Consider the following 57,671-nt stretch of genomic DNA (forward strand, 5'->3'; position numbering starts at 1 on the left):
TCTGGCGCAGCAGGCTGCGCGGGTCGAGTGGTTTCACGATCGGCGGCGGTGCAAGGCTGCGCGCTGGCTCAGCGGATGTTGCCGGCCAATTGCTGGCAGACCGCCTGCGTGACCTGCGCGGTGGTGGCCTTGCCACCCAGGTCGCCGGTGTGCAGAGCCGGGTTGGCGGTGACGCGCTCGATGGCCTGCATCAGGCGCTGGGCGGCGTCGAGTTCGCCCAGGTGTTCGAGCATCATCACGACCGACCAGAAGGTGCCGACCGGGTTCGCCAGGCCCTTGCCCATGATGTCGAAGGCCGAGCCGTGGATGGGCTCGAACATCGACGGGTAGCGGTGCTCGGGATCGATGTTGCCGGTGGGCGCGATGCCCAGGCTGCCGGCCAGTGCGGCGGCCAGGTCGCTCAGGATGTCGGCGTGCAGGTTGGTGGCCACCAGCGTGTCCAGCGTGGCCGGGCGATTCACCATGCGGGCGGTGCAGGCGTCGACGATTTCCTTGTCCCAGGTGACGTCCGGGAACTCCTTGGAGACCTGCAGCGCGATCTCGTCCCACATCACCATCGCGTGGCGCTGGGCGTTGCTCTTGGTGACGACGGTCAGCAGCTTGCGCGGCCGGCTCTGCGCCAGCTTGAAGGCGAAACGCATGATGCGTTCGACGCCGACGCGGGTCATCATCGTCACGTCGGTGGCGGCCTCGATCGGGTGACCTTGATGCACGCGCCCGCCAACGCCGGAGTATTCGCCCTCGGAGTTCTCGCGCACGATGACCCAGTTCAGGTCTTCGGACTTGCAGCGCTTCAACGGGCCGTCGATGCCGGGCAGGATGCGCGTCGGCCGCACGTTGGCGTACTGGTCGAAGCCCTGGCAGATCTTCAGGCGCAGGCCCCACAGCGTGATGTGGTCGGGGATGGCCGGGTCACCGGCCGAGCCGAACAGGATCGCGTCCTTGCCGCGCAGCGCGTCGAGGCCGTCGGCCGGCATCATCACGCCGTGTTCGCGGTAGTAGTCGCCGCCCCAGTCGAAGTTCTCGAACGAGAAGCGGAAGGCGTTGCTCGAAGCAGCGAGCGCTTCCAGCACCTGCTGGCCGGCCGGAACAACTTCCTTGCCGATGCCGTCTCCGGGGATGGTGGCGATGGAGTAGGTTTTCATGGGGTGTCTCCGTGGATCCGAGGGTGATCGATGACGCACTGTAGAAAGTGGACGCTCCCTGCGCGCACCGCTAAAGTCAATCCATCGTTTACCTGAAGCTAACAATCGAACGCATATGAGTGCCGGTATTCAACCTGCTGATCTGGGCTTCTTCTCGACGCTCGCCAGCGCAGGCAGCCTGAGCGCCGCCGCACGCGAGCTCGGCATCACCACGCCGGCAGTGAGCAAGCATCTGGCGCAGATGGAGTCGCGCGTGGGCGTGTCGCTGGTCAACCGCACCACCCGGCGCATGAGCCTGACGCCCGAGGGCGAGCTGTACCTCGAACACGCACGCCGCATCCTCGGCGAGATCAACGACATGGAGGAGCTGCTGGGCGTCTCCAAGGCCACGCCGAAGGGTCTGCTGCGGGTCAACGCGACGCTCGGCTTCGGCCGCAGTCATGTGGCGCCGCTGATCTCGCGTTTCGTGCGCAAACATCCGCAGGTCGAGGTGCAACTGCAGCTGTCGGTCAACCCGCCCCTGCTGACCGAAGACGTGTTCGATGTCTGCATCCGCTTCGGGGCGCCGCCGGATGCGCGCGTGATCGCCCGCTACATCGCCCCGAACCGGCGGCTGCTGTGCGCCTCACCGGCCTATCTGGCCCAGCACGGTACGCCCAGGGTGCCGAGCGATCTGGCCAAGCACCACTGCATCGGCATCCGCCAGGGCGAGGAAGCCTACGGCGTGTGGCGCCTGACCAGCGGCCGCGGCAAAGCCGCGACCACCGAGGCCATCAAGACCCGCGGCAACCTGACCACCAACGACGGCGAGATCGCCGTCAACTGGGCGCTCGACGGCCACGGCATCCTGATGCGCGCCGAGTGGGACATCGAGCGCTACCTGAAGAGCGGCCGCCTGGTGCAGGTGCTACCGCAGTGCTTCACGCCCGATGCCGACATCCACGCGGTCTACCCGCAGCGCCATCAGCTGGCGGCGCGGGTGCGGGCCTTCGTGGACTTCGTGGCGCTGTCCTTCACGCAGCAGGCGGCGACCGGCAAGTCATGACGCCATGACCCGCCTCGTGGGCGGCGCTCGTCTGGGGAGCACGTGACAGGCCAGGTCACCGCCATAGTCCTCTCGACCGGACAGCCCGGAGAAAACGGGCCCCAACACATCGTTTATCTCCCGACCCTCCTTGAATGAGGGTCATAACATGAAGGGTGGATGTGAGCAATTGCGTCTGCTTCACAACCTTTCGCGCACGCCTGCACCCACGGAGAGTCATTTGTCACGCACACCCCACCTTCGCCTGCTCACCCTGGCCGCCCCCGCCGCGCTGGCCCTGCTGAGCGGTTGCGCCCAGTTGCCGCCGCAAGCTGTGGACGCCGATGCCCACCAAGTCCAGGTCCAGGCCGACCGTGAAGCCGTGCGCCGCAACGTGGCGCCGCTGCGGGCCACGCTGGGGCTCGATGAAGCCATCGCCCGCGCCCTGAAATACAACCTCGACCGCCGCGCCCGTCTGATGGAGCAGGCCATGGCCGTGCAGCAGTACGACGCCAGCCAGTACGACGCCCTGCCGCGCCTGGTGGCGGCCGCCGGCTACTCGGCGCGCGACAGCGACCGCCTGGCGCGCAGCGTCAACTCCGTTACCGGCCAGCAGATCGGTGTCGACCCGTCCGTATCGCAGACCCGCCAGCACACCCTGGCGCAGATGGACCTGACCTGGAACCTGCTCGACTACGGCCTGGCCCGCTACAACACCGAGCAGGCTGGCGACCGCGTGCTGGCTGCGGCCGAGCGCCGCCGCAAAGCCACCCACCTGCTGGTGCAGGACGTGCGCGTGGCCTACTGGCGCGCCGCCAGCGCACAGCGCCTGCGCGACGAAGTCCGCGCCACGCTCACCCTGGCCGAAGAAGCCATGACCGACGCCCGCCAGGCCGAGGAAGAAAAGCTGCGCGCCCCGCTCGACAGCCTGCGCTACCAGCGCCAGCTGACCGAGAACATGCGCCTGCTCGAATCGATCGAGCAGGAGCTGGTCACCGCCCGCTACGACCTGGCCGGCCTGATCAACGCGCCAGTGATGCTGCAGGTCACGCTCGACAGCGACCCCACGCTCGACAACACCGATCTGCTCGCCACCCCGGCCGAGGCCATGGAAGACCAGGCCCTGGCCCAGAACGCTGACCTGCGCGAGCAGGCCTACCAGCGCCGCATTGCCGCCACCGAGGTGCACAAGGTGCTGGCGCGCGCCTACCCCAATCTGAGCTTCAGCCTGGGCGCGCGCTACGACACCGACAGCTATCTGGTGCACAAGAGCTGGAACGAGGCCGGCCTGCAGGCGTCCTACAACCTGTTCAACCTGCTGAGCCTGCCGTCGCAGAAGCGCGCAGCCGAAGCCGGCGTGGCGCTGGCCGACCAGCGTCGCCTGGCCGCGCATGTGGCGGTGGTCACGCAGGTCTATGTGGCCCGCGAGCAGCTCTCCAGCGCACGTCAGCAGTTCAAGCGCGCCCATGCGCTGTGGGCGCTGGACAGCAAGATCACCGAGCAGATGAACCGCCGCGAGCAGGCGCAGGCCGGCTCCAAGCTGGAGCGCGTCGCCGCGCAGACCACCAGCATCATCAGCCTGCTGCGCCGCTACCAGGCGCTGGCCCAGGTGCACGCCGCCACCAGCCGCCTGCAGGCCACGCTGGGCGTTGATCCGCTGCCCGACAGCAGCGACGACCTCACGCTGGAACAGATCAGCACCCAGGTGCGCAGCCGCCTGCTCGGCAGCTGATCCCTGGAAGCTGACGCCATGACGGCCCTGTCCCTCCTCCATCGCCCCGCTCGCCAGCTGCTGGCCTTCATCGGCACGGCGCTGCTGACCACCGCCAGCCTGGCGCAAGGCGCCGACCCCGAGTTGCGCGCCCAACTGACCCCACGCCGCTACACCACGCTGGCCGCCGAGATCGGCGCGCGCGTGCAGCGCCTGACCGTGACCGAAGGCGCCGTCATCCAGGAAGGGCAGACCCTGGTCAGCCTGGACTGCAGCCTGCAGAAAGCCCAGCAGGACCGCGCCCGCGCCACGCTGGACGCGGCGACCAAGCAACTGGCCACCCAGCGCCGCCTGGTCGAGCTCAACGCCACCGGCCGCCAGGAGCTGGACCAGGCCGAGGCCGAGGTGGGCAAGACCCGCGCCGAGCTGACGCAGATCGAGGTCACGCTGGGCAAGTGCGACATCGCCGCACCGTTTGCCGGCCGCGTCGCCGAGCAGAAGGTGCGCGAGCAGCAGTACGTCCAGCCCGGCCAGGCGTTGCTGGAAGTGCTCGATGACAGCGTGCTGGAGGTCGAATTCATCATGCCCTCGCGCTGGCTGCAGAGCGTGCGCGTGGGCAGCACCGTGCGCATCGCCATCGACGAGACCGGCAAGACCTATCCCGCCAAGGTCCAGCGCCTGGGCGCGCGGGTCGACCCGGTCAGCCAGTCGATCAAGGTCATGGCAGCCGTCGACGGCCGCTACGCCGAGCTGATGTCCGGCATGAGCGGCCGCGTGCTGATCAAGCGCGGGCCCTGAGCCACTGAGCCTCGCCACCGCCGGGCGCCGGAATGCGCCCAAGCCGATTGCCTTTTGCGTTTGTTTTGCTGTTGTTTTGAACTGCGAGTTCCCATGTCCAAGTCGCCCACCTCCTGGAAAAAGCACCACACCGCTGCCGCACCGCGCGCCTGGGCACTGGAGGCGCGGCTGATGTTCGACGCCGCCGCGGTCAGCGACGTGCTGGACAAGGTGACCCAGGCCACCGACACCCACCTGCAGACGCTGCAGGCGCGTGACACGACGGCCGTGCGAGACACCCAGCTCGAGCGCAGCAGCGTGGACACGTCGGCCCTGAGCATCGCCCCGGCACCGGTCGGCCGTGAAGTGCTGTTCATCGACCGCACGGTGGCGGACCTGGACTTCCTGCTTGGCGGCGTGCGCCCGGGCGTGGACGTGGTGCTGCTCGACCCGGGCAGCGACCCCTGGGCCCAGATGAGCCAGGCGCTGGCCGCGCGGCCCGGCACCACCGCCGTGCACCTGGTGTCGCACGGCAACAGCGGCGAAATCATCCTGGGTGACCACGCCTACGGCACGGCCGACCTGCAAGCGCGCAGCGCCGAACTCAACGGCTGGCGCCAGTCCCTGGCCGCCGGCGCCGACATCCTGCTCTACGGCTGCGACATCGCCGCCAGCGGCAGAGGCACCCAGTTGGTCGACACGCTGGCCACGCTGACCGGCGCCGACGTGGCCGCGTCCAACGACGCTACCGGCGGCACCGCTGCGGGCGGCGACTGGGCGCTGGAATACGCCCACGGCACGGTCGAGACCGGCCACTTCCTGCTGGATGCCACTGCCAGCGGCTACGCCAGCCGCCTGGCCACCGTAACGCTGGACGGCGCAGCCGGCTGGGTGCCCATCATGTTCGGCGCGGGCCAGGACCCGCAGGGCGACAGCCAGGCCGGCGCGGCCGACACCGACATCATTGGCGACGCCACCCACGGCTCGCTCTACACCGCCTTCAGCGACGGCGGCACTAGCAGCACGGCCGACGACTACCTCTACTTCCGCCTGCGCATCGACAACCCGACCAGCACCAGCAGCTTCAATGGCGTGGCCGTGGTCGGCATGGACGTCAACGGCGACGGTCGCGTGGATCTGTTCATGTCGGTGGACGGCCGCAACAACGGCCAGGCCGTGCGCCTGCTCGACCCCGGCACCGGCCTGAACAACTCGCCCAACACCACCACCACGTCGGCACTGCCCACCGGCTGGCTGGCCAACAACGGTGTCTACGCATTCAACAGCAGCAACTATGCGGTGACGGCCGTCAGCGCTAGCACCGACCCGAACTTCGGCCCGTCGTCCACCGGCCTGGCGGGCGGCACGGCCAGCAACCTCACCGGCATCGGCGGCACCGACGCCTTCGTCAGCTGGCGCGTGTCCGTGGCCGACCTGGCCACCGTGCTGGCCAAGCCCTCGCCGCTGGACGGCAGGACCGGCGTCTACGGCCCGCGCGGCGCCACCGGCTTTGCCGGCTTCAGCAAGGACACCACCGTCAGCTACGTCTCCTTCACGCAGACGCAGACCGGCCCGATCAACGGCGACCTCAACGGCGTGGGCGCCAGCTACGACAAGAACGCCAGCTTCGCCTCGCTGGGTGTGTTCACCACCGCCATGTCGCCGGCCAACCCGGTGGCAGCCTCCACGCTGCTGACCATCACCGACAACGTGGCCGGCACCACCGGCCTCGGCCAGCCGGTGACCTTCACCTTCACGTTCTCCGAGAACGTCACCGGCTTCGACGCCAGCGACATCAGCGTGACCAGTGGCACCAAGGGCGCCTTCAACACGGTGGACGGCAAGACCTACACCCTGGTCGTGACGCCCGACGCCGGCCTGGCCAGCGGCGACATCGGCGTCAGCGTGGCCTCGGGCGCCGCCACCGGCGCCCGAGGCCTGCCCACCCTGGCGGCCACGGGCACGCAAGCCATCGACACCCTGGCCCCCGCCGTGACGGTCGGCACCCCGGCGCTGGCCTTGTCCGGCCGGCCGACGCTCGGCGGCAGCACCAACCTGGCCGACGGCAACCTGGTCACCGTCACCATCGACCCCGACAACAACGCCACCACCGCCGACAGCGTCATCTACCAGGCGCTGGTCGTGGGTGGCGTGTGGTCGCTGGACACTTCCACCGCCGTGCCCACCAGCGGCAGCCTGCCCAGCATGGGCCTGAGCGCCAACAGCAAGGTCACAGCCACCGCCACCGACGCGGCCGGCAACAGCAGCAGCGCCGTCGAACTGAGCCGCCCCACCGTCAACCCGCTGAGCACCAACGCGCTGGCGCCCACGCTCACCGGCACCTGGACGAATCTGGCCGGCGACGCGCTGACCGTCACCGTCGGCGGCGCCACCTACAACGTGACGCCCAGCGGCGACAGCTGGAGCCTGAACCTGGCCAGCGCCACGCCTGCGGCCGGCACGCTCAGCCTGGTGGCCGGCAACACCTACACGGTCACGGCCACCGTCACGCGTGGCGGCGTCCCGGTCAGCGACACCACCAGCGGCGAGCTGGTCATCACCACCACCCCGGTCACGCTGGTGGACATCACCGGCGGCGCCACCGCCAGTGGCACCAGCACGCGGCCCGTCATCACCGGCACGGCCAGCAACACTGGCGGCTTCGTCATCGTGCGGCTGGACCCGAACAACGACGGCAACCTGTCCGACGCGGTGACCTACTCCGTCATCCCCGACGGCGGCGGCAACTGGTCGCTCGACACCGCCGTTGCCACGCCGATTGCCGGCACCGTGCCGGCCGGCGGCTACGTCGGCAGCGTTGGCCTGCGCGCCACCGACAGCACCGGCCAGGTGGTCGACACCCAGGTGCTGACCATCACCACGCCCACGGTCGCGATCGGCAGCATCAGCAGCGCAGCCAGTACCAATGCCAGCGCCATCGTCAGCAACACCGCAGGCACCGGGGCGAGCAACCTCAACATGGCGGAGGACGCCAACGTCACCTTCAGCGGCACGGCCGCCGGCGCCACGGCGGTGAACCTGACCATCACCGACATCAACGGCCACGCCGTCACGGTCGACAACGTCAGCGTCACTGCGGGCACCTGGTCGGCGACGGGTGTCAACCTATCCGGGCTGGACAACGGCACGTTGACGGTCAAGGCCACCTTGAGCGGCACCACCGTCAGCGCCACCGACAGCAGCGTCACGCACGACAAGGTCGCGCCCTTCATCCTCGACACCACGCAAAGTCCCATTCGCGCCACCGCTGGCGCCATCATCAAGGGCAGCACGGACCTGACTTCCGGAACCGTCCTGACGATCAGCATCCACACCGACGCGGCTCGCACCGCCTTGGCGCAGACGCTGACAGCCACCGTCACGGCCGATGGGTCGTGGTCCGCCCTGACCTCGGCCAACCTGGGCAACAACTCGACCGCCTATTTCACGGTCACCGCCCCCGCCAACAGCACCGATGCGGCCGGCAACCTGGTGCAGCCGGTGCAGTTCTCGCGCTCGGTGCAGAACTCCATCGGCAACTCGACACGCACCATCGACGTCAAACCCATCACCGGCGACAACCTCGTCGCGGTGTCGGAAATCGGCAGCGGCCTGGTCATCAACGGCGAAACCAGCGTCACCTCGGCCACCGTCACCGTCGTCATCAGCCAGAACGGCACCACGCTGTTCACCAAGACCGCCTCCAGCGGCGCCACCTACACCGCCGGTACCAACAACTGGACGTTGACGCTGACGCCGGCCGAGGCACAGCAGATCGCCAACGGACAGTTCCTGGTCTCGGCCAGCGTCCCGGACGGCTCGGTGACCCTCAGCGACGCCGAACTGCCGACCCTGAACCTGGCCGCCCCCACGCTGACCATCACCGACGACATCCCCGGCACGGCCACCGGCGCCTTCCTCTTCACCTTCACGTTCACCGAGAACGTCACCGGCTTCACCGCCGGCGACATCGTGCTGTCGGCCGGCGCCACGGCCGGTACCTTCTCGACGATCGACGCCAGGACCTACACCCTGGCCGTGACGCCGCCAGCCAGCGGCAGCGGCACCGTCACGGCCACCGTGGCCAGCGGCACCGCCACCGGCGTGACCACCGGCCGTAGCATCGTCGGCACCAGCGCCACCCAGGACTACGCTGCCCCCGCACTAGCCGCCGCACCCACGCTGACAATCAACGTCGACGCCCTGGCCACCAGCGGCACGCCCGTCATCACCGGCGCCACCACGCTGGCCCCCGGCGCGCCGGTGGTCATCACCATCGACCCGGACAACAACACCGCCACGGCCAACGACGTCAGCTACTCCGCCACGGTGCAGAGCGACGGCCGCTGGTCGCTGGACCTGGCCAGCGCTACGCCCACCAGCGGCAGCCTGCCCGCCGGCGGCCTGCCGACCTACGCCAAGGTCACCGCCACTGCCACCAATGCCTACGGCAACAGCACCACGGTGATCGGCCAGGACACCCCCACCGTCACCGCCCAGACCAGCACCAGCCACACGCCCACCGTCAGCGGCACCTGGACCAGTGGGCTCGGCGACACCCTCAGCGTCACCGTCAACGGCGTCAGCTACACGCCCACGGTCAGCGGCAACACCTGGTCGGTCAACGTCACCAGCGTCCTGCCCGACGGCACTTACCAGGTGGTGGCCACCACCAGCCGCAGCGGCGTGGACAAGGTCGACGTCACGACCAGCGAGCTGGTCATCGACACCCTGGCCACCGTGGACATCACCGGCGGCGCCACCGTGCTGACGAACGCACTGCGGCCGGTCATCAGCGGCACAGCCACCGGCATGGCCGCCGGCACCCTGCTGACGCTGCAGCTCGACACCGACAACAACGGCAGCTACGACCTCAGCTACCAGACCACCGTCCAAGCCGACGGCAGCTGGTCGGTCAACACCGCCACCGCCGTGCCCAGCAGTGGCACGCTGCCGGCCAGCGGCCTGAACGGCGACACGCCGATGCGCGCCAGCGCCACCGACGCCGCCGGCAACACCGGCGCCGACACCCAGACGCTGCAGGTGGACGTCACCCCGCCGCAGATCGCCTTCAGCTCCGGCACCCGCACCGCCAGCAGCCTGCCGCTGATCCGCGGCACCACCGACCTGCCGGCCGGCAGCACGCTGACCGTGGTGGTGGACGCCATCACCTACAGCGGCGTGGTGGTGCAGAGCGACGGCAGCTGGTCGGTACAGACCACCACGGCCGTCAGCGGCACCGTGAACGTCAGCGCCACCAGCACCGACGCCGCCGGCAACACCGCCACCGTCGCGCAGCCGCTGACCTTCGACGCCGTCACGCCCAGCATCGCCGTCAACACAGTCACCGACGTCACCAACGACCTCAACAGCGACGGCAAGATCGACGCCACTGAGGACGACAGCGTCACCCTCGCCGGCACCACCGCCAACGCCACGGTGGGCGACACGGTCACGGTCTACATCACCGACGGCAGCCTGACCCTGCGCTACACCACCACGGTGCTGGCCGGCGGCGGCTGGAACCTCAGCGGCCTCAACCTCAGCGCGCTGGCCAGCGGCCCGGTCAGCGTCACCGCCAGCCTGACCGACAGCGGCGGCACCATCTACACCGACACCACCCGCTTCACCCACGACAAGAGCGCCACGGTCGCCATCGACCGCATCAGCGACGACACCGGCCTCCTGGGCGACTTCACCACCACCGACACCACGGTGGCCATTGCCGGCAGCGCCACCGCCAACGCCGCCGTCGGCGTGGTGGTCAAGGACAGCGGCGGCGGCGCCGTCGCCAGCTTCAGCGTCACGGCCGACGCCAGCGGCAACTGGAGCACCACCGCCACGTCCGCCCTGCCCCAAGGCAGCTACACCCTCGAAGCCACGGTCGGCGGCACCACCGCCACCAAGGCCCTGACCATCGTCAGCACGCCGCTGCTGGCCAGCAGCACGCCGGCCGACAACGCCACCGGCATCGCCGTCACCGACAACCTCAGCCTCACCTTCAGCAAGAACGTGCTGGCCGGCAGCGGCTACGTCGTGCTCTACAACGGCGACGGCACGCTGGAAGAATCCTTCAACATCGCCACCGGCCTCGGCGACAAGGGTGGCAGCCTGAGCTTCAACGGCAGCACCGGCCTGACGCTCAACCCCTTCGCCGACCTGATCCAGTCCACCAACTACTACCTGAAGATCGACGCCGGCGCCGTGCTCGACGCCAACGGCAACCCCTATGCCGGCATCAGCACCGCCACCACGCTCAACTTCACCACCGCCGGCAGCAACAGCGCACCCGACAACACCGTGCCGGCCGCGCAGGCGGTCAACGAGGACAGCGCCCTCGCCTTCTCCAGCGCCAACGGCAACCTGATCAGCGTCGACGACGTCAACGGCAACCTCGCCAGCACGCGGCTCACGGTCCTCAACGGCGGCCTCACGGTCAGCCTGGGCGGTGGCGCCAGCCTCAGCGCCGGCAGCAACGGCGGCCGCACGCTGACACTTTCGGGCACACAGACCCAGATCAACCTCGCCCTGGCTACCTTGAGCTACCAGGCCGACCTGAACTACAGCGGCAGCGACACCCTGACCGTGCTGTCCACTGACAACGCCGCCACGCCGCTGAGCCGCAGCAGCACCGTCGCCATCACCGTCAATGCGGTCAATGACGCGCCCGTGGCCACCACCAGCGGCGGCTCGGCCGCTTTCATCGAAGGCAACAACGTCACCTCCACCCCTGTGGTGGTCGACGCCGGCCTGACCGTCAGCGATGTCGACAACACCACCCTGGCCAGCGCCACGGTGTCGATCACCGGCAACCTCCAGTCCGCCGAAGACCAGCTCGCCTTCATCAACAACCCGGCCACGATGGGCAACATCGCCGCCAGCTACAGCTCAGCCACCGGCGTGCTCTCGCTGACCTCGGCCGGCGCCACCGCCACCCTGGCGCAGTGGCAGGCCGCGTTGCGCTCGGTCACCTACACCAACAGCTCCGACACCCCGAATACCGCCACCCGCACCGTCAGCTTCGACGTGAACGACGGCAGCACGACCAGCGCCGCTGCTGCCCGCACCATCACCGTCACGCCGGTCAACGACACGCCTATCGCCACCGCCAGCGCGGGCACAGCATCCTTCGTCGAGAACGCCAGCGGCTCGCCCACCCCGGTGGCGGTCGATCCGGGTCTGACGCTCAGCGACCTGGACAACACCACCCTGGCCAGCGCCACGGTGGCCATCACCGGCAACTTCCAATCGACGCAGGACGTGCTGGCCTTCAGCAACACCAGCGTCATCACGTTCGGCAACGTCACGGCCAGCTACGACAGCAGCACCGGCGTGCTGACACTCACGTCGGCCGGTGCCACCGCCAGCGTCGCGCAGTGGCAGGCCGCGCTGCAGGCGGTCAGCTACAGCAACAGCGCGTCCGACCCCGGCAACGCCAGCCGCACCGTCAGCTTCGTGGTGAACGACGGCACGGCCAACAGCAGCGCGGCCACCCGGCAGGTCACCGTCACCCCCAGCAACAACGCCCCGGTGCTGGCCACCGGCAGCACGCTGGCCTACACCGAGAACCAGGCCGCCAGCGCCGTCGATGCCAACCTGACGCTCAGCGACGTGGACAGCGCCACCCTCGGCGGCGCCACCGTCAGCCTCTCAGGCGGCTTTGCCAGCGGCCAGGATGTGCTGGGCTTCACAGCCCAGAACGGCATCAGCGGCAACTGGAACGCCGCCACCGGCACGCTGACCCTCAGCGGCTCGGCCACCGTCGCCCAGTACCAGGCCGCGCTGCGCTCGGTCACCTACGCCAACAGCAGCGACGCGCCCAGCACCGCCACGCGCACCGTCAGCTTCCAGGTCGACGATGGCGCTGCCGCCAACAACCTCAGCAATGTGCTGACCAGCACGATCACCGTCGCGGCGGTCAACGACGCCCCGACCGTGGCCAACGGGCTGGCCCCGCGCCAGGCGGTCAAGAACACGGCGTTCACGCTCACCGTCCCGGCCAGCACCTTTGCCGACGTCGACACGGGCGACACGCTGACCTACACCGCCACGCTGGCCGATGGTTCACCGCTACCGACCTGGTTGAGCTTCAACCCGGCCACGGGCGTGTTCTTGGGCACGCCTGGTGAGGCCAATGTCGGCGCGCTGACCTTGCGCGTGATCGCCACCGACCGCGCCGGCGCCAGCGCCTTCAGCGACCTGGCCCTGACGGTGGCAGCATCCAACGCGGCGCCGACGCTGGCCGTGCCGATCGCCGATCAGGTCGGCACGCAGGACCAGCCGTTCAGCTTCACGGTGCCCGGCGGCACCTTTGCCGACGCCGACGCGGGCGACATCCCCGCCCTGGCGGCCACCCTGGCCAACGGCGATCCATTGCCGGCCTGGCTGCATTTCGATGCGGGAACCGGCCGCTTCACCGGCAAGCCGGCCAACGGCGACGTGGGGGCCATCGACATCCGGGTCACCGCCACCGATGGCGGCGGGCTGGCGGTGTCGGACGTGTTCCGCCTGACGGTGACCGATGTCAACGACGCGCCGACCGCCGCCAACGCATCGGTCACCACCGCCGAAGACACCGCCTTGTCGGGCAGCCTGCCTGCCTACATGGACATTGATGGCGATGCCGTCACCTACGCCCTGGGTATGAACGCCAGCCACGGCACGGTCGTGGTCAGCGCGGACGGACGCTACACCTACACGCCAGCAGCCAACGACAACGGCGCCGATGCCTTCACCTACACGGTCAGCGATGGCAACGGCGGACGCAGCACTTACTCGGTGGCAGTGACGGTGTCGGCGGTCAACGACGCGCCGATCTGGGCCGATAACGCCGCTGCACGCGCTGCGGCCACCACGGCGCAAGACACACCCGTCATGGGCAGCGTGCCGGCCGCCAGCGATGCGGAGGGCGACGCACTGACCTACGCCAAGGGCAGCGACCCCGCCCATGGCGCGGTGACGGTGGACGCCAGCGGCCGCTATATCTACACGCCGGCAGCCGGCTTCCACGGCACGGACAGCTTCACCGTCCGCATCGATGACAGCCATGGCGGACTGCGTCTGTTGACGGTGCAGGTCGCGGTGCTGGCCGCTCCGGCCGTGCCTGCAGCGCCAATCGTCGCGCCCGAGCCGGCACCAGCACCCATCGTTGCGCCGATTGCGGCACCCGTGGCAGCCCCCATCGTCACACCGTCCCCTGCGCCAGCCACAACGCCGGTGGCCGACTTCGATTCGGCGCTGGGCACGGCCTTACGCAGCACCTCCGTCGCCAGCGACGCCGGGGACAGGACGATCACACCGCCGCAGCCCGCCGCCACACCGGTCGCTGCGCCGACCGTGACCACCCTGCGCGCCACGACAGACGGCGACATCTACACCCGCCCCAGCGGCTTCCAGATCATGGTGACGCCGTCGGCCGAGCCGAGCCTGAAGCTGTTCCGCGGCGTGGACGACCAGATCGTGCCGCTGAACCGTACGCTGGTCGTGCAGGTGCCGGCAGACGCCTTCGTGCACACCGTGCTGACCGAGACGGTGACGCTGTCGGCCACCCGCGCCGACGGCACGCCGCTGCCGGGCTGGCTGAGTTTTGACGGCAAGTCGGGCAAGCTCGTCGGCCAACCGCCGGTGAATCAGGCCGAGGACCTGGCCATCCGCATCACAGCACGGGACTCGCAGGGCCGCGAGGTGACGACGATGTTCCGCATCAAGGTGGCCGATGGCAAAGGCGCCAACCCGACCTCGCGCACCAGCTTCAGCGAGCAACTCGCCCGAGGCGAGGCACTGGCGATCAAGCCCGGCCAGCGCGCCTGGCAAGCACTGCCCCGGCCGGTGGTCGCGCGCCGTGCCTGAGCTAGAGTGATCGGGCCATGATGCCCGACACCTCCACCCTGCTCGCCCTGCTGCAAAGCACCCGTTCGGCTGCCACGGCGGCCGAACGGCGCTTTGTGCTGCTCAACCGCACGCGCGAAGCACTGCCCTACCACGCCGCCGTGCTGTGGCAGGCGGAGGAAGGCGTGCTGGGGCATTCCGGCGTCAGCGGTGTGGATGCGCAGGGGCCGTACGGCCTGTGGCTGAAACGGCTGGCCCGCGCACTGGCAGACCAGCCGGCGGGTGTGGTCGCGGCCGATCAGATCGGCGGTGCCATCGCCGAGGAATGGCCGCAATGGTGGCCGCCACACCTGCTGTGGCTGCCGGGCCCACAGGAGGATGAAGCCGCGCTGCTGATCGTGCGTGACGTGCCCTGGTCCGAGGCCGAGTGCCAGGGCCTGGCGCAGTGGCTGGACCTGTGGCGGCTGGCGGACCAGGCAGCAGGTACGGCCGGCCGGCGGCGCGTGCTGGACCTGGGCGCGCTCTGGCTGGCGCTGCGCCGCCCCCGCCTGGGCGGCTGGCTGAAACCCGGGCGCTGGCTGCTGCTGGGCCTGCTGGCGCTGACGGGCCTGCCGGTGCACATGAACCTGCGTGCGCCAGGCGAACTGGTCCCGCGCGAGCCCACGGTGGTGCGCGCAGCCATGGAAGCCACGGTGCGCAAACTACGGGTCGAGCCCAACCAGACCGTGCAGGCCGGTCAGGTGCTGGCCGAGTTTGACGATGCCGCCTACGCCAGCCGCCTGCAGGTCGCGCGGCAGGCCGTGGCCACGGCGGCGGCCGAGTGGCGCCAGACCAGCCAGCAGGCGCTGGGCGACCCGCGCGCCAAGGCGCAGATGCCCGGCGTGCAAGGCAAGCTGGCGCAGAGCCAGACGGAGTTGCGCTACCTCGAACAACAAATGCAGCGCACCAGCCTGACCGCGCCGCATGCCGGCGTCGTGCTGGTCGACGACCCCGGCAACTGGGCCGGCCGCACCGTGCAAGCTGGCGAGGCCCTGCTGCGCCTGGCACAGCCGCAGGACCAGGAGCTGGAAGCGTGGCTGCCGGTGGCCGATGCCATCGACCTGCCCCCCGGCACCGCCCTGCACCTGCACCTGGCCAGCCGCCCGGCCGACCCGGTCGACGCCACGCTACGCCTCTACGCCTATGAGGCCGAACCCCGCCCCGACGGCAGCCTGGCCTACCGCCTGCGCGGCACGCTGACCGCCGCCGCCAGCGAGCGCCTGGGCGCACGCGGCACCGTGCGCATCGACGGCCCGCGCGCGCCGCTGATCTACGTCATGCTGCGCCGCCCGCTGGCCGCGCTGCGCGAGATGACCGGCTGGTGAGCCGCCGCCCGACATGAGCGCCACCACCGTCACCCTGGGCCAGCCCGTCGCGCTGCCCGCCGCCCGATCCGGCCAGAACACCGCACCGGCGCCCACCCTGCAATGGCCCGCGCTGCGCGAGGACCTGCAACTGCACCACGGCCCGGCCCTGCCCGACGGCCAGCCGAGCTGGACGCTGCAGGACCCTGTGCGCCATCGCTTCCTGCGCCTGGACTGGCAGACCTACGAGGTGCTGCGGCGCTGGTGGCTGGGCCAGCCGGAGCACATCGCCGAGCAGATCAACCAGCAAACCACGCTGGCGCTGACGCCCGACCACGTGCTGCAGGTGCTGGAGTGGGCGATGCGCGAGGAGCTGGTCCAACCCAGCCGCGCGCCGCGCCTGCAGGCTGCAGTCAGCAGCCTGCAGGCGCTGTCCACCTGGCTGCTGCACCACTACCTGTTCTTCCGCATCCCGCTCTTCAACCCCGACCGGCTGCTCCAGCGCCTGTTGCCGGCCGTGTCGTGGCTGGGCTCGCGCGGCTTCACGCGGCTGACGCTGGCGGCGCTGGCGCTGGGCTTGATCGGCCTGGTGCGAGACGCCAGCGCGCTGCAGGCGCAGTTTGTCGACCTGCTGTCGTGGCGCGGTGCGGCGCTCTACGGGCTGACGCTGGCGGGAGTCAAGGTGGCGCACGAGTTCGGACACGCGCTGGTCGCCAAGCACCACGGCCTGCGCGTGCCGACCATGGGCGCGGCCTTCATGGTGATGTGGCCGGTGGCCTACACCGACACCAGCGAGGCCTGGCGCCTGGCCGACGCCCGCGCCCGCCTGCAGATCGCCGCCGCCGGCGTGCGCACCGAGCTGACGCTGGCCGCCTGGGCCACGCTGGCCTGGGGGCTGCTTCCCGACGGCGGCTGGCGCACCGCCGCCTTCATCGTCGCCACCATGACCTGGGTGAGCACGCTGGCCATCAACACCAGCCCCTTCATGCGCTTCGATGGCTACTTTCTGCTGTGCGACTGGCTGGACCTGCCCAACCTGCACGAACGATCCTTTGCGCTGGCGCGCTGGCAACTGCGCCGCACGCTGCTGGGCTGGCAGGCCGCCGTGCCGGAGGTCTTCACGCCCGCGCTGCAGCGCGCGCTGATCGCCTTTGCGTTTGCCACCTGGGGCTACCGGCTGGTGCTGTATCTGGGCATCGCCTGGATGGTATACCACTTCGGTTTTCCGGCGCTGGGGCTGCTGCTGTTCGCGGTGGAGCTGGGCTGGTTCATCACCACGCCCATCCAGCGCGAGCTGGGCATCTGGGCACAAGGCTGGTCGCGCTGGAAGGCGGCGTGGCGCTGGCGCTGGAGCGCGCTGGCGCTGCTGGGCCTGGGTGGCCTGGCCGCCTGGCCCTGGCCGGTGCGCGAAACCGCTGGCGCCGTGCTGCAACCCGCGCACGAACTGGCGCTGCGCGTATCGGCTGCCGTGACGCTGCACAGCCTGCCACTGCAACTGGGCCAGCGCGTGGCCGCCGGCACGCCGCTGCTGGAAGGCGACGTGCCCGCCCTGCAGCAGAAGCAGGCCAGCGCGCAGGTGCGCATCCAACAGCTGGAGAAACAGGTCAGCGCCGCCAGCCTGAGCGGCGAGCAGCAGGCACAGTGGCAGTCGCTGCAGGCCGGTCTGGCCACCGCGCGGGGCGAAGCCGCTGCGCTGCGCCAGGAGCTGGCGCGCTTCCAGCCGCTGGCGCCGTTTGACGGCGTGGTGGTAGAGATCGATGCCGCGCTGCGGCCCGGCAGCGTGCTCAGCCCGCAGCAGACCGTGCTGCGCCTGGCCAGCCCGGGGCCGGGCCGCGTCGTGGCCTATGTGTCGGAGTACGCCGCTGCGCACCTGAAGCCGGGCGACACCGCCCGCTTCGGCGCCGATGCCGCGCCGCTGAAACGCTGGGCCGCACGCATTGTCAGCGTGGCGCCGCATGCTGCGACGGTGCTGCCCGAGGCCATGCTGGTGCGCGCCCACGGTGGCCCGATCGAAGCCCGCGAGCAGAACAACCGCTGGCTGCCGCTGCAACCGCTCTACCGGGTCGAGTTGCAGGTACAGGAAGACACCGGCCTGAGCCCCCGCCACTGGCGCGGCCACCTGGTGGTCGAACTGCCCGGCCGCAACGGCTGGGACCGCGCATGGAGCGCGGTCAGCGAGGTGCTGGCAAGAGAGGTCGGGTTTTGAAGGCGTTCAACACACAGAGGATGAGGCCGAAGCAGCGCGCTGCTCTGGTGTCGGAACCACCCTGCTCGGCCGCTGAGAGCGGACCTCAAGCGATTGATCGCTCGGCCGCGCCGTCGCCCGGCTGCCGCATGCGCCGGATGTCGCGCTGCGGCGGCGCACCGAACAGCCGGCTGTAGTCGCGGCTGAACTGCGAGGCGCTTTCGTAGCCCACGCGAGCGGCGGTGCTGCCGGCGTCGAGGTCCTGGCTCAGCATCAGCTGCCGCGCCTCCTGCAGGCGCAGCTGTTTCTGGTACTGCAGCGGGCTCATGCCGGTCAGGCTGCGGAAGTGCTGGCGGAAGGTCGACGGGCTCATGTGCGCGCGCGCGGCGAGCTCGTCGATCAGCACGTCGCCGGTGAAGTGCTGCTTGAGCCACGCCATCGCGCGCGCGATCTGATGGCTGGGTGTGCCCGCCGCCAGCAGATGCCGCAGGTAAGGGCCGTGCGGGCCGCACAGCAGACGCAGCATGAGCTCCTGCCGGATCAGCGGCGCGACATGTGCGATCAGCCGCGGCTCGCCCAGCAGCCGGACCAGGCGGATCAGCGCGTCGAGCAAGGGCGCTTCGGTCGCGCAGCGCGAGATCGCGCGCGGCACCGCGTCGCGCGGCAGCGGCGGCAGATCCATCTCCGCCACCGCCTGCAGCAGCGCGCGGGTGTCGAGCGTCAGCACCAGGCCCAGAAACGGCTGGGCCAGATCGGCCCGGGTGACCTGCCCGATCACCGGCAGGTCGACGGCGGTCAGCAGCGACTGGCCCGGCCCGTAGTCGATCACCTGATCGCCGAGCGTGACCTGCTTGCCGCCCTGCGCGACGACGGTCAGCCCGAGCGCGTAGACGCAGGGCATGGGCTCGGTCTTGATGCTGCTGCGGTAGAGCGTGAGACCGGGGATGGCCGTCGGGTGTTCGCCGTCGATTTGAGCAATCCGGCCGATCTCCTGGGCCAAGGTGTCGATGGGCATGGTCAGCCTGTGAGAGTGGATTCCTGTCGCGGTCGCTCGACCAGCACGCCAATCCCGTGCCTGCGTCGACCGCAGGCACTTTACCGCCGACGGTATCGATCCCTTTTCAGCCTGACGACGAAGCCTCGAAAAAGGCAAGACATGGATCAGAACCGGCAAGCTCGTGGCCGGCTCGACGCAGACACTTCGCCGCATCGATCCGCTTCTGGAATCCACATGACCGACAAGAAGGTTTGGCTCATCACCGGCGCAGGCCGGGGACTGGGCCTCGACATCGCCCGCGCCGCGCTGGCCGCCGGCCACGCCGTCGTCGCCACCGGCCGCGATCCGGCCAAGGTGGCGGCGGCGATCGGCCAGAACGCCACCCTGTCGGCCGACCTGCTGGCCGTGAAGCTCGACGTCACCCGCCCCGAAGACGCCCAGGCCGCCAGCGAGGCCGCCGTCGCCCGCTTCGGCCGCATCGACGTGCTGGTCAACAACGCGGGCGACTTCCACGCCGGCTTCTTCGAGGAGCTGGGCGCCGAGCAGGTGCGCGGCCAGATCGAGACGCTGCTGTTCGGGCCGATGAACGTCGCCCGCGCCGTGCTGCCGGTGATGCGCCGGCAGCGCGCCGGTCTGCTGCTGACGATCTCGTCGACCGCGGGCCTGGCGGGCGGGATGTTCTGCTCGGCTTATGCGGCGGCCAAGTTCGGCCTGGAAGGCTGGGCCGAATCGCTGGCGATCGAGGTTGCGCCGTTCGGCATCCGCACCATGCTGGTCGAGCCGGGTTTCTTCCGCACCGAGCTGCTCGGCCCCGGCTCCACCACCTATGCCGCGCCGTCGATCGACGACTACGCCGCCACCACGCGCGCCACCATGGCGGCCTGGCGCAGCATGGACGGCCAGCAGGGCGGCGACCCGGCCAAGCTGGCCGCCGCGCTGGTGAGACTCGCCGCACTCGACGAACCCCCCGCCCGCTTTGCCGCCGGGGCCGACGCGGTGCAGGCCTTCGAGGCCAAGGCCCGCACGCTGCTGGCCCAGGCCGACGCACACCGGGCGCTGTCGTCGTCGCTGGCCTGCAATGACGTCTGAACATCGCGCCTGAATCCCGCCACCCCAACCCTCAACCGCGGAGCACCGACCCCATGAGCACGCTCAACGTCAACGGCCGTCAGCACACGGTCGACACCGACCCGGCCACCCCCATCCTCTGGGCCCTGCGCGACACGCTGGGCATGACCGGCACCAAGTTCGGCTGCGGCGCGGCGCTGTGCGGCGCCTGCACCGTGCACCTGGACGGCCAGGCGATCCGCTCGTGCATCACGCCGATCTCGGCCGCCGAGGGCAAGAAGATCCGCACCATCGAAGCGACCACCGACGGCAGCGACCGGGTCGGCGCCGCGGTGCATGCGGCCTGGGTCAAGCACGACGTGGCGCAGTGCGGCTACTGCCAGAGCGGCCAGATCATGAGCGCGACGGCGTTCCTGAAGTCCTTGCCGCGCGGCAAGCAGCCCAGCGCCACCGAGATCGACACGGCCATGGCCGGCAACATCTGCCGCTGCGGCACCTACGCCCGCATCCGCGCCGCGGTGGCCGATGCCGCTCGCACCCTCGCCTGAAGGAGCCACCATGTTGCACAACATCGACCCCGTCGAAATGCCCGGCGCCCTGCAGCACCTGCTGGCCCGTGACCAGGCGGCTCAGGCCGACCCAGCTGCCCCGCTGCCGCGCCGCCGCTTCCTGAAGCTGGCCGGCATCGGCGGCCTCGCGCTCGGTGCCTTTCCGCATCTGGCGACCGCACAAACCACGGCACAAGCCGCAGCCCAGGCCACCGCGCTGAAGCCGACGCAGCAGCCTTCGGCCTTCGTGCAGATCGCGCCCAACGGCGAAGTGACTGTGACCATCAACCGGCTGGAGTTCGGCCAGGGCGTGCAGACCGCGCTGCCGATGATCCTGGCCGAGGAGCTCGATGCCGACTGGCGCCTGGTGCGCAGCCGCCACGGCTCGGGCGACGCGGCCTATGTCGACCCGCTGTTCGGCATCCACCTGACCGGCGGCTCCAACTCGGTCAAGAACAGCTACACGCAATACCGCGAACTCGGCGCCCGCGCCCGGGCCATGCTGCTGGCGGCCGCCGCGGCGCGCTGGAACGTCGACGTCGCCACGCTGCGCACGCAGGCCGGCACGGTGCTGGGGCCCAAGGGCCGCAAGGCGAGCTACGGCGAACTGGCCGAGGCCGCGATGGCGCTGCCGGTGCCCGAGAAGGTCACGCTGAAGGACCCGAAGGACTTCCGCCTGATCGGCCGCCCGACTGCACGCCTGGATGCCAAGGCCAAGAGCAGCGGACGCCAGGATTTCGGCATCGACGTGCGCCTGCCCGGCCAGCTCACCGCCGTGGTCGCGCACCCGCCGGTGTTCGGCGCCAAGCTCGCGTCGGTGGACGACAGCGCTGCGCGCGCCGTCAAGGGCGTGAAGGCCGTGCTGCGCGTGCCGCTGGACCGCGGCGCCGAAGGCATCGCCGTGCTGGCTGACGGCTACTGGCCGGCCAAGCTGGGGCGCGATGCACTGAAGCTGCAGTGGGACACGGCGGCGGTCGAGAAGGTCGACAGCGAACGGCAGCTGGCCCAGTACCGCGAGCTGGCCGGCCAGCCGGGCGCGCGCCAGTTCGACGCCGACATGGCGCCGCTGGCCAACGCGCCGCGCCAGCTCGAAGCCGAGTTCGTCTTCCCCTACCTGGCACATGCGCCGATGGAGCCGCTCAACTGCACGGTGCAGCTGTCGGCTGGCGGCGCCGAGTTGTGGGTCGGCAGCCAGTCGCCCGGTCTGGATGGCGGCGCCGCAGCGCGCGTGCTGGGCCTCCAGCCCGGGCAGGTCAAGGTCCATGTGCAGATGGCCGGTGGCGGCTTCGGCCGGCGCTTCTCCAGCACCAGCGACTACGTCATCGAGGCCTGCGAAGTCGCCAAGGCCGCGCGCAGCGCCGGCCTGAACGCGCCGGTGCGCCTGCTGTGGAGCCGTGAGGACGACATCAAGGGCGGCTACTACCGCCCGATGCACCTGCACCGCGCCCGCATCGGCTTCGACGAGCGTGGCCAGGTGCTGGCGTGGGATCACGTCATCGTCGGTCAGTCGATCCTGACCGGCACCGTGTTCGAGCCCTACCAGGTCAAGAACGGCATCGACGCCACCGCCACCGAGGGCATGCGCGACCCCTACGGCGTGCCGATGCGCCTGACCGTGCACCACCCCAAGCTCAACGTGCCGGTGCTGTGGTGGCGCAGCGTGGGCTCGACCCACACCGCCTTCGCGATGGAGACGCTGATCGACGAGATCGCCCGCGCCACGAAGCAGGACCCGGTGGCCTACCGCATGCGGCTGTTCGGCGACAAACATCCGCGCCACCGCACCGCGCTGCAGCTGGCGGTCGACCGCAGCGGCTACGGCAAGCAAGCCCTGGCACCGGGTCGCGCCTGGGGCGTGGCGGTGCACGAGTCGTTCTCGACCGTCGTGGCCTATGTGGTCGAGGCCTCGGTGCAGGACGGCAAGCCCGTGCTGCATCGTGTCACCTCCGGCGTGCACTGCAACCTGGCGGTCAACCCGCGCACCATCGAGGCGCAGGTGCAAGGTGCAGCGCTGATGGGCCTGTCGATGTGCCTGCCAGGGGCCGCCATCACGCTGAAGGACGGCGAGGTGCAGCAGAGCAACTTCGGCGACTACCCGGTGGCCCGCATCACCGACATGCCGGCGTTCGCGGTCCACATCGTGCCCAGTGCCGACGCGCCCACCGGCATGGGCGAGCCCGGCCTGCCGCCGCTGGCGCCGGCGTTTGCCAACGCCATTGCGCAGCTGACCGGCAAGCCGCTGCGCCAGTTGCCCTTCAATCTGGCCTGAGCGCTGGAGGGCATCCACACCAGGACACCCTGGCGTGGATGCCTCCCTCACGCCACCCGGCACGCTGCCAGCGCCGCACCTTCCTCGAACACAAACTGCCGGAACGCTGCGTTGACACCGGCGAGCACCGTGTCGCGGCGTTGCACGAAGCACCAGTCGATGTGCTTGGGCATGCCTTGCACGTCGAGCACCGCCATCAATCCGGCGCCGAGTTCGACCTGGAAGGCATGCGCCGACAGGAAGCTGATGCCCATGCCGCACATCACCGCCTGCTTGATGGTCTCGTTGCCGGCCAGCTCCAGCCCGAGCTTGACCTGAATCGACTGCGCCTGCAGCAATTGCTCCAGGAACTGCCGCGTGGCCGAGCCGCTCTCGCGGAAGATGAAGTGCTCGTCGCGCAGGTCGGCCCAGGCCAGACCGCGCCGCTGCGCCAGCGGGTGGTCCGGGTGCGCGACGATGCAGTGCGGGTGGCGCGCGAAGCTGGCCGCCTCCAGATCGGCCTCGGACGGTGGGTAGCCGGTGATGGCGATGTCGAGCCGGTGCTCCTGCAGCATCGCCAGCACCTCGCTGCGCTTGGCCACCGTGAGCTTGAGCCGCACCTCGGGGTGCAGGCGGTGGAACTCATGCAGCAGGCGCGGCGCAAAGTAATGCGCAGTCGACACCACGCCCAGATGCAGCAGACCGCGCGTGCCACGGGCACCGGTGGCGATGCCACGGGCCTCGGCCTCGTGCACCGCCATGGCCTCTTCGGCCGCACGCGCCTGCGCCAGGATCACCCGGGCGTGCTGCAGCAGGTCCTGCCCGGCATCGGTCAGGCGCTGGCGTTGCGGCCGCTCGAACAGCACCGCGCCCAGGTCGGTCTCGAGCTGGCGCAGCTGCATCGACACCGCCGGCTGGCTCATGCCGAGTTGCTCGGCCGCGCGCGAGAAGCTGCCGCAGCTGGCGATGGTCTCGAAGATACGGAGATGGCGCAGGTTGAAGTTCTTCATCACCACCCTTTCGACTTGGGGACTTTCCCGCAGGCGGTAGGTCGTTCCAGCTCGCTGGACGGGCCGCACGCATCCTCCAACGGACCGGAGCACTGCAACATCATATTTTCCTGATGGGATGCATCAGAGTCTATCAATTGCTCCTGAAGCCTCAGGTGCTTACGCTTGCATCCCATGAACACCCCCAACCCCACCTCCGTGTCCACGTTCAAACCCTTCCCACGCTGGGACGATGCCCGCGCCGCCACGCTCGACGAACCCGGCCTGCTGCTCTACCGCAGCAACCTGCTCGGCTCGGACCTGCGCATCACCAACTACGGCGGCGGCAACACCTCGGCCAAGATCTGGCAGCGCGACCCGCTGATCGGCGAGCAGGTCGAGGTGCTGTGGGTCAAGGGCTCGGGCGGCGACGTCGGCTCGATGAAGCTTGACGGTTTCTCGACCCTCTACATGGACAAGCTGCGCGCCCTCAAGAGCCTGTACCGCGGGCTCGAGAACGAAGACGAGATGGTCGGCTACCTGCCGCACTGCACCTTCAACCTCAACGGCCGTGCTGCCTCGATCGACACGCCGCTGCACTCGTCGCTGCCGTATGCGCACGTCGACCACATGCACCCCGACGCGGTGATCGCGATTGCGGCGATGGCGCATTCGGAGGCCATCACGAAACAGGTGTTCGAAGGCACCGTCGGCTGGATGCCCTGGCTGCGCCCGGGCTACGAACTGGGCCAGCAGCTCGCCGCCTGCAACGCCGCCCATCCCGGCCTGCGCGGCATCGTGCTAGGCGGCCACGGCCTGTTCAGCTGGGGCGACACCGCCAAGGCCTGCTACGAGAACACCGTCGACCTGATCGAGCGCGCCCAAGGCTGGCTCGCCCAGGAGCGCTCGGCTCGCAAGGTTCAAGTCTTCGGTGGCGCCCGCTTCGAGACGCTGGCCACAGACGACAGCCAGGCCACGCTCGCCCGCGTGCTGCCGGTGCTGCGTGGCCTGTCGGCCGAAGGCGCGCCCAAGCTCTTGCACCTCAACACCTCGCCAGAAGTGCTCGAGTTCGTCAACTCGGCCGACCTGGAGCCGCTGGCCGCGCTCGGCACCTCGTGCCCCGACCACTTCCTGCGCACCAAGATCCGCCCGCTGATCGTGCCCGAGGCGGTCTACCGCCTGACCGGCGCGCCGCTCAAGGCCGCACTGCAGGACCTGCTGGCCGGCTATCGCGCCGACTACAGCGCCTACTACGAGCGCTGCAAGCGTGCCAACAGCCCGGCGCTGCGCGACCCGAATCCGGTGGTGATCCTGCTGCCGCGCATCGGCATAGTGACGATCGCCAAGGACAAGGCCACCGCCCGCATCGCCGGCGAGTTCTACGTCAACGCGATCAACGTGATGCGCGAGGCCAATGCGGTCGACCAATACGTCGGCTTGCCCGAGCAGGAGGCCTTCGACATCGAATACTGGCTGCTCGAAGAAGCCAAGCTGCAACGCATGCCCAAGGCCAAACCGCTGGTCGGCAAGGTGGCGCTGGTGACGGGCGGCGCCGGTGGCATCGGCCAGGCGATCGCCAAGCGCATGCTGGCCGAAGGCGCCTGCGTGGTGCTGGCCGACATCGACCAGGAGGCGCTCGACACGGTCGGCGCCGACCTCGCCAAGAGCCACGGCCGCGACCACGTGCGTGGCGTGCGCTGCGACGTGACGAGCGAGGCCAGCGTCATCGCTGCCTTCGACCGCGCCGCGATCGAGTTCGGCGGCGTCGACATCCTGGTGAGCAACGCCGGCATCGCCTCGGCCGCGCCGATCGACGAGACCACGCTCGAACTCTGGAACCGCAACCAGGCCATCCTCGCCACCGGCTACTTCCTCGTGGCCCGCGAAGCCTTCAAGCAGATGAAGGCGCAGGGCACCGGCGGCAGCATGATCATGATCGCCAGCAAGAACGGCATGGTGGCGAGCAACCAGGCGACGGCCTACTGCGCCGCCAAGGCGGCCGAGATCCAGTTGAGCCGCAGCTTCGCGCTCGAAGGCGCGCCGCTGGGCATCCGCAGCAACGTGGTCAACCCCGACGCGGTGATCCGTGGCTCCAAGATCTGGACCGGCCAGTGGAGCTCGGAACGCGCCGCCGCCAACAAGATCGACGAGGGCGACCTCGAAGCCTTCTACCGTGACCGCTCGATGCTCAAGCGCAGCGTCTTCCCGGAAGACATCGCCGAGGCCACCTACTTCTTCGCCGCCGAGCACCTCAGCGCCAAGAGCACCGGCAACATCCTCAACGTCGACGCTGGCAATCTGGCCGCGTTCACCCGCTGAGCCTGCGGCCGCACCAAGGAAACACCATGACCCTGATCGACACGAGCGTCATCGCTGCACACAACGACAAACTGCTGCGCCACCTGCACAACGACTATGAACACCTGGGCGAGCAACTTGCCCGCCGTGGCATCGACATCGAGGCCGTGCGCAAGCAGGTCGCCGGCTACGGCGTCGCCATTCCGAGCTGGGGCGTGGGCACCGGCGGCACGCGCTTTGCCCGCTTCCCTGGCCTGGGTGAGCCGCGCCACGTGTTCGACAAGCTGCAGGACTGCGGCGTGATCCAGCAACTGGCCTGCGCCACGCCGACCGTCTCGCTGCACATTCCGTGGGACAAGTGCAGCGACTGGGCGGAGCTGCGCCAGACCGCCGCCAGCTACGGCCTGGCGTTCGACGCGATGAACTCCAACACCTTCTCCGACCAGAAAGGCCAGGCGCACAGCTACAAGTTCGGCAGCCTGACGCACAGCGACGCGGCCACCCGCGCCCAGGCGGTGGCGCACAACCTGGAGTGCATCGAGATCGGCCAGAAGCTCGGCAGCAAGGCGCTGACGGTGTGGGTCGGCGACGGCAGCAACTTCCCCGGCCAGCAGCATTTTCGCCGCGCCTTCGACCGCTATCTGGACAGCGCGCAGCAGATCTACGCCGCGCTGCCGGGCGACTGGCGCATGATGCTGGAGCACAAGATCTGCGAGCCGGCCTTCTACGCCACCGTGATCCAGGACTGGGGTTCGAGCTTCCTGGCCGCCCAGGTGCTGGGCCCGAAGGCGCAATGCCTGGTCGACCTGGGCCACCATGCGCCCAACGTCAACATCGAGCTGATCGTGGCCCGCCTGATTGCCGCCAAAAAGCTGGCCGGCTTCCACTTCAACGACAGCAAGTACGGCGATGACGACCTGGACGCCGGCAGCGTCTCGCCCTACCGCCTGTTCCTGGTCTTCAACGAGCTGGTGGCGGCAGCGCATGAGCAGGTCGAGGGGTTCGACCCGGCCTATATGCTCGACCAGAGCCACAACGTCACCGATCCGATCGAGAGCCTGATGACCAGCGCCGCGCAAGTGCAGCGCAGCTACGCCCAGGCGCTGCTGGTGGACCGCGCCGCGCTCGACGCGGCGCAGGAGTCCAGCGACGCCATGGTGGCCACCCACCTGCTCAAGGCCGCCTTCCAGACCGATGTGACGCCACTGCTGCAGCGCGTGCGGCTGGATGCGGGCGGCGCCATCGACCCGGTCGGCGCCTACCGCGCCAGCGGCTACCGCCTGCGCGTGGCAGCAGACCGGCCGGCGGTGGCGGGTGGCTCGGGCGGCATTGTCTGACCCTCGCCCGGTACGCCTGATTTTTCGCGTTTTCACACCCAGCCGCGGTTTGCGGCATTTCATCCCCAAAGAGGAGACAAGCATGACCCCACGTTTCAAACTCATTGCCGCCGCAGCCCTGTCGGTCTGCATGACCGCGCCGGCGCTGGCTGCCGACAAGGTGGCGCTCGTCGTCAAGAGCCTGGGCAACGGCTTCTTCGACGCCGCCCACCAGGGCGCGCTCGAAGCCGCCAAGGAGCTGAAGGACGTCGAGATCATCTACACCGGCCCGGCCAAGGCCACCGCCGAAGGCCAGATCGAGATCATCAATTCGCTGATCGCGCAGAACGTCAAGGCGATCGTGATCTCGGCCAACGACCCGGACGCGCTGGTGCCCTCGCTCAAGAAGGCGATGGCGCGTGGCATCAAGGTCATCTCCTTCGACTCGGGCGTCAAGAAGGAAGGCCGGCTGATGCAGCTGAACCCGTCCAATAGCGCGCTGATCGGCGAGAAGCTGGTCAAGATGAGCGAGCAGGTGGTGGGCAAGACCGGCGAGATCGCCGTGCTGTCGGCCACCGCGCAGGCCACCAACCAGAACATCTGGATCGGCGAGATGAAGAAGGTGCTCGCCCAGCCCGGTTACAGCGGCCTGAAGCTGGTCAACGTGGTCTACGGTGACGACCAGACCGACAAGAGCTACCGCGAAGCCCAAGGCCTGTTCAAGAGCTACCCGAACCTGAAGGCCATCGTGGCACCGACCACGGTGGGCATCGCCGCCGCCGCCAAGGCGGTGCAGGACGAGAAGAAGGTCGGCCAGATCTTCGTCACCGGCCTGGGCCTGCCCTCCGAGATGGCCGGCCACGTCAAGAGCGGCGCGGTCAAGTCGTTCGCGATCTGGAACCCGATCGACCTCGGTTACTCGTCGATCCACGCCGCGCATGCCTTCATGAAGGGCAAGGCCAAGGGCACGGCGGGCGAGAAGATCTCGCTGGGCCGCGTCGGCAGCACCACGCTGGACGCCAACCTCGAAGGCGCGATGGCCGAGCCGTTCACCTACGACGCCGGCAACGTCGAGCAGTTCGCGAAAATCTTCTAAGCTGGACCCGGGTGCCGCGTCGTCATGAGAGTTGATTCATCCCCCGCGTGGCTCACGCTGCGCGGCATCCACAAACGGTTCGGTCCGACCCACGCCTTGAAGGGCGTGGATCTGGATCTGGTACCGGGCCAGGTGCTGGCGCTGATCGGCGAAAACGGCGCCGGCAAGTCGACCTTGGTGAAGACGCTGACCGGCGTCTACCAGTCTGACGAAGGCGAGATCCGCATCGAAGGCAAGCCGCAGCGTTTCGTGCGTGCGCAGGATGCGCAGGCGGCCGGCATCGTCGCGGTGCATCAGGAAACGGTGATGTTCGAGGAACTGAGCGCCGCCGAGAACATCTTCATCGGCCGCCAGCCGATGCGCCACGTCGGTCCGTTCCAGGTGATCGACTGGGCGCGCATGAACCGCGAGGCGCAGGCCGTGCTCGACCAGGTCGGTGCCGGGTTTGCCTCGACCACGACGGTCAAGCACCTGAGCCTGGCGCAGCGCCACCTGATCGAGATCGCGCGGGCGCTGTCGCAAAAGGCCCGTGTCGTGATCCTCGACGAGCCCACCGCGGCCTTGTCGCAGGCCGAGATCCGCGATTTCTACGGCCTGGTGCGCGGCCTCAAGGCGCAGGGCGTGGCGGTGCTCTTCATCACCCACAAGTTCGACGAGATCTTTGCCGTCTGCGACCGCTACGTGGTGCTGCGCGACGGCGCCTCGGTGGGCGAGGGCGCGATTGCCGATGCCGACGAGCCGATGCTGGTCAAGCTGATGGCCGGCCGGGCCATCGAACACATCTATCCCGCCATCACCAGCCAGCCCGGCGAGGTGGTGCTGAAGGTCCAGGGCCTGAGCCACCCGAGCGAGTTTGCCGACCTCAGCTTCGAGTTGCGGCGTGGCGAGATCCTGGGCTTCTACGGCCTGGTGGGCGCGGGCCGCAGCGAGGCGATGCTCGCGCTGATGGGGCTCAACCCGGCCGCGACGGGCGAGGTGTTGGTGGACGGCCAGCGCATCGAGATCCGCCGCCCGGGCGACGCCATCGCCGCCGGCCTGGCCTATGTGCCCGAGGAGCGCCAGCGCCAGGGCGGCATCCTGGGTTTTTCGGTGCGCCACAACATCAGCCTGGCCGGGCTGGCCACTTCCGCCAAGGACAGCGCCTCGGCCTTGTCGCGCGGGCCGTGGCTGTCGCCGCTGCGCGAGAGCGCGCTGGCCGCGAAGATGATCGAGCGCCTGCGCATCAAGACCGCCAGCCAGGACACGCCCTTGTCGGGCCTGTCGGGTGGCAACCAGCAGAAGGTGGTGATCGCCAAGTGGCTGGGGCTGAACCCGCGCATCGTCATCCTCGACGAGCCCACCAAGGGCATCGACGTCGGCGCCAAGCAGGCCGTCTACCACCTGATCGCCGAGATGGTGGAACAGGGGCTGGCGGTGATCCTGGTGTCGTCGGAGCTGCCCGAGGTGATGCACCTGGCGCACCGCGTGATCGTGATGCGGCGCGGCCGCATGGCCAGCGAGTTCGCGATGGGGCAGGCCGATGCGGAGACCGTGGTGGCCGCGGCGTCCGGGCTGGAGCTGCCACCCCGGTCGGCGGTGCCTACGTCCTTGAATGCGCCCGATGACCTGCGACCCCTGACCTTGAACCCGGAGCTGGCCGCATGAAGCCCACGCTGTTTTCCCACCTCGCCGGCGTGCGCCGCGAGTGGTTGCTGCTGGCGATCATCTCGGTGATCGTGCTGGCGGTCGGCGCCCGTGCGCCGGTGTTCCTGACCTGGCGCAACGCGCTCGACATCGGCAACGATTCGGCCATCCTCGCCATCCTGGTGATGGGCCAGATGCTGGTGCTGCTGACGCGCGGCATCGACCTCTCGGTGGCGTCCAACCTGGCACTCACCGGCATGTTGTGCGCGCTGGCCGGGCGCACTTGGGCCGACATTCCGCTGCCGCTGCTGATCGCGATGGCGTGCGGCATCGGCGCCGGGCTCGGCTTCGTCAACGGCTGGCTGATCATGCGTTTCAACCTGCCGGCGATCGTCGTCACGCTCGGCACGATGGCGGCCTACCGCGGCGCGGTGTTCGTCTCCAGCGGCGGCGCCTGGGTGTCGGACCAGGACATCCACCCGCTCATCAAGGGCCTGCCGCGCGAGACGCTGTTCGGCCTGCCGATGCTGATCTGGATCGCTGCGGTGGTGGTGGCGCTGGCGCTGTACCTGCTGCGCTGGCGGCGCGAGGGGCGCGAGCTCTACGCCTTTGGCGGCAGCCCGTCGGCGGCGGTCTATGCGGGCATTCCGGTGCTCAGCCGGCTGGTGATGGCCTACACCTTGTCGGGCCTGCTGGCCGGCCTGGCCGGGCTGCTGTGGGTCGGGCGTTATTCGATCGCCTTCAGCGAGCTGGCTTCGGGCTATGAACTCACCGTGGTCGCCGCCTGCGTGATCGGCGGTGTCAGCATCGGCGGCGGCGTGGGCTCGATCGGCGGCGCGGTGCTGGGCGTACTGTTCATCGGCGTGATCAACGGCGCGCTGCCGGTGATCCAGGTCTCGCCGTTTTGGCAGCAGGCCATCGCCGGTGCGGTGATCCTGATCTCGGTGGTGCTCAACGCCCGCGCCGATCGCGGCCAGGGCCGGCAGATCCTCGAGCGGCCGCAGTCGCCCGCTCCATCCCACACTGCAACACAAGGAGCCGCTGCATGAAAGCGCTCGACACCTGGGAGCGCGTGCTGATCGCGCTGATCGTGGCGGTCTACTTCTGCTTCGGCATCGGCATCGAGGGCTTCTTCTCGCCTTATGCGCTGGCCGACAGCACCTACAACTTCTCCGAGAAGGCGCTGATCGCGCTCGCCATGGCACTGCTGGTGGTCTCCGGCGAGATCGACCTGTCGATCGCCGCCACCATGGCACTGGCCTCGCTGGCGATGGGTTTTGCGATGAAGGCCGGCGCCAGCCTGCCGGTGATGCTGCTCGTCGCGATCGCGGTCGGTGCGCTGTGCGGCGCCTTCAACGGCTGGCTGGTGACGCGCTGGAAGCTGCCCTCGATCGTGGTCACGATCGGCACGCTGTCGCTCTATCGCGGCCTGGCTCAGGTGATGCTGGGCGACCAGGCGATCACAGGTTATCCCGAGACGCTCAGCAACTGGGGCAACGGCAGCGTGGGCGATCTGATCGGCCAGCCGTGGCTGATCGTGCCGATCGAGTTCGCGGTGCTGTTGGTGATGGCGCTGGCCGTGGGCCTGCTGCTGCACCGCACGATCCATGGCCGGCGCATTTATGCGATCGGCGCCAACCCGATCGCCTCGCGTTTCTCGGGCATCGCGGTGGATCGCTATCGGCTCGGGCTGTTCATCTTTGCCGGCGTGATGGCGGCGCTGGCGGCCATCCTGCTGACCGGGCGCATCGGCAGCACGCGGCCGAACCTGGCGATGGGCTGGGAGCTCGATGCGGTGACGATCGTGATCCTGGGCGGCGTGGCCATCGAAGGCGGGCGCGGCAGCATCGTCGGCGTGGTGCTGGCGGCGGTGCTGCTGGGCAGCTTCACGTTCGCGCTCGGCATGTTGAACATCTCGGGCATCGTGATGTCGATGATCGTCGGCGCGCTGCTGATCGTCTCGATGGTGTTGCCGCGCTGGCTCAAGCTGCTGCGCCGGCCCAGTGCGGCGGCGCTCAAGCCCGCGTGAGGACAGGAGACGCATGACCATGACCGAAAAGATCGCCTTCCGCATGTTTCTCAACCCCGGCTGCGAGGCCGAGTACAAACTTCGCCACGACCGCATCTGGCCTGAATTGGTGGACTTGCTGAAAGACAGCGGCGTCGCCGACTACAGCATCTTTCTCGACGAGCCGCGCGGCGTGCTGTTCGCGGTGCTGCGCCGCGAGGCCGGCCACACGATGGCGACGCTGCCGCAACACCCCGTGATGCAGCGCTGGTGGCAGCACATGAAGGACATCATGCGCTGCAACCCCGACGGCTCGCCGGTGGCCGAGCCGCTGCCCTGCGTGTTCCACCTCGATTGAGCGCGGCGATGCAAGACAAGAATGCCTGCACGCTGGTGCTCGACATCGGCAAGAGCAACGCCAAGCTGCTGCTGATTGCCGACGACGGCGCCGTGCTGGCGCGCGTCAGCCACGCCAATGCCTCGGTCGACAGCGGCCTCGGCTACCGCGCACTGGGCGTGGCAGCGTTGCAGGACTGGCTGCTGACGAGCATTCCGCACCTGCCCGGGCGGGAGCGCATCGGCCGCATCAGCATCAGCACCCATGGCGCGGCGTTCTGCGCGGTCGATGGGCAAGAGCTGGTGCTGCCGCCGGTCGATTACGAATGGGATGGCTATGGCGAACACCGTGCGGCTTTCGAGCAGGCCATCGACCCGTTCGAGCACACCGGCGCGCCGCTGCTGCCACTGGGCCTGAACGCCGGGCTGCAGCTGTTCTGGCTGCAGCGCACCCAGCCGCAAGCCTGGGCGCGCGTCCGCCACTGGCTGCCCTACCCGCAGTACTGGGCCTGGTGGCTGACGGGCGTGGCCGCCAGCGAGGTCTCGTCGCTGGGCTGCCACACGCAACTCTGGTCGCCCGCGAACGGCACGTTTTCCGATTGGGCCCGGCGCGCCAGCATCGCCGAGCGTTTTGCACCGCTGCGCCGCGCGTGGGACGTGCTCGGCCCGCTCCGGCCGGACCGTGCACAGCAACTCGCCCTGCCGCCCGACTGCGAGGTCATGTGCGGCGTGCACGACAGCAACGCCTGCCTGGCGCGCTACCTGCACCACGACGCGGCCACCCTGCTCACCACCGGCACCTGGACCATCGCGATGGCCACCGGCGGGCAGGCGCGCGACCTCAAGCCCGAGCGCGACGAGCTGATCAACGTCTCGGTGGCCGGTGCGCCGGTGCCCACCGCACGGTTCATGGGCGGGCGCGAGTTCGAGGTGCTCTGCGCGGGGGCATCGCCCGACTTGGCGACCCCGGCAGCCCTGGCCGACGTGATCGCCCAGGACTGGCAGGCGCTGCCCGGCTTTGCAGAAGCGGGCGGGCCGTTCCAGGGCCAGACCGGCCGACTGCTTCACGCCGGCCGCCCGGCCGACGAGGTTCCTGCAGCCCTGCGCCCTGCCCTGGCCTCGCTGTACTGCGCCCAGATGAGCCAGCAGCTGGTGCAAGCCATCAGCAGCCAGGGCCCGGTGATTCTGGAAGGCCCGCTGGCCCACAACCCGGCCTACGGCGCGGCGCTGTCGGCGCTGCTGGGGGCGGATCGGCCGCTGTGGCGCTCGGTCGATGCGCTGGAGGGCACCGCGCGCGGGGCCTGGCTGCTGGCCCGCCGGGATCAGCCGGAGGCCGCTTCCACCGAGCGGCTGGCGTTGATGGCCCCGCCGCCGGAAGCGCTTGCCTCAGCGGTTCGGTCCCATTACAAGGCCTGGCAGGACTGGGGGACAGCACGCAGCCGTGCGCCAACGAACAGGTAGCGGCTTGGGCTGCGCAAGCGCTTTCTGGTGCTCAACCCGGAGCAGGACCGACTCGCGACCGCGCAGGGCTGCTGGAACTGGTTCGACACCCGGAGCGTTTCAAGGCGGTGGTGATACATCCGGGTATTGCGCCTGGCACCGCGCACTCCACCTTGTCAGCGCTGGGCGCCATGCAGGGCCACCGTTCACCCGTGCCGCTGGCGGTCACGCCGAGCACGAGGGCGGCCCACGGGCCACCGCTGCTGGTGATCCACGGCGACGCCGACTTGGTGGTCTCGCCCCACAACGGCCAAGCGGCGGCGCAGGTCCGGGCCCGTGCAGCGGGGGCGCAGGCCAGCCAGGCAGTTTGGACGCTTGAATGACGCTTGAAAGCGCCCACCGCCGTGCACAGCGCCGGGACAGCCCGTTCATCCGTTTTGGCGACACCGGGCCGATCCCGGTCGTCGTCCCCGGCTGCAACGTAGCGCGCTGATATTTCAGCGCGCGTGATACGGCCGGTCACCCAGGATGGTGGCGCGGTGCATCACCCGGCGGTGCGGCAGGTAGTCGGCGGTGGCGTAGTGCTGGGTCAGGCGGTTGTCCCAGAAGGCCAGGTCGTGGCGCTTCCAGCGCCAGCGCACGGTGAACTCGGGCTTGGCGATGTGGGTGAACAGGTGGCGCAGCACGGCCTCGCTCTCGCCGAGGCCGAGTTCGACGATGCGGGTCGTGAAACCCTCGTTGACGAACAGGCCGCGCCGGCCGCTGACCGGGTGCGTGCGGATGACCGGGTGCACCAGTGGCGGGTTGTTGGTACGCGCCAGATCCCACTGCTGCTGTTCTTCCGGCGTGCGCGCATAGCGCCAGGCGGGGAAGGATTTGACGAAGTCGTGCTCGGCCGTCAGCGGGTCGAGCAGCTGGCGGAAGGGCTCGCTCAGCGCCTCGTAGGCCGCGATGCCACTGGCCCACAGCGTGTCGCCGCCGCTGGGCGGCAACTCGCGCGCCGACAAAATCGCACCCAGCGGTGGCGTCTGGATGAAGGTGACGTCGGTGTGCCAGTTGTCGTTGTCGGGCAGGTTGTTCTGGTGCGTGTCGAGCACGATGATCTCGGCCGCATCCGGGTGCTGCGGAAACACCGGGTGGATGTGCAGTTCGCCGAAGCGCCGCGCCAGGTCGCGCTGCTGCACCGGCGTGACCGGCTGGTTCTCGAAGAACAGCACGTGGTGCTGCAGCAGCGCGGCGTGCAGCGCGTCGCGCTGGTCGTCGCTGAGGGGCCGCGTCAGGTCGATGTCGTGCACGCGCGCGCCGATGGCGGGGCCGAGGGGCTCGATGTGGAGCTGAAGCTGAGTGGTGTCGATGTGGCTCATGGAATGATTTCCGTTTCAGGTTCAGGCCTTGCCCTGCCAAGGCACGAGGCGGCGCTGCAGCAGGCGCAGGCCCAGTTCCATCGCAAAGGCGACCAGCGCGATCACGCTGATGCCGGCCAGCACGATGTCGGTGTTGAGGAACTGCGCCGCCGACTGCACCATGAAGCCGACGCCGCGCGTGGCGGCAACCAGCTCGGCCGCCACCAGCGTTGACCAGCCCACGCCCAGCCCGACGCGCAGGCCGGTCAGGATGTCCGGCAGCGCGCTGGGCAGCACCACGTGCCGCACCAGTTGCCAGCGCGTGGCGCCGAACGATTGCGCCGCGCGCAGGCGTGTCTCGTCGGCATGGCCGACGCCGGTGGCGGTGGCGATCACGACCGGCGCGAAGATCGCCAGGTAGATCAGCAGCACCTTGGCGAACTCGTCAATGCCGAACCAGATCACGATCAGCGGCAGGTAGGCCAGCGGCGGCACCGGGCGGTAGAACTCGATCAGCGGATCAAGCGCGCTGCGCACCTTCGGGTTCAGGCCCATCCACAGACCGAGCGGAATGGCCGTGGCCAGCACCGCCGCGAAGGCCAGGCCGACACGGCCCAGGCTCGCGCCCAGGTGCTGCCAGAGGGTGGCGTCGACATAACCGACGCTCGCGAGCTGGCCCAGCCGGCGCGCCACCGCCCAGGGCGAAGGCAGAAACAGCGGCGCGATCCAGCCCTGCGCCGTGACCAGCCCCCACACGCCCAGCACCAGCGCGACGCTGGCCAGGCTCCACAGCCAGGGCGGCAGTAGACGGCGCGTCTGGGGCGCCACCCCGTCAGGCCGAGCGGTTTCGACTTGGGCTGAAAGCGGCTTGAGGGGCAGTACGGCACTCATGGGTCAGACCTCCAGCGGGCTATTGATCGTGTTGTCCTGGGCCTGCACCAGTCGCAGGACCTGCTCGCGGGTGGCGATGAAGCCCGGCTCGGACTTGAGACTGCGCGCCGATTCGCCCTGCGCATGGCGGCGGCCGAAGTCGAGCTGCAGGTGCCGGGCGATGCCGGCGGGCGAGCGCGCCATCACGATCAGGTCGGTGGCCAAGAACACCGCTTCCTCGACCCCGTGCGTGACCAGCACCACCGTCTTGCCGCTGGCCTGCCAGACCTTGAGCAGCAGCTCCTGCATGCGCTCGCGCGTCAGCGCGTCCAGCGCGCCAAAGGGCTCGTCCATCAGCAGCACGGCCGGGTCGGCCGACAGCGCCCGGGCGATGCCGACACGCTGGCGCATGCCACCCGAGAGTTCCCAGATCGAATGCGACTCGAAATCCTGCAGCCCCACCAGTGCCAGCGAGCGGCGCGCGATGGCCTCGCGCTCGGCGCGCGGCAGGCCGCGCAGCACGAGCGGAAACGCGGCATTGCCCAGCACATCAAGCCACGGCAGCAGCGCGTCGTCCTGGAACACCACGCCCCGGTCAGCGCCGGGGCCGTGGATCTCGCGGCCATCAAGACGCACCGTGCCCGAGGTCGGCGCCACGAAGCCCGCCACCACGTTGAGCAGCGTTGATTTCCCGCAGCCCGAGGGGCCGAGGATGACCAGCAGCCGCCCGGCCGGCAGGCTCAGGTTGACGTGGGCCAGCGCCTCGGTGCTGCGCGCGCTGCTGCCGCGCCCGCTCGCGTAGCGCACCCCGATGTCGTGCAGTTCAAGCATGGTGGCGTCCGGTTCCGGTCGGTCAGGGCTTGGCCGCGAGCTGGGTGCCCCGGGCGGCAGCCTGCACGTAGCGCGCGTTGACGTAGGCGGCGTAGTCGGGCAGCACCTGCTCGACCTTGCCCTGCTCTTTCAGGAAGGCCGCCGTCCGGGCCACGGCCTTGGCGGTGCCGCCGCCCAGCAGCGCGGGCGAAGCCTGCTCGGCCAGCGTCGGGAACTTGCTGCCGGCCAGCTGCTCGGCGATCTCTTCGACCTTGGCGCCGGTCAGGCGGGCGATCTTTTCGAGGTTGGCGGCGTTGGCCACATAGGCCTTGGGATCGCGGCGGTAGGCCTCGTTGGCCTCGCCGGTGACCTTGACGAACTGGGCCACGAAGTCGGGGTTCTTCTCGGCAAAATCCTTGCGCACGATCCAGGTGTCGTAGGTGGGCGAGCCCCACTTCGCCACCTCGCCCGAATGGGTCAGCACCCGGCCACTGGCCTTGATCTTGCCCAGCGCCGGGTCCCAGACGTAGGCGGCGTCGATGTCGCCACGCTGCCAGGCGGCAATCTCGGGCGGGCGCAGGTTCAGGATGGTGACCTTCCTGGCATCCACGCCCCAGTGCTTCAGTGCCGCCAGCAGGCTGTAGTGCGTGGTCGAGACAAACGGCACCGCCACCTTCTTGCCCGCCAGATCCTTGGGGGCGTTGACGCCCGAGCCGTTGCGCACCACCAGCGCCTCGGCGGCCTGGATCTCGCCGCCGATGAAGATGGTCTCGATCGGCAGTTCCCGACTGGCCGCCGCCGCCAGCGGGCTGGAGCCGACGTTGCCGATCTGGATATCGCCCGAGGCGATGGCAGTGATGACGTCGGCGCCGGTGTCGAACTTGCGCCACTCGATCTTGCTGCCGGTGGCCTTCTCGTAGACGCCATCGGCCTGCGGCACCTTGGACGGGTCGATGCCGGTCTGGTAGGCGATGCGCACTGGCGCGGTCTGGGCCTGGGCGGCGATGCCAGTGAGGGCCAGCAGCGCAGAACCCGTGACAGCGGCGACTGCGGCGCGGCGGGTGAGGTTGGTTTTCATGCTCAGAGCGCCGCGATGAAGACTTCGGTGGACTTGACCAGCGCGATCACTTCCTTGCCCACGGTCAGGTTCAGGTCCTTGACCGAGCGCGTGGTGATGACCGAGGTGACGATCAGGCCTTGCGGCGTCTCGACGTCGATCTCGGAGACCACAGGGCCTTCGATGATTTCCTTGACCTTGCCGCGGAACTGGTTGCGCACGTTGATGGCGGTGATGCTCATGGGGATTCCTTTGTGGGGTGGATGAAAGACAGAAAGAACACGGGCAGAACCGTGGTGACAGCGAATCAGGTCTTGCGGGCGTCGGGCGGGCGGTGCTCAGACCGCAAAGCGCAGCGGCTCGCCTGCCCACGGCGGGGTCCAGGCCAGCGTGGCTTGGGCGATGACGTCGCGCAGCGCGCGCTCCAGGCGCAGGGCGATCGCCTCGCTGACCTCGTAGCCGCCGCTGGTCCGCCTGGGCACCTGCTCGTCGGTGGCGAAGACGCCGTCGAGGATGTCGCGCGCGCCGAGCGCCGACAGCACCGGCTTGAGCGCGTAGTCCACCGCCAGCAGATGCGCCGGACTGCCGCCGGTGGCCAGCGGCAGCACGGTCTTGTCGCGCAGGCCGTCCTGCGGCAGCAGGTCCAGAAAGCTCTTGAGCAGACCGCTGTAGGCGGCCTTGTAGATCGGGGTGGCCACCAGCACGATCTGCGCGTCCTGCACCTTCTGGATCGCGGCAACCAGGGCCGGATCGCCGAAGCGCGCGTGCAGCAGGGCTTGGGCCGGCAGGTCACGCACCGACACGGTGTGGACTTGCGCGGCGTAGGGCGCCAGCAGGGACTGGGCGTGGTGAAGCAGCGCTGCGGAACGCGATGTTTCCGACGGGCTGCCAAGGAGGCTGATGATGTTCATGGGCCGCAACGATAGGCAGCGCGGCTTGAAACGCGAACGAAGCAAACTGGTTTTGCTTGTGCGGAAAACGGTGTTGCCCGGACCTGAAGAAAATGAAAAAAGGGCGTGCCCGTCTGGACACGCCCTTCACCTCTGGCCGACCGGTCTGCGCAGGATCGGCTGCGGCTTTTCCTTCAACAAGCGCTTGATGTCACTCTCGGGCACGTGCCCTTCAATCACATAGCCCTGAACCAGCGCCGTATGGCACGAACCGAACACCTTTGGCAGGATCTGATCCGGGCTCACATCCCGCGCAGCATCTGGCCGCCGCCCACCTGCGCATCGGCAATCACCGCGCCCAGCCAATCCATCACGACCCGTACCCGATGCGACAGGTTGCGGCGGTGGGGGTAGAGCAGGTTCAGGGGCATCGGCGGCGCAAGAAACTGGGGCAGGACTTCGACCAACGCGCCGCTGCGCAGGTGCTCGGATTCACCGATCTGCGGCACCTGGATGATGCCCAGCCCCGCCAGGCAGGCCGCCGTGTAGGCCTCGGCGTTGTTGACCGTCACCGCACCGCCCATGACGACGTTTCGCGGCGTGCCCGTCTCGTCGGTGTACTCGAATCCGGCGGATTTGCTGCCCAGGGTGCCGACGAAGTGGATCAGGCGATGTTTTGCCAGGTCCGCCAAGGTCTGCGGCATGCCGAAGGCCTTGATGTACGCGGGGCTGGCGCAGTTGAGCTGCTGCAGTGCGCCCAGCGGGCGGGCGACCAGACTGGTATCCACCACACTGCCGGTGCGCAAGACGCAGTCAAAGCCTTCGCGCACCAGATCAACCCGGCGCTCGGTGCTGCTCAGCTCGACCTCCAGCAGCGGGTGAGCGGCCAGCAGCTCGGGCAGGCGGGGGATGACGATGTTGCGCGCCAGGCCGGTGCTCATGTCGAGGCGAACACGGCCGGTCAGCCCCTTGGCGTTCTGCAACTGGAACATCGACTGCAGCTCGTCCATGTCGGCCAGCACGTCCTTGCTGCGTTCGTAGAAGGCCTGCCCGTCCTGCGTCAGTTGCACCCGCCGGGTCGTGCGGTGCAACAGGCGCGCTCCGAGCTGGGTCTCGAGCTGCTGAACGGCGATGGACGCACTGGCCTTGGGGAGGTTCAGGCTCAGTGCCGCCTGGCTGAAGCTGGCCAGTTCGGCCACACGGTGAAAAATCTGCAGGCGGTCGATGGGACTCATTGGTCGATTATTAGCGAACAGTCAAATTCATAACGACAGGTTTATGTACGCTTTGCCAATCAATAGACTGCAGTCACATCCACCAAGGAACAGCGACTCATGACTGCAAACACCACCCCCATCGCCCCGATCGCCCTCATCACCGGCGGCAGCCGCGGCCTAGGCAAGAACACGGCCCTGCATCTCGCGGCGCAGGGCAGCGACATCATCCTGACCTACCGCAGTGCCAAGGCCGAAGCCGAGGCGACCGTCGCCGCCATCCAGGCGCTGGGTCGCCGCGCCGTGGCCCTGCCACTGGACGTGAGCGCCAGCGCGAGCTTCCCCGCGTTTGCCGCGGCCGTGCAGCACGCGCTGACCACGACGTTTGAGCGCGATCGTTTCGACCATCTGGTCAACAACGCGGGCGAAGGCCGCCACGCCAGCTTCATGGAGACCACCGAGGCGCAGTTTGACGATCTGGTCAACATGCACCTGAAGGGCGTGTTCTTCCTCACACAGGCGCTCCTGCCGCTGATGAACGACGGCGGCCGCATCGTCAACATCTCCAGCGGCCTGGCCCGCTTCGCCCTGCCCGGCTACAGCGCTTATGCGGCGATGAAGGGTGCCGTGGAAGTGCTGAGCCGCTACCTGGCCAAGGAATTGGGGGCGCGCGGCATCGCCGTCAACACGCTGGCCCCGGGCGCGATCGAAACCGACTTCGGCGGCGGTGCGGTGCGCGACAACGCGCAGTTGAACGCCTTTGTCGCCGCGCAAACCGCGCTGGGCCGCGTAGGCCTGCCGGACGACATCGGGGGCGCGATCGCGGCGCTGCTGGCGCCCAGCAGCGGCTGGATCAATGCCCAGCGGATCGAGGCATCGGGCGGCATGTTCGTTTGAGAACCTGTCAGGACTTGGGCGGCGCTTGCGGGGCGGTCACGACCACATCGCCATTCTTCACCTGCAGCGTCGCGCCCGGCATGAATGAAGTGCGCACGCCGCCTTCCTTGCCGGACAGGCGGTAAGTGATGTCATCGCCCCTGTGATTCAAACATCACCGACTGGGGGCGCGCTGAGCAGCAGGCGCTCAACGGTCTGCCGGCGGTCCTCGCTGTGCTCCCCGCTGGAGGAGCCGCCGAGCAGCGATTCCGCCAACTCGTAGCTGTAGAGCAGGAAACCGCGGGTCCGGGCCTCGGTGATGTCGAAGCCCAGGGACGAGAAGCACTGGGCGATGTAGGACAGGCGCTGGCTGTCGACCTGGTCGACGAGCTTGCGCGCCACCTCGTCCCGCCGGGCCCAGGCCCGGATCGCCAGTTCGATCGACGCGGCGCGGCCTGCGGCACGGCCGCGGAAAGGAAGGCTGAGCAATTCGTTGATCAACTCGCGTGCGGTGGCGCCCTCGCGCTCGAAGCGGGTGATCACCTGCTCGGTGGCAGCGTCGCGCCAGCTCTGCAGCATCCGCAGCAACAGATCTTCGCGGTCGGTGAAGTGCCAGTAGAAACTGCCACGCGTCACGCCAAGGGTCTTGGCCAGCGCGTCGACATTGATGGCGTCCACGCTGCGCTGTACCAGCAGGTTGGTGGCGGCATCGATCCAGTCCTTGGGGGTCAACTGGGTTCGAGGCGCGCTGCGGGCCTTCGCTCGTCGGATGACGGGCCCCAGCGCGGGGGAGGTGAGCTCTTCTGGGTGGGTGTCGACAGGTTCCATGCGTCTGCGGATTTTATGCGCCAGATCCGTGCCGCAAAGCACCGCACCGCGACTTCCGCGGTGCAGGCATCGAGGCACCTGCGACGAGAAAGAGCCCCTGCGCAGCCAGACAACAAACGTTGTTGCATGGACCGAGAAGGCCATCGTCATCAGTAAAAACCCTAGTTAAATTGTCATTGATTGATGTCCATCAGATCAATACCATACACATACGCATCTGTATGGAGTTGAAATTGAGTCAGTTCGGAATCGGCAAGACCCTGGTCGCGGCAGATCATCAGACCAACTACTTCGAGGACGGCACAGGCAAGCCCCTGTTCCTGCTCCATGGCTCCGGCCCTGGGGTCTCGGCCTGGACGAACTGGGGCCGGGTCATGCCCGACCTGGCCGGCCAGTTCCGCGTCATCGCGCCGGACATTGCCGGTTTTGGCTTCACCGAGTTCAAGGCCGAGAACAAGTACGACATCAAGCTCTGGACCAAGCACCTGCTGGGCATCATGGACGCGCTGGGCATCGAGAAGGCCTCGTTCGTGGGCAACTCCTTCGGTGGTGCGCTGGCCATTGCGCTGGCCTTGTTCAAGCCTGACCGCGTGGACCGCCTGGTGCTGCTGGGCACGCCTGCGGGTGAATTCATGCAGACGCCCGGCCTGCGCTCGGCCTGGGAGTACGAGCCCACGCTGGAGAACATGGAGCGCACGATGCGGCTGTTCCCCTTCGACCAGTCGATCATCACCGACGAGATGGTCCGCAGCCGCTTCGAGGCCAGTGCCCGCCCCGGCGCGCAGGATGCGCTGCGCAAGCTGCTGCCCAAGCCCAACGCCGAAGGCCCGACCGTGGTCAAGGGCTTTCCGGAAGCCTCGGTGGCGCAGATCCAGGCCAGGACGCTGGTGCTGCACGGCCGTGAGGACCACGTCGTGCCGCTGGAATGTGGCCAGCTGCTGGCGCGCGCCATCCCGAACGCCGACCTGCACGTGTTCGGTCACTGCGGCCACTGGGTCCAGACCGAGCGCAAGGCCGATTTCCTCCACCTCGTGACGCAGTTCTGCGCCTGAGGCGGCCATGAGTCGAGACCTTCTTGAGCGGGTGCTGCACCAGCTGACGGTGGATCGCAGCGCCAAGCTGCGCTTCAAGGAAGAGCCCGAGGCTTTCCTGGCGCGCTTTGCCCTCAGCGACGACGAGCGGGCGATGCTGACCGGCTTCGATGTGCTTGCGCTGCAACGCCTGGGCGTCAACCCGATGCTGACGATGGGCTTCTGGCAGGAGCTGTCCCCCTCGCGCGACATGCGGCTCTACATGAAGGCGCTGCGTCCGCTGGCCGAAGGCGAGGCGGTGCACCTGGCCTCGCTCAAGCAGTGAACGGCCCCGCAGCCTTCACCCTTTAACCCTGACTGGCCGAGTCCGAGGCAGCGTGCATGGCGCGCTGCCGGGGATCGTGCTGCCGAAAGAAAGACGATGGGACAGATTGTTGGTGGCTTCCTGGTGCCGCATGACCCGGTGATGTTCATCGCCCCCAAGGCCCCTGCAGCCGAGATCCAGGCCCGCATGTGGGGCGCATTCGCGGAGTGCTCGCGCCGCCTGGCCGAGCTTCGGCCCACCAGTGTGGTGATCATCGGCGCCGATCACTACATGCTGTTCGGGACCTCGTGCCTGCCCAGCTTCCTGATCGGCACCGGCGACGTCGACGGCCCGCTCGACCAGCTGCCGGGCCTCAAGCGCGGCGTGATCCCGACCAACGCGCCGCTGGCCCGTCACATCGCGGCACACGGTCTCGACAACGGCCTCGATTGGGCCGTGGCGCGGTCGCTGACCGTCGACCACGCCATTGCCGTGCCTGACCAGCAGATCGTGCGACCGCTGCGCGAGCGGGGCGAGTCGATCGGCACGATTCCGGTCTACCTGGCCGCAGGCGTGGACCCGTACATCCGCATGAAGCGCGCCATCGAGGTCGGCCAGGGCATCCGCCGCGCGGTCGAGGCCTATCCGGACCAGGAACGCGTGGTGGTGATCGGCAGCGGCGGTATCAGCCACTGGGTCGGCACGGCCGAGATGGGCCGCGTCAACGAGACCTTCGACCGGCAGATCCTGGACTACGCCGTCCGTGGAGACCTCCCCGCCCTGGCCGCGCTGAGCGACGACTACATCCTGGCCGAAGGCGGCAACGGCGGCATGGAAATCCGCAACTGGGCCTGCGCGATGGGCGCCGTCGGCCCGGCCACCGGCGAGGTCATCGACTACGCCCCGGTGCCCGAATGGGTCACCGGGCTGGGCTTCGTCGAGCTGAAGCTCCACTGATCTGAAAGAGAAAGCCATGAGCAAGAAAGTCTTCCTGCTGCGCCGTGCCGATCTGGCCGAAGGCGCGGTTCGCCGCGTCGATGCACCGGACGGTTGCCCGGTCGCGGTCTACAACATCGAGGGCCGTTTCTACGCCACCCACGATGTGTGCACGCACGCCACGGCGTCGCTGTCCGAAGGGGAAATCATCGACGGCGACCTGATCGCCTGTCCGGTGCACGACGGCCAGTTCCACATCCCCTCGGGCCAGGCCGTGGCCTTCCCCTGCACGACCGACCTTCGCACCTACCGCGTGCTCGAAGAGGGTGACGACATCTATGCGGACCTTGACGCGGAAGCCGAAGACGCCGGCGCCGCCATCTGACGCCGCCACGACACCCCCCGCCTCCAGGAACTGACATGTCTGATCACTCCACCAGCGATTGCACCGGCGACTGCCCGCCCCGCCTGCGCCGCGACCCCTCGAACGCGCCGCTCGACTACCTCGACTCGCTGATCGACTTCGACAAGGGCCGCCTGTCGCGCCGGGTCTACTGGGACGACCGCATCTACCAGCAGGAGCTGGAAAAGATCTTTGCGCGCAGCTGGCTGTTCCTCGCGCACGAGTCGCAGCTGCCCAAGTCGGGCGACTACCTGACCACGTCGATGGCGGAAGACAACGTCATCGTCGTGCGGCAGAAGGACGGCTCGGTCAAGGCCTTCCTCAACACCTGCCCGCACCGCGGCAACCGCATCAGCTTCAGCGACGAGGGCAACGCCCGCAGCTTCATCTGCAACTACCACGGCTGGAGTTTCGGCATTGACGGCGCCCTGCGCGGCATGGCCGGCCAGGAGCTGTTCAACGACAGCGGCATGGACAAGACCGCGCACGGCCTGCACCCGGTCGCCCAGGTCGCCTCCTACAAGGGCCTGATCTTCGGCAACATGGACCCGACGGCGCCATCGCTGGAAGCGTTCCTGGGCGACTTCCGCTACTACCTCGACGTCATGCTGGACATGGACGGCCAGGGCACGGAATTCGTCGGCGGCCCGGTCAAGTCGGTCATCCACTGCAACTGGAAGGTGCCGACCGAGAACTTCATCGGCGACATCTACCACGCGCTGTGGACGCACGACTCGGCCGCCCGCGCCATCCTCGGCGGCCCGGTCTCGCCGGTCTACAAGGACGACAACGAGTCCTACCACGTCAACCACAACGGCCACGGCTGGGAGTTCAACCTGGACATCGTCGGCAATGCCGCGACGCTGGGCGACAAGGAAATCCGCAAGTACCTCTACGGCATCCAGCCGCAGGTGGCCCAGCGCCTGGGCGAGCTGCGCTCGAAGATGATCGGCTCGATCGCCTCGGCCAGCGTGTTCCCGAACATGTCCTTCCTGCCCGGCCAGAACACCTTCCGCGTCTGGCAGCCGCGCGGCCCCGGCAAGATCGAACTGCACACCTGGACGCTGGTCAACAAGAGCGCGCCCGAGGACATCAAGGAACGCTGGCGCAAGGGCGCGATGCTGACCTTCTCGCCCTCGGGCATCTTCGAGATGGACGACGGCGAGAACTTCGAGTTCTCCAGCCGCACCAACGCCGGCTTCGTCACGCGCCAGCAGGACCTCTACATGGGCCTGGGCCTGGGCAGCCGCCTGAGCGACACCCACCTGCCGGGCAACGTCTACCGCAACCAGGTCAACGAGGCCAACCACCGCGCCTTCTACCAGCGCTGGCTGGACCTGATGAAGGCCCCCAGCTGGGCCGACATGCCGCAGCGCGACGTGAACCGCCTCGCGGACACCGCCTTCGTCTACCCCGAGACCGCCAAGGAGTCGGCATGAGCATGCCCCTGACCGTGCCCGAAGGGCCTGAAGTCGACGCCGCGCTGGGCCGCCGCATCGAGAAACTGCTGTTCCGCGAGGCCCGCCTGCTCGACTCCGAAGCCTGGGACACCTGGCTGGCGCTGATGGCCGAGGACATCCACTACTGGATGCCCTCGGTCGAGAACCGCCGCCGCGCCGACAAGCTCGGCGCCTGGGAGCGCGGTCGTGGCGCCTTCTTCGACGACTCGCTGCGCGAGCTGACCATCCGCGTGGCGCGCTTCAAGCAGCCCTCGGCCTGGGCCGAAGACCCCCCCACCCGCCATGTGCACGTGGTCAGCAACATCGAGGCCTTCCACACGGCCCGGAGCGACGAGTTCCTCGTGCACTCCACCTTCGTGAACTACCGCAGCCGCGGCGAGTCGGACAACGACCTGCTGCTGGGCCGGCGGCAGGACGTCTGGCGCGACATCGACGGCGAACTGCGCCTGGCCCGGCGCACGGTGCTGATCACGCAGTCGCTGTTCATGTCCAAGAACTTCAACACCTTCCTGTGAGGACGGCGCCATGGAATGGTTGAGTGGTGATGTGGCCCTGGTGACCGGCGGCGGTTCAGGCATCGGCCGGGCGGTGGTCAAGCGCTTCCTGGCCGAAGGCGCCATGGGCGTCGGCGTGCTGGTGCGCAGCGCCGAACACGTGGCCTCGCTGCAGCAGGAGTTCGGCGACCAGGTCGTCGTGGTGCAGGGCGACGTGCGCTCGCACGAGGACAACGCGCGGGCGGTGGCCGCCACGGTCGATCGCTTCGGCAAGCTCGACACGCTGGTGGGCAACGCCGGGGTCTGGGACTACTTTGCCAAGCTGGAGAAGCTCAGCGGCCAGCAGCTCAGCGAGAGCTTCGATGAGATCTTCTCGATCAACGTCAAGGGCTACGTGCTGGCCGCGCACGCGGCGGCACCGCACCTGCGCGCCAGCAAGGGCAGCATGATCTTCACGTTGTCGAACTCGGCTTTCTACGCCGGCGGCGGCGGCCCGCTGTACGTGGCATCCAAGCACGCCGGCGTCGGCCTGATCAAGCAGCTGGCCTACGAGCTGGCCCCGGACGTGCGCGTCAACGGCGTGGCACCGGGCGGCACCGCCACCCCGCTGCGCGGCCCCGCCAGCCTGGGCCGGCAGGAGCAGCGGCTGTCGGAGATTCCCGGCTTCCAGGCATCGGTCGCCAGCACCATGCCGCTGCGCTTCATGGCCGAGCCCGAAGACCACACCGGCCACTACGTGCTGCTGGCCTCGCGCGCCAACTCCCGGGCCACCACCGCCCACGTGATTCAGAGCGATGGCGGCTGGGAAATCCGCGGCTTCGCCCGCAACGGCTGATTCACCATGACAACCACCCCTCATGAGCGCGTGCTGACCGCGCCCCAGACCGAGTTTCTGCGCCTGCTCGACGCCTGCGCCCTGCCGCTGATGACCGCGCCCATGTTCCTGGTCTCCGGGCCGGAACTGGTGGTGGCGAGCGCCCGCGCCGGCATCATCGGCAGCTACCCGGCCGCCAACGCCCGCAGCATCGAGATGCTCGACGACTGGCTGCGCCAGACCGTCGACGGCATCGCCGCCTGCGGCCGCGACGTGCCGTTTGCGCTCAACCTGATCGTCCACAGCACCTACGACCGCTTCGAGCGCGAGCTGGAACTGGTGCGCAAGTACCAGCCCAAGATCGTCTCGACCGCGCTGGGCAGCCCCAGGCGCGTGCTCGACACCGTGCATGCGTACGGCGGCATCGTGATGGCCGACGTCGTCAACCCGAAGCTGGCGCGCAAGGCCGCCGAGGCCGGCGCCGACGTGCTGATCCTGGTCACCCAGGGCGCGGGCGGCCACACCGGCCAGTACAACCCCTTCGCGCTGGTGGCCGAGGTGCGCCGCTTCTGGCAGGGGCCGCTGGGCCTGGCCGGCGCCATCACCTCGGGCCGCGACCTGCGCGCGGCGCAGCTGCTAGGCGCCGATTTCGTGGTGGCCGGCACCCGCTTCATTGCCGCCACCGAGAGCCTGGCCAGCCCCGAATACCGCGACCTGCTGGTGCAGAGCCACCTGGAAGACCTGGTGCTGACCAAGGCGGTCTCCGGCGTCGAGGCCAACTGGCTCAAGTCCACGCTGGACGCGGCCGGCATCACCGGCGAGCTGCTGCAGCAGGACAAGCGCATCGACTTCTCCGGCGACATCAGCACCAGCAAGAAGGCCTGGAAAGACGTCTGGTCCGCCGGTCACGGCCTGGGCGGCATCGACCGCGTGGCCTCCACCGCCGAGATCGTTGCGGACCTGCAAGCCTCGCTGCGCCAGGCGCTGCAGGACGAACTCGTCAGCGCCCAGGCCCTGATCCAGCGCCTCGCCGCTGAGCCCTCCCCCCAATCCTGATTTCCGAGACCGCCCACCCATGAGCATCGCCCAACCCCGACTGGCGCAAGCCGCTGACGCGCTGTACCAGGCCCGCGTCACGCGCCAGCCGATCGCCCGCATCTCCGAGACTTTCGGCATCACCACGCTGGAAGACGCCTATGCGGTCGCCGCCCTCAACACCGAGCGCGGCCTGCAGGCCGGCCGCACGCTCTCGGGCCGCAAGATCGGCCTGACCTCCAAGGCGGTGCAGCAGCAGCTGGGCGTCGACCAGCCGGACTACGGCGTGCTGTTCAACGACATGGAGTTCCTCGACGGCGATGCCGTCCCGACCGGCCGGCTCATCCAGCCCAAGGCCGAGGGCGAGATCGCCTTCGTCATCGGCCGCGACCTGACCGACGCCGACCTGAGCTGGAGCCGCTTCGTGCTGGCCATCGCCTACGCGCTGCCCGCCATCGAGATCGTCGACAGCGCCATCGACAACTGGAAGATCACGCTGGTCGACACCGTGGCCGACAACGCCTCCTGCGGCCTGTACGTGCTCGGCACCGACCCGAAGCCGCTCGGCGGGCTGACGCTGGCCGAGTGCGGCATGGATTTCCGCCTCAACGGCCAGACCGTCTCGGTCGGCAGCGGTGCGGCCTGCATGGCCCACCCGCTGCGCGCCGCCTTCTGGCTGGCCAAGACCATGGCGGCGCTGGGCCAGCCCCTGCGCGCCGGCGACACGGTCATGTCCGGCGCGCTGGGCCCGATGTTCACCTTCCAGGCCGGCGACGAGCTGTCGCTGTCGATCGGCGGCCTGGGACCGGTGCGCTGCCGCGCCGTCTGACTTTTCCTGCTTTCTTCTTCCCCCGAATCCCTATCCGAGGTGCATCCGACGCACCCACCACCCCTGCTGAGACAAACCATGCAAAGACGCCACGCCCTCGCCGCCCTGATCGCCTCGGCCTTCACCCTCGGTACCGCCCATGCCCAGACCGCCGAAGTGATGGTCGGCGTGTCGATCAGCTCGACCGGCCCCGCAGCCTCGCTCGGCATCCCGAGAAGCAGAGCCTGGAGCTGCTGCCCAAGACCCTGGGCGGGCTGCCGGTCAAGTACGTGATCTTTGACGACGCCACCGATCCGTCCCAGGCGGCCAAGAACGCCCGCCGCCTGGTCGACGTCGACAAGGTCGACGTGATCATCGGCTCCTCGGCCGTGCCGACCTCGCTGTCCATCGCCGAAGTCGCTGCGCAGACCAGGACGCCGCAGCTCGCGCTGGCGCCGTTCCAGCCCAAGCCCGAGCAGCTGGCCTGGGTGTTCTCGCTGCCCCAATCGGTCAGCGTGATGGGCAGCGCGGTGTTCGACCACGCCAAGGCGCAGGGCGTGAAGAAGCTGGCCTTCATCGGCTTCAGCGACGCCTGGGGCGAGGCCTGGCTGAAGGAGTCGCAGGCGCGCGAGCAGACCGCCGGCTTCAAGCTGGTCGCTGTCGAGCGCTATGCGCGCAATGACACCTCGGTGACCGCGCAAGTGCTCAAGATCGTCGCCACCCAGCCCGACGCCGTGCTGGTGGGCGCCAGCGGCAGCCCGGCGTCGCTGCCGATGCGTGCGCTGCGCGAGCGCGGCTTCAAGGGCCAGATCTACCAGACCCACGGCGTGGCCAACAACGACTTCCTGCGCGTCTCGGGCGAAGCCGACGAAGGCGCGATCCTGCCGTCCGGCCCGGTGCTGGTCGTCGAGCAGCTGCCCGACAGCCACCCGAGCAAGGCGGCCGGCCTGGCCTACGTCAAGGCCTACGAGGCCAAGTACGGCGCCGGCACGCGCAACAACTTCGGCGCCTACGCGCAGGACGCCTACCTGATCCTGGACCGTGCGGTGGCCCAGGCGGCCAAGAAGACCAAGCCCGGCTCGGCCGAGTTCCGCCAGGCACTGCGTGATGCGATCGAAGGCACCAAGGACCTGGCCGTCACCCACGGCGTGGTCAACATGACGGCGCAAGACCACTCCGGCTTCGACACGCGTTCGCGGGTGCTGCTGAGCATCCAGAAGAACAGCTGGCAGCTGGTCAAGTGACACGCCTGAGGTGAGACCCGCCATGAGCAATCCAACCTCCAGCATCGCCTTCTTCGACGACCCTTCGATGCTGGCGCCGCCCAGCGTCGAGGTGATCGACGGCCCGGACGGCTCCTTCATCCTGCGCTCGACCCTGCCGCTGGGCGAGCCGGTGCGCTGCATCGGCGAATGGCTCGAACACTGGGCCCGCACGACACCCGATGCCGTCTTCCTGGCCGAGCGCGGCGCCGACGACGCGTGGCGCCGGCTGAGCTACCGCGAGGTGCGCCAGCAGGTTGGCCGCATCGCCCAGTCGCTGCTGGACCTGCAGTTGCCGGCGGGCAAGCCGCTGGTCGTGCTGTCGGACAACGCGGTCGACCACGCGCTGCTGCTGCTGGCGGGCATGCACATCGGCCAGCCGGTGAGCACGGTCTCCAGCGCCTACAGCCGCCTGACCAAGGACCACAGCAAGCTCGGCGCGATGCTCGGCCTGCTCGACCCGGCGCTGGTCTATGCCTCGGACGCCCGGGTCTACGGCGCGGCAGCCCAGGCCGCCGCGCCCGGCGTGCCGCTGGTGTTTTCGGCCCACGCGGAGCTGGTGGACGGCGCCCGGACCTTCGCACAGCTGCTGGACACCGAAGAGCGTGCAGACGTCGACGCGGCCTTCCGCCGCATCCAGCCCGACGATCACGTCAAGTACCTGCTGACTTCGGGCTCGACCGGCGTGCCCAAGGTGGTGATCAACACCCACCGCATGCTGTGCGCCAACCAGCAGGCCATCGCCCAGGTCTGGCCTTTCCTGAGCCAGGAGCCCCCGGTGCTGGTCGACTGGCTGCCCTGGAGCCACACCTTCGGCGCCAACCACAACTTCAACCTGGTGCTGGCGCATGGCGGCGCGCTCTACATCGATGAAGGCCGGCCCATGCCGGGCCTGATCGAGAAAACGATCCGCAACCTGCGCGAGATCCAGCCCACGCTCTACTTCAACGTGCCGCGCGGCTACGACGCGATGGTGCCGTTCCTGGAAAACGATCCGGCGTTCGCCAGCGACTTCTTCGCGCGCCTCAAAGCGCTGTTCTACGCCGCCGCCGCGCTGTCGCAGGCGACCTGGGACCGCATCGAGGCGGTGGCCGAGCGCGTCTCGCACCACAAGGTCTGGTTCACCTCGGCCTGGGGCTCGACGGAGACCTCGCCGCTGCTCACCAGCGTGCACTGGCGCCTGGAGCGCGCCGGCTGCATCGGCCTGCCGGTGCCGGGCGTGGAGATCAAGTTCGTGCCCAACGCGGGCAAGCTGGAAATGCGCGTCAAAGGCGTCTCGGTCTTCCCCGGCTACCTGAATGCTCCGGAGCAGACCGCCAAGGCCTTCGACGAGGACGGCTACTACCTGATGGGCGATGCCGGCCTGCTCATGATGCCGGACCTGCCCCAGGCCGGCATCCTGTTCGATGGCCGCGTGGCCGAGGACTTCAAGCTCTCCAGCGGCACCTGGGTGTCGGTCGGCCCGCTGCGCACGCGTGCGCTGTCGATGCTGTCGCCCTGGGTGCAGGACGCGGTGGTCACCGGGCACGACCGCGGCGACGTCGGCCTGATGGTCTTCCTGACGCCACAGGCCAAGGCCCTGCCGCCGCAGGAACTGGCAGAACAACTGCGCGCCGGCCTGGTGCGATTCCGCCAGGAGGGCGGCGGTTCATCGCAGGCGCCCGTTCGCCTGCTGATCCTGGACGAACCCCCCAGCGCCGACGCCGGCGAGATCACGGACAAGGGCTACATCAACCAGCGCGCCGTATTGACGCGCAGGGCTGCCCACGTTGAACAACTCTACGCAAATCCCCCGGCCGATCACCTGATCCGCCTCAACTGACCAAGGAATGACATGAGCGCCAGCACGCCCAGAAAGCTCAAAGCCGCCATCGTCGGCAGCGGCAACATCGGCTCCGACCTGATGATCAAGATCATGCGCCACGGCAAGTTCATCGAGATGGGCGCCATGGTCGGCATCGACCCCGCCTCCGATGGCCTGGCCCGCGCGGCCCGCATGGGCGTGGCCACCACGCACGAGGGTGTCGAGGGCCTGACCCGCCTGCCGGTGTTCGCCGACATCGACGTCGTCTTCGACGCGACCAGCGCCGGGGCTCACGTCAAGAACGACGCGTTCCTGCGCTCGCTCAAGCCCGGCATCCGCCTGATCGACCTGACGCCGGCGGCCATCGGCCCGTACTGCATTCCGGTCGTCAATGGCGAGGACCACCTCGACGCCATGAACGTCAACATGGTCACCTGCGGCGGCCAGGCGACCATTCCGATGGTGGCGGCAGTCTCGCGCGTGACCAAGGTGCACTACGGCGAGATTGTCGCCAGCATCTCCAGCAAGAGCGCCGGCCCCGGCACGCGCGCCAACATCGACGAGTTCACCGAGACCACGTCCAAGGCCATCGAGGTGGTCGGCGGCGCGGCCAAGGGCAAGGCCATCATCGTGCTCAACCCGGCCGAGCCGCCGCTGATCATGCGCGACACGGTCTACACCTTCAGCGACTTCGCCGATGAAGATGCCATTGCCGAATCGGTCGAGCGCATGGCCGCTGCGGTGCAGAGCTACGTGCCAGGCTACCGCCTGAAGCAGAAGGTCCAGTTCGACCGCCTGGAGGGCCTGACGATTCCCGGCATCGGCAAGAACCTGAGCGGCCTGAAGACCTCGGTATTCCTGGAGGTCGAAGGCGCGGCGCACTACCTGCCCGCCTACGCCGGCAACCTCGACATCATGACCAGCGCCGCATTGCGCACCGCCGAGCACATGGCTGCCCGCATGCTGGCAGCCAGCCACGTCACGGCCTGAAGGAGCCCCTCATGGAAAAGAAGATCTACATCTCCGACGTGACGCTGCGCGACGGCAGCCACGCCATCCGCCACCAGTACAGCGTCGAGCAGGCCAGGCAGATCGCCAAGGCGCTGGACGACGCCCGCGTCGACTCGATCGAGGTCGCCCACGGCGACGGCCTGCAGGGCGGCAGCTTCAACTACGGCTTCGGCGCGCACACCGACGTCGAGTGGATCGAAGCGGTGGCCAGCGTCGTCAAGCACGCCAAGATCGCCACGCTGCTGCTGCCGGGCATCGGCACCGTGCATGACCTGAAGGCGGCCTACGACGCCGGCGCGCGCATCGTGCGCGTGGCCACGCACTGCACCGAGGCCGACATCAGCCGCCAGCACATCGAATACGCCCGCCACCTGGGCATGGAAGCGGTCGGCTTTCTGATGATGAGCCACATGCAGACCCCGCAGGGCCTGGCCCAGCAGGCCAAGCTGATGGAGAGCTACGGCGCCACCGTCTGCTACGTGGTCGACTCCGGCGGCGCCCTCAGCATGAACGACGTGCGCGACCGCTTCCGCGCCTTCAAGGACGTGCTCAAGCCCGAGACGCAGACCGGCATGCACGCCCACCACAACCTGAGCCTGGGCGTGGCCAACAGCATCGTCGCGGTGGAAGAAGGCTGCGACCGCGTCGACGCCAGCCTGGCCGGCATGGGCGCCGGGGCGGGCAACGCGCCGCTGGAGGTGTTCATCGCTGCGGCTGCACGCATGGGCTGGAACCACGGCACCGACCTCTACAAGCTGATGGACGCCGCCGACGACATCGTGCGCCCGCTGCAGGACCGCCCGGTGCGCGTCGACCGCGAAACGCTGGCGCTGGGCTATGCCGGCGTCTACAGCAGCTTCCTGCGCCACAGCGAGGCGGCGGCCCGGAAGTACGGCCTGAAGGCGGTCGACATCCTGGTCGAGCTGGGCAAGCGCCGCATGGTCGGCGGCCAGGAGGACATGATCGTGGACGTCGCGCTGGACCTGCTCAAGCAGGCCGAGCATGACCGCATCCATGCCCAGCCGACGATGAGCGAAGCGGGCTGAGGAAAGGCCATGACCTCCACCTTCCAGATCCGGCTGCAGCCGGCCGGCGGCACCTTCTCGTGCCGCAGCGACCAGACGGTGCTGGACGCCGCTGCCGAGGCCGGCTACTGGCTGCCGCACAGCTGCCGCGGCGGCAGCTGCGCCAGCTGCGTCCTGCCCGTGGTGTCGGGCGACGTGCAGCACCGCACGTCAGAGCAGGCCACCGCCCTGGCCACCCTGGCCGAGGGCAGCTGCCTGAGCTGCCAGGCCTTCCCGCAGTCGGATCTGGTGCTGGACGCCCCGGGCGTGCCGGCCGAGCCGGGCCGGCGCGTCGTCAAGACGGCCGCACGCGTCACCGAGGTCTCGCACCCCAGCGCCGATGTCGCGGTCATCAAGGCCCAGGTGCCGGCGCAGGCCGGCTGGCAGTTCGAGGCTGGCCAGTACGCCGAGGTGGTGCTGCGCGACGGCACGCGGCGCAGCTATTCGATGGCCAATGCGCCCAACGAGCACGGCGAGATCGAGTGGCATGTGCGGCGCATCGAGGGCGGGCGCTTCTCGCCCCACGCCTACGACAAGCTCAAGGCGCGGGACCTGCTGCGCATCGAAGGCCCCTTCGGCGACTTCACGCTGCGCAGCGGCACTGCGCCCGTGATCCTGCTGGCATCGGGCACCGGCTACGCGCCGATTGCCGCGCTGCTGGCCACGCACGGCGCCGAACTGGCCGCACGCGGCGCCACGCTCTACTGGGGCGGGCGGCAGCGCGAGGACCTCTACGCGCTCGACAGCGAGGCGGCATGGTGCGCACGCCATCCGGGCATCCGCATCGTGCCGGTGTTCTCCGGCGCCGGCGCCGGGGAAACCGGCCGCCGCGGCCTGGTGCACGAGGCCGTTCTGGCCGACCACCCGGACCTGTCCGCGCACGAGGTCTATGCCTGCGGCAACCCCTTGATGATCAACGCGGCACAGGCGGAGTTCAGCGCGCGGGCCGGGCTGCAGGCCGACCGTTTCTTCAGCGACGCCTTCGTGTTTCGCGCTTGATTTTGGGGAAACCATCTCATGGATTTTTCGATTGCCGCCATCCTGTCCCAGGACGGCCTGACCAACGGCGCGGTCTATGCGCTGGTGGCCATGGCGCTGGTGCTGGTGTTTTCCGTCACCCGGGTCATCTACGTGGCCCAGGGTGAGTTCGTCGCTTTCAGCGCCATCACGATGGCCATGCTGCAGGCGGGCCAATTCCCGACCATTCTGTGGCTGCTGATCGGCCTGGGCGTGTGCGCCTTTGCAGTTGATGCCAGCGTGGCGCTGTGGCACGCCCGGCGCGGCCGCAGCACCAGCGTGCACAGCCTCCTGGGCAGCCTGGCGCTGAACATCGCGCTGCCGCTGCTGTTGCTGGGTCTGCTGAAGACGGTGTCGCTGCAGGAGTCCGGGCTGCTGGTGCAGTTGCTGGTCACCACGGTGCTGGTGCTGCCGATGGGGCCGATGATCTATCGGCTGGCCTTTCAGCCGGCGGCCGAGGCGTCGGTGCTGGTGCTGCTGATCATTGCCGTCGGCGTGCACTTCATGCTGATCGGCCTGGGGCTGTTGTGCTTCGGCCCGGAGGGCCTGCGCTCCAACCCGCTGACGGACGCGCAGTGGACGGTCGGCGGCCTGATGCTGTCGGGCCAGAGCCTGCTAGTGCTGCTGGCTTCGGCCGTGCTGATCTGGGCACTCTACCTGTTCTTCGGTCACACGCTGACCGGCAAGGCCCTGCGCGCCACGGCCATCAACCGGGCCGGTGCACGGCTGATGGGCATTGCGCCCACCGCCTCGGGCAGCCTGGCCTTCTCGCTGGCCACGCTGATGGCGGTGCTGGCCGGCGTGCTGGTCGGCCCGCTGACCACGATGCAGTACGACACCGGCTTCCTGATCGCGCTCAAGGGCTTCGTCGCCGCCATCGTCGGCGCGCTGGCGAGCTACCCGATGGCCGCGCTGGGCGCGGTGCTGGTCGGCCTGATCGAGAGTTTCGGCTCGTTCTGGGCCAGTGCTTACAAGGAAGTGATTGTGTTCACCCTGATTATTCCTGTGCTGATGTGGCGTTCCATGACCAGCCCCCACGTGGAGGACCACTGATGCTGCCCCGCTGGATTCGTTCCCCCGCCACGCTCTTCTTCGTCGCCCTGGGCCTGCTGCCCCTGCTGCCGGCGCCGCCCTTCTGGTACACGATGGGCAACTACATCGGCGTGGCGGCGGTGGCCGTCATCGGCCTGGTGCTGCTGACCGGCGTGGCCGGCATGATCTCGTTCGGCCAGGCCGCCTTCGTGGGCCTGGGCGCGTACACCACTGCGGTGCTGTGCACGGCACTGGGCTCGTCGCCCTGGCTGGGGTTGCTGGCCGGGCTGGCGCTCTCGGGCGGCTCGGCCGCGCTGATCGGTGCGGTCACCGTGCGCCTGTCAGGCCACTTCCTGCCGCTGGCCACCATCGCCTGGGCGCTGTCGCTCTACTACCTGTTCGGCACGCTGGAGGTGCTGGGCAAGTACGACGGCCTGGCCGGCATCCCGCCGATCAGCGTGATGGGCGTGGCGCTCGACACGCCGCACCGCATGTTCGCGCCCATCTGGCTGGCCGTGCTGCTGTGCGTGGTGCTGACGCGCAACCTGCTCGACTCCCGCCCCGGCCGCACCATCCGGGCACTGCATGGCGGCGCCGTGATGGCCGAGGCCATGGGCGCCAACACCGCGCGCTACAAGCTAGCCAGCTTTGTCTGCGCCGCGCTGATGGCGTCGCTGGCCGGCTGGCTGTATGCGCACCTGCAACGCTCGATCAACGCCACGCCCTTCGGCCTGAACATCGGTATCGAATACCTGTTCATGGCCGTGATCGGGGGCATTGCCAGCGTCTGGGGTGCCATCGTCGGTGCCGGCGTGCTGACGCTGTTGAAGGCACTGCTGCAGGACACGCTGCCGCAGCTGCTGGGCTCGGTCGGCAGCTTCGAGACGGTGGCCTTCGGCGCCATCATCATCGTGGTGCTGCAGCGCTCCAGCCGAGGCCTGTGGCCGGTGCTGCTGCGCCTGTTCCGGCAGGACGGCAAGCCGTCGGGCGCCACGGCCCCGGCCACCGAGCCGGCCGGCTACGCCGACATGCCCGTGCGCGCCAAGCCGGCGCGGGGCGAGCGCATTCTGGAAGTGCGCCAGGCACGCAAGCAGTTCGGTGGCCTGGTGGCGGTCAACGACATGGTGTTCGATCTGCACGCCGGCGAAATCGTCGGTCTGATCGGCCCCAACGGCGCGGGTAAATCGACCATGTTCAACCTGATCACCGGCGTGCTGCCGGTGAGCGCGGGCGAGATCCGCTACCTGGGCGAGCGCATCGACTCGCGCAGCTCGCGCGACATCGTGCGCCGCGGCGTGGCGCGCACCTTCCAGCATGTGCGCCTGATG

Annotated in this window: 47 protein-coding genes and 1 pseudogene (2 of these 48 cut by a window edge); 35 read left to right on the forward strand and 13 right to left on the reverse strand. The window is 69.0% G+C overall.

Features of this window, described 5'->3' with window-relative positions:
• Position 1, reverse strand: a 1-nt sliver of a protein-coding gene (locus tag AC5IG3_RS06815) for a glycerate kinase type-2 family protein (RefSeq protein ID WP_491905662.1). Its footprint begins 1,250 nt before the window's first position; just 1 of its 1,251 coding nucleotides falls inside the window; only part of the start codon is in view: it crosses the left edge, with 1 base visible at position 1; the stop codon falls past the left edge of the window.
• Between the two features lie 67 nt (positions 2 to 68).
• Positions 69 to 1,145: a tartrate dehydrogenase gene (locus tag AC5IG3_RS06820; protein WP_491905525.1), complete on the reverse strand. Its 1,077-nt coding sequence runs from the start codon at positions 1,143 to 1,145 to the stop codon at positions 69 to 71.
• A gap of 115 nt (positions 1,146 to 1,260) precedes the next feature.
• Here AC5IG3_RS06820 and AC5IG3_RS06825 point away from each other — a divergent pair, with 115 nt between their 5' ends.
• The 6 genes from AC5IG3_RS06825 (at position 1,261) to AC5IG3_RS06850 (ending at position 18,034) form a co-directional block, all read left to right on the forward strand.
• Positions 1,261 to 2,190 (forward strand): LysR substrate-binding domain-containing protein, encoded by a 930-nt coding sequence (locus tag AC5IG3_RS06825; protein WP_491905526.1) that lies wholly within the window; start codon positions 1,261 to 1,263, stop codon positions 2,188 to 2,190.
• Positions 2,191 to 2,410: 220 nt separating this feature from the next.
• Complete coding sequence (locus AC5IG3_RS06830) at positions 2,411 to 3,901, forward strand: TolC family protein (protein WP_491905527.1); 1,491 nt, start codon at positions 2,411 to 2,413, stop codon at positions 3,899 to 3,901.
• 18 nt (positions 3,902 to 3,919) lie between these two features.
• Positions 3,920 to 4,678: an efflux RND transporter periplasmic adaptor subunit gene (locus AC5IG3_RS06835; RefSeq protein WP_491905528.1), complete on the forward strand. Its 759-nt coding sequence runs from the start codon at positions 3,920 to 3,922 to the stop codon at positions 4,676 to 4,678.
• Between the two features lie 93 nt (positions 4,679 to 4,771).
• Complete coding sequence (locus AC5IG3_RS06840) at positions 4,772 to 14,506, forward strand: DUF4347 domain-containing protein (protein WP_491905529.1); 9,735 nt, start codon at positions 4,772 to 4,774, stop codon at positions 14,504 to 14,506.
• A gap of 17 nt (positions 14,507 to 14,523) precedes the next feature.
• Complete coding sequence (locus tag AC5IG3_RS06845; protein ID WP_491905530.1) at positions 14,524 to 15,849, forward strand: efflux RND transporter periplasmic adaptor subunit; 1,326 nt, start codon at positions 14,524 to 14,526, stop codon at positions 15,847 to 15,849.
• Positions 15,850 to 15,862: 13 nt separating this feature from the next.
• Positions 15,863 to 18,034 (forward strand): site-2 protease family protein, encoded by a 2,172-nt coding sequence (locus AC5IG3_RS06850; protein ID WP_491905531.1) that lies wholly within the window; start codon positions 15,863 to 15,865, stop codon positions 18,032 to 18,034.
• A gap of 85 nt (positions 18,035 to 18,119) precedes the next feature.
• Here the strand turns inward: AC5IG3_RS06850 and AC5IG3_RS06855 are convergent, their stop codons facing one another.
• Positions 18,120 to 19,028: an AraC family transcriptional regulator gene (locus tag AC5IG3_RS06855; RefSeq protein ID WP_491905532.1), complete on the reverse strand. Its 909-nt coding sequence runs from the start codon at positions 19,026 to 19,028 to the stop codon at positions 18,120 to 18,122.
• 216 nt (positions 19,029 to 19,244) lie between these two features.
• On the opposite strand from AC5IG3_RS06855, the gene AC5IG3_RS06860 reads away from it, so the two are divergent.
• Genes AC5IG3_RS06860 through AC5IG3_RS06870 form a run of 3 tightly spaced genes read left to right on the forward strand, consistent with a single transcriptional unit; the run spans position 19,245 to position 22,895 of the window.
• On the forward strand, positions 19,245 to 20,099 hold the full coding sequence (locus tag AC5IG3_RS06860) for an SDR family NAD(P)-dependent oxidoreductase (protein WP_491905533.1): 855 nt from the start codon (positions 19,245 to 19,247) through the stop codon (positions 20,097 to 20,099).
• A gap of 53 nt (positions 20,100 to 20,152) precedes the next feature.
• Entirely contained in the window at positions 20,153 to 20,626 is a 474-nt protein-coding gene (locus AC5IG3_RS06865) for a (2Fe-2S)-binding protein (RefSeq protein WP_491905534.1), read from the forward strand.
• A gap of 10 nt (positions 20,627 to 20,636) precedes the next feature.
• Positions 20,637 to 22,895 carry a xanthine dehydrogenase family protein molybdopterin-binding subunit gene (locus AC5IG3_RS06870; protein WP_491905535.1) on the forward strand — a complete coding sequence of 753 codons (2,259 nt, stop codon included), beginning with the start codon at positions 20,637 to 20,639 and terminating at the stop codon, positions 22,893 to 22,895.
• 47 nt (positions 22,896 to 22,942) lie between these two features.
• On the opposite strand, the gene AC5IG3_RS06875 is transcribed toward AC5IG3_RS06870, so the two are convergent.
• Positions 22,943 to 23,884, reverse strand: a complete 942-nt coding sequence (locus AC5IG3_RS06875) for a LysR family transcriptional regulator (RefSeq protein ID WP_491905536.1) — start codon at positions 23,882 to 23,884, stop codon at positions 22,943 to 22,945.
• A 174-nt stretch (positions 23,885 to 24,058) separates the two neighbouring features.
• Between AC5IG3_RS06875 and AC5IG3_RS06880 the strand changes: the two genes are divergently transcribed.
• The 9 genes from AC5IG3_RS06880 to AC5IG3_RS06920 all read left to right on the forward strand — a co-directional run bounded on the left by AC5IG3_RS06880 (position 24,059) and on the right by AC5IG3_RS06920 (position 34,363).
• Positions 24,059 to 26,182: a bifunctional rhamnulose-1-phosphate aldolase/short-chain dehydrogenase gene (locus tag AC5IG3_RS06880; RefSeq protein ID WP_491905537.1), complete on the forward strand. Its 2,124-nt coding sequence runs from the start codon at positions 24,059 to 24,061 to the stop codon at positions 26,180 to 26,182.
• A gap of 26 nt (positions 26,183 to 26,208) precedes the next feature.
• Entirely contained in the window at positions 26,209 to 27,498 is a 1,290-nt protein-coding gene (gene rhaI / locus AC5IG3_RS06885) for an L-rhamnose catabolism isomerase (RefSeq protein WP_491905538.1), read from the forward strand.
• A gap of 82 nt (positions 27,499 to 27,580) precedes the next feature.
• Positions 27,581 to 28,573 carry a rhamnose ABC transporter substrate-binding protein gene (gene rhaS / locus AC5IG3_RS06890; RefSeq protein WP_491905539.1) on the forward strand — a complete coding sequence of 331 codons (993 nt, stop codon included), beginning with the start codon at positions 27,581 to 27,583 and terminating at the stop codon, positions 28,571 to 28,573.
• Positions 28,574 to 28,597: 24 nt separating this feature from the next.
• On the forward strand, positions 28,598 to 30,217 hold the full coding sequence (locus AC5IG3_RS06895) for a sugar ABC transporter ATP-binding protein (RefSeq protein WP_491905540.1): 1,620 nt from the start codon (positions 28,598 to 28,600) through the stop codon (positions 30,215 to 30,217).
• On the forward strand, positions 30,214 to 31,245 hold the full coding sequence (locus AC5IG3_RS06900; protein WP_491905541.1) for an ABC transporter permease: 1,032 nt from the start codon (positions 30,214 to 30,216) through the stop codon (positions 31,243 to 31,245). The genes AC5IG3_RS06895 and AC5IG3_RS06900 overlap by 4 nt, the downstream gene beginning before the upstream one ends.
• Positions 31,242 to 32,225: an ABC transporter permease gene (locus AC5IG3_RS06905; RefSeq protein ID WP_491905542.1), complete on the forward strand. Its 984-nt coding sequence runs from the start codon at positions 31,242 to 31,244 to the stop codon at positions 32,223 to 32,225. Before AC5IG3_RS06900 ends, AC5IG3_RS06905 begins: the two co-directional genes overlap by 4 nt.
• Before the next feature lie 13 nt (positions 32,226 to 32,238).
• Positions 32,239 to 32,562: an L-rhamnose mutarotase gene (rhaM, locus tag AC5IG3_RS06910; protein WP_491905543.1), complete on the forward strand. Its 324-nt coding sequence runs from the start codon at positions 32,239 to 32,241 to the stop codon at positions 32,560 to 32,562.
• Between the two features lie 8 nt (positions 32,563 to 32,570).
• Positions 32,571 to 34,001, forward strand: a complete 1,431-nt coding sequence (locus AC5IG3_RS06915; protein WP_491905544.1) for an FGGY-family carbohydrate kinase — start codon at positions 32,571 to 32,573, stop codon at positions 33,999 to 34,001.
• Between the two features lie 71 nt (positions 34,002 to 34,072).
• Entirely contained in the window at positions 34,073 to 34,363 is a 291-nt protein-coding gene (locus tag AC5IG3_RS06920) for a PHB depolymerase family esterase (RefSeq protein WP_491905663.1), read from the forward strand.
• 114 nt (positions 34,364 to 34,477) lie between these two features.
• Here AC5IG3_RS06920 and tauD read toward each other — a convergent pair whose 3' ends face one another.
• The 8 genes from tauD to AC5IG3_RS06960 form a co-directional block, all read right to left on the reverse strand.
• Complete coding sequence (gene tauD, locus AC5IG3_RS06925) at positions 34,478 to 35,344, reverse strand: taurine dioxygenase (RefSeq protein ID WP_491905545.1); 867 nt, start codon at positions 35,342 to 35,344, stop codon at positions 34,478 to 34,480.
• A gap of 21 nt (positions 35,345 to 35,365) precedes the next feature.
• Positions 35,366 to 36,214 (reverse strand): taurine ABC transporter permease TauC, encoded by an 849-nt coding sequence (gene tauC, locus AC5IG3_RS06930; protein ID WP_491905546.1) that lies wholly within the window; start codon positions 36,212 to 36,214, stop codon positions 35,366 to 35,368.
• Positions 36,215 to 36,217: 3 nt separating this feature from the next.
• Positions 36,218 to 37,024 (reverse strand): taurine ABC transporter ATP-binding protein, encoded by an 807-nt coding sequence (locus tag AC5IG3_RS06935; protein ID WP_491905547.1) that lies wholly within the window; start codon positions 37,022 to 37,024, stop codon positions 36,218 to 36,220.
• A gap of 22 nt (positions 37,025 to 37,046) precedes the next feature.
• Positions 37,047 to 38,081: a taurine ABC transporter substrate-binding protein gene (gene tauA, locus AC5IG3_RS06940; RefSeq protein WP_491905548.1), complete on the reverse strand. Its 1,035-nt coding sequence runs from the start codon at positions 38,079 to 38,081 to the stop codon at positions 37,047 to 37,049.
• A 2-nt stretch (positions 38,082 to 38,083) separates the two neighbouring features.
• Positions 38,084 to 38,302: a TOBE domain-containing protein gene (locus tag AC5IG3_RS06945; RefSeq protein ID WP_491905549.1), complete on the reverse strand. Its 219-nt coding sequence runs from the start codon at positions 38,300 to 38,302 to the stop codon at positions 38,084 to 38,086.
• 96 nt (positions 38,303 to 38,398) lie between these two features.
• Complete coding sequence (gene ssuE, locus AC5IG3_RS06950; RefSeq protein ID WP_491905550.1) at positions 38,399 to 38,971, reverse strand: NADPH-dependent FMN reductase; 573 nt, start codon at positions 38,969 to 38,971, stop codon at positions 38,399 to 38,401.
• Between the two features lie 126 nt (positions 38,972 to 39,097).
• Positions 39,098 to 39,256: a DUF411 domain-containing protein gene (locus AC5IG3_RS06955; RefSeq protein WP_491905551.1), complete on the reverse strand. Its 159-nt coding sequence runs from the start codon at positions 39,254 to 39,256 to the stop codon at positions 39,098 to 39,100.
• Positions 39,253 to 40,185: a LysR family transcriptional regulator gene (locus tag AC5IG3_RS06960; protein ID WP_491905552.1), complete on the reverse strand. Its 933-nt coding sequence runs from the start codon at positions 40,183 to 40,185 to the stop codon at positions 39,253 to 39,255. The genes AC5IG3_RS06955 and AC5IG3_RS06960 overlap by 4 nt, the downstream gene beginning before the upstream one ends.
• A gap of 99 nt (positions 40,186 to 40,284) precedes the next feature.
• Between AC5IG3_RS06960 and AC5IG3_RS06965 the strand changes: the two genes are divergently transcribed.
• Positions 40,285 to 41,061, forward strand: coding sequence for an SDR family NAD(P)-dependent oxidoreductase (locus tag AC5IG3_RS06965; RefSeq protein ID WP_491905553.1), 777 nt, complete (start codon positions 40,285 to 40,287; stop codon positions 41,059 to 41,061).
• 147 nt (positions 41,062 to 41,208) lie between these two features.
• Here AC5IG3_RS06965 and AC5IG3_RS06970 read toward each other — a convergent pair whose 3' ends face one another.
• Positions 41,209 to 41,868: a TetR/AcrR family transcriptional regulator gene (locus AC5IG3_RS06970; RefSeq protein ID WP_491905554.1), complete on the reverse strand. Its 660-nt coding sequence runs from the start codon at positions 41,866 to 41,868 to the stop codon at positions 41,209 to 41,211.
• Between the two features lie 233 nt (positions 41,869 to 42,101).
• On the opposite strand from AC5IG3_RS06970, the gene AC5IG3_RS06975 reads away from it, so the two are divergent.
• From AC5IG3_RS06975 to AC5IG3_RS07050, 16 genes and pseudogenes are all read left to right on the forward strand, one after another.
• Positions 42,102 to 42,920 carry an alpha/beta fold hydrolase gene (locus tag AC5IG3_RS06975; RefSeq protein WP_491905555.1) on the forward strand — a complete coding sequence of 273 codons (819 nt, stop codon included), beginning with the start codon at positions 42,102 to 42,104 and terminating at the stop codon, positions 42,918 to 42,920.
• Between the two features lie 7 nt (positions 42,921 to 42,927).
• Positions 42,928 to 43,224: a hypothetical protein gene (locus AC5IG3_RS06980; RefSeq protein ID WP_491905556.1), complete on the forward strand. Its 297-nt coding sequence runs from the start codon at positions 42,928 to 42,930 to the stop codon at positions 43,222 to 43,224.
• A gap of 96 nt (positions 43,225 to 43,320) precedes the next feature.
• Complete coding sequence (locus AC5IG3_RS06985; RefSeq protein WP_491905557.1) at positions 43,321 to 44,160, forward strand: DODA-type extradiol aromatic ring-opening family dioxygenase; 840 nt, start codon at positions 43,321 to 43,323, stop codon at positions 44,158 to 44,160.
• Between the two features lie 16 nt (positions 44,161 to 44,176).
• The gene (locus AC5IG3_RS06990; RefSeq protein WP_491905558.1) at positions 44,177 to 44,524 is read left to right on the forward strand and encodes a non-heme iron oxygenase ferredoxin subunit; all 348 of its coding nucleotides are present in this window, start codon (positions 44,177 to 44,179) and stop codon (positions 44,522 to 44,524) included.
• Positions 44,525 to 44,559: 35 nt separating this feature from the next.
• Positions 44,560 to 45,981, forward strand: coding sequence for an aromatic ring-hydroxylating oxygenase subunit alpha (locus tag AC5IG3_RS06995; protein ID WP_491905559.1), 1,422 nt, complete (start codon positions 44,560 to 44,562; stop codon positions 45,979 to 45,981).
• The gene (locus AC5IG3_RS07000; RefSeq protein WP_491905560.1) at positions 45,978 to 46,517 is read left to right on the forward strand and encodes a 3-phenylpropionate/cinnamic acid dioxygenase subunit beta; all 540 of its coding nucleotides are present in this window, start codon (positions 45,978 to 45,980) and stop codon (positions 46,515 to 46,517) included. Before AC5IG3_RS06995 ends, AC5IG3_RS07000 begins: the two co-directional genes overlap by 4 nt.
• Before the next feature lie 10 nt (positions 46,518 to 46,527).
• Positions 46,528 to 47,331, forward strand: coding sequence for a 3-(cis-5,6-dihydroxycyclohexa-1,3-dien-1-yl)propanoate dehydrogenase (gene hcaB / locus AC5IG3_RS07005; protein ID WP_491905561.1), 804 nt, complete (start codon positions 46,528 to 46,530; stop codon positions 47,329 to 47,331).
• 6 nt (positions 47,332 to 47,337) lie between these two features.
• Complete coding sequence (locus AC5IG3_RS07010; protein WP_491905562.1) at positions 47,338 to 48,366, forward strand: NAD(P)H-dependent flavin oxidoreductase; 1,029 nt, start codon at positions 47,338 to 47,340, stop codon at positions 48,364 to 48,366.
• Positions 48,367 to 48,385: 19 nt separating this feature from the next.
• Positions 48,386 to 49,174, forward strand: a complete 789-nt coding sequence (locus tag AC5IG3_RS07015; RefSeq protein WP_491905563.1) for a 2-keto-4-pentenoate hydratase — start codon at positions 48,386 to 48,388, stop codon at positions 49,172 to 49,174.
• 78 nt (positions 49,175 to 49,252) lie between these two features.
• Positions 49,253 to 50,397 (forward strand): annotated as a pseudogene (locus tag AC5IG3_RS07020) (ABC transporter substrate-binding protein).
• 22 nt (positions 50,398 to 50,419) lie between these two features.
• Positions 50,420 to 52,237: a feruloyl-CoA synthase gene (locus AC5IG3_RS07025; protein ID WP_491905564.1), complete on the forward strand. Its 1,818-nt coding sequence runs from the start codon at positions 50,420 to 50,422 to the stop codon at positions 52,235 to 52,237.
• Positions 52,238 to 52,249: 12 nt separating this feature from the next.
• The gene (locus AC5IG3_RS07030; protein ID WP_491905565.1) at positions 52,250 to 53,209 is read left to right on the forward strand and encodes an acetaldehyde dehydrogenase (acetylating); all 960 of its coding nucleotides are present in this window, start codon (positions 52,250 to 52,252) and stop codon (positions 53,207 to 53,209) included.
• 11 nt (positions 53,210 to 53,220) lie between these two features.
• Entirely contained in the window at positions 53,221 to 54,276 is a 1,056-nt protein-coding gene (gene dmpG, locus AC5IG3_RS07035; RefSeq protein WP_491905566.1) for a 4-hydroxy-2-oxovalerate aldolase, read from the forward strand.
• Positions 54,277 to 54,285: 9 nt separating this feature from the next.
• Positions 54,286 to 55,293, forward strand: a complete 1,008-nt coding sequence (locus tag AC5IG3_RS07040) for a 2Fe-2S iron-sulfur cluster-binding protein (RefSeq protein WP_491905567.1) — start codon at positions 54,286 to 54,288, stop codon at positions 55,291 to 55,293.
• 18 nt (positions 55,294 to 55,311) lie between these two features.
• Positions 55,312 to 56,364: a branched-chain amino acid ABC transporter permease gene (locus tag AC5IG3_RS07045; protein WP_491905568.1), complete on the forward strand. Its 1,053-nt coding sequence runs from the start codon at positions 55,312 to 55,314 to the stop codon at positions 56,362 to 56,364.
• Positions 56,364 to 57,671, forward strand: partial view of a branched-chain amino acid ABC transporter ATP-binding protein/permease gene (locus tag AC5IG3_RS07050; protein ID WP_491905569.1) — the 5' portion only. It continues 492 nt past the right edge of the window; only the first 1,308 of its 1,800 coding nucleotides appear in the window; it begins with the start codon at positions 56,364 to 56,366; its stop codon lies off the right edge, out of view. Before AC5IG3_RS07045 ends, AC5IG3_RS07050 begins: the two co-directional genes overlap by 1 nt.

Origin of the sequence: Leptothrix sp. (in: b-proteobacteria) (genome assembly GCF_965250675.1) — a bacterium.
Lineage (GTDB): Bacteria > Pseudomonadota > Gammaproteobacteria > Burkholderiales > Burkholderiaceae_C > Sphaerotilus.

Excerpts from the sequence above, each read along its gene's own strand:
- AC5IG3_RS06820 (WP_491905525.1), bottom strand. The coding sequence starts at position 1,145 with ATGAAAACCTACTCCATCGCCACCATCCCCGGAGACGGCATCGGCAAG.
- AC5IG3_RS06825 (WP_491905526.1), top strand. The coding sequence starts at position 1,261 with ATGAGTGCCGGTATTCAACCTGCTGATCTGGGCTTCTTCTCGACGCTC.
- AC5IG3_RS06835 (WP_491905528.1), top strand. The coding sequence starts at position 3,920 with ATGACGGCCCTGTCCCTCCTCCATCGCCCCGCTCGCCAGCTGCTGGCC.
- AC5IG3_RS06840 (WP_491905529.1), top strand. The coding sequence starts at position 4,772 with ATGTCCAAGTCGCCCACCTCCTGGAAAAAGCACCACACCGCTGCCGCA.
- AC5IG3_RS06845 (WP_491905530.1), top strand. The coding sequence starts at position 14,524 with ATGATGCCCGACACCTCCACCCTGCTCGCCCTGCTGCAAAGCACCCGT.
- AC5IG3_RS06850 (WP_491905531.1), top strand. The coding sequence starts at position 15,863 with ATGAGCGCCACCACCGTCACCCTGGGCCAGCCCGTCGCGCTGCCCGCC.
- AC5IG3_RS06855 (WP_491905532.1), bottom strand. The coding sequence starts at position 19,028 with ATGCCCATCGACACCTTGGCCCAGGAGATCGGCCGGATTGCTCAAATC.
- AC5IG3_RS06860 (WP_491905533.1), top strand. The coding sequence starts at position 19,245 with ATGACCGACAAGAAGGTTTGGCTCATCACCGGCGCAGGCCGGGGACTG.
- AC5IG3_RS06865 (WP_491905534.1), top strand. The coding sequence starts at position 20,153 with ATGAGCACGCTCAACGTCAACGGCCGTCAGCACACGGTCGACACCGAC.
- AC5IG3_RS06870 (WP_491905535.1), top strand. The coding sequence starts at position 20,637 with ATGTTGCACAACATCGACCCCGTCGAAATGCCCGGCGCCCTGCAGCAC.
- AC5IG3_RS06875 (WP_491905536.1), bottom strand. The coding sequence starts at position 23,884 with ATGAAGAACTTCAACCTGCGCCATCTCCGTATCTTCGAGACCATCGCC.
- AC5IG3_RS06880 (WP_491905537.1), top strand. The coding sequence starts at position 24,059 with ATGAACACCCCCAACCCCACCTCCGTGTCCACGTTCAAACCCTTCCCA.
- rhaI (WP_491905538.1), top strand. The coding sequence starts at position 26,209 with ATGACCCTGATCGACACGAGCGTCATCGCTGCACACAACGACAAACTG.
- rhaS (WP_491905539.1), top strand. The coding sequence starts at position 27,581 with ATGACCCCACGTTTCAAACTCATTGCCGCCGCAGCCCTGTCGGTCTGC.
- AC5IG3_RS06895 (WP_491905540.1), top strand. The coding sequence starts at position 28,598 with ATGAGAGTTGATTCATCCCCCGCGTGGCTCACGCTGCGCGGCATCCAC.
- AC5IG3_RS06900 (WP_491905541.1), top strand. The coding sequence starts at position 30,214 with ATGAAGCCCACGCTGTTTTCCCACCTCGCCGGCGTGCGCCGCGAGTGG.
- AC5IG3_RS06905 (WP_491905542.1), top strand. The coding sequence starts at position 31,242 with ATGAAAGCGCTCGACACCTGGGAGCGCGTGCTGATCGCGCTGATCGTG.
- rhaM (WP_491905543.1), top strand. The coding sequence starts at position 32,239 with ATGACCATGACCGAAAAGATCGCCTTCCGCATGTTTCTCAACCCCGGC.
- AC5IG3_RS06915 (WP_491905544.1), top strand. The coding sequence starts at position 32,571 with ATGCAAGACAAGAATGCCTGCACGCTGGTGCTCGACATCGGCAAGAGC.
- tauD (WP_491905545.1), bottom strand. The coding sequence starts at position 35,344 with ATGAGCCACATCGACACCACTCAGCTTCAGCTCCACATCGAGCCCCTC.
- tauC (WP_491905546.1), bottom strand. The coding sequence starts at position 36,214 with ATGAGTGCCGTACTGCCCCTCAAGCCGCTTTCAGCCCAAGTCGAAACC.
- AC5IG3_RS06935 (WP_491905547.1), bottom strand. The coding sequence starts at position 37,024 with ATGCTTGAACTGCACGACATCGGGGTGCGCTACGCGAGCGGGCGCGGC.
- tauA (WP_491905548.1), bottom strand. The coding sequence starts at position 38,081 with ATGAAAACCAACCTCACCCGCCGCGCCGCAGTCGCCGCTGTCACGGGT.
- AC5IG3_RS06945 (WP_491905549.1), bottom strand. The coding sequence starts at position 38,302 with ATGAGCATCACCGCCATCAACGTGCGCAACCAGTTCCGCGGCAAGGTC.
- ssuE (WP_491905550.1), bottom strand. The coding sequence starts at position 38,971 with ATGAACATCATCAGCCTCCTTGGCAGCCCGTCGGAAACATCGCGTTCC.
- AC5IG3_RS06960 (WP_491905552.1), bottom strand. The coding sequence starts at position 40,185 with ATGAGTCCCATCGACCGCCTGCAGATTTTTCACCGTGTGGCCGAACTG.
- AC5IG3_RS06965 (WP_491905553.1), top strand. The coding sequence starts at position 40,285 with ATGACTGCAAACACCACCCCCATCGCCCCGATCGCCCTCATCACCGGC.
- AC5IG3_RS06970 (WP_491905554.1), bottom strand. The coding sequence starts at position 41,868 with ATGGAACCTGTCGACACCCACCCAGAAGAGCTCACCTCCCCCGCGCTG.
- AC5IG3_RS06980 (WP_491905556.1), top strand. The coding sequence starts at position 42,928 with ATGAGTCGAGACCTTCTTGAGCGGGTGCTGCACCAGCTGACGGTGGAT.
- AC5IG3_RS06985 (WP_491905557.1), top strand. The coding sequence starts at position 43,321 with ATGGGACAGATTGTTGGTGGCTTCCTGGTGCCGCATGACCCGGTGATG.
- AC5IG3_RS06990 (WP_491905558.1), top strand. The coding sequence starts at position 44,177 with ATGAGCAAGAAAGTCTTCCTGCTGCGCCGTGCCGATCTGGCCGAAGGC.
- AC5IG3_RS06995 (WP_491905559.1), top strand. The coding sequence starts at position 44,560 with ATGTCTGATCACTCCACCAGCGATTGCACCGGCGACTGCCCGCCCCGC.
- AC5IG3_RS07000 (WP_491905560.1), top strand. The coding sequence starts at position 45,978 with ATGAGCATGCCCCTGACCGTGCCCGAAGGGCCTGAAGTCGACGCCGCG.
- hcaB (WP_491905561.1), top strand. The coding sequence starts at position 46,528 with ATGGAATGGTTGAGTGGTGATGTGGCCCTGGTGACCGGCGGCGGTTCA.
- AC5IG3_RS07010 (WP_491905562.1), top strand. The coding sequence starts at position 47,338 with ATGACAACCACCCCTCATGAGCGCGTGCTGACCGCGCCCCAGACCGAG.
- AC5IG3_RS07015 (WP_491905563.1), top strand. The coding sequence starts at position 48,386 with ATGAGCATCGCCCAACCCCGACTGGCGCAAGCCGCTGACGCGCTGTAC.
- AC5IG3_RS07025 (WP_491905564.1), top strand. The coding sequence starts at position 50,420 with ATGAGCAATCCAACCTCCAGCATCGCCTTCTTCGACGACCCTTCGATG.
- AC5IG3_RS07030 (WP_491905565.1), top strand. The coding sequence starts at position 52,250 with ATGAGCGCCAGCACGCCCAGAAAGCTCAAAGCCGCCATCGTCGGCAGC.
- dmpG (WP_491905566.1), top strand. The coding sequence starts at position 53,221 with ATGGAAAAGAAGATCTACATCTCCGACGTGACGCTGCGCGACGGCAGC.
- AC5IG3_RS07040 (WP_491905567.1), top strand. The coding sequence starts at position 54,286 with ATGACCTCCACCTTCCAGATCCGGCTGCAGCCGGCCGGCGGCACCTTC.
- AC5IG3_RS07045 (WP_491905568.1), top strand. The coding sequence starts at position 55,312 with ATGGATTTTTCGATTGCCGCCATCCTGTCCCAGGACGGCCTGACCAAC.